At 66.2% G+C, this 55,156-nt stretch carries 56 protein-coding genes, 2 tRNA genes and 1 pseudogene (2 of these 59 cut by a window edge); 27 read left to right on the top strand and 32 right to left on the bottom strand.

The annotated features are described in order from the left end of the window. The 11 genes and pseudogenes from BMX37_RS03200 to BMX37_RS03150 form a co-directional block, all read right to left on the bottom strand. A protein-coding gene (locus BMX37_RS03200; protein ID WP_093663985.1) for a hypothetical protein crosses the window boundary here: on the bottom strand, positions 1 to 1,714 show its 5' portion. Its footprint begins 11 nt before the window's first position; the window shows 1,714 of its 1,725 coding nt (coding positions 1-1,714); the start codon lies at positions 1,712 to 1,714; its stop codon lies off the left edge, out of view. A 34-nt stretch (positions 1,715 to 1,748) separates the two neighbouring features. Beyond that, positions 1,749 to 2,825, bottom strand: a complete 1,077-nt coding sequence (locus BMX37_RS03195) for a protein-glutamate methylesterase/protein-glutamine glutaminase (protein ID WP_093663984.1) — start codon at positions 2,823 to 2,825, stop codon at positions 1,749 to 1,751. A gap of 1 nt (position 2,826) precedes the next feature. Continuing rightward, on the bottom strand, positions 2,827 to 3,681 hold the full coding sequence (locus tag BMX37_RS03190; protein WP_093663983.1) for a CheR family methyltransferase: 855 nt from the start codon (positions 3,679 to 3,681) through the stop codon (positions 2,827 to 2,829). 63 nt (positions 3,682 to 3,744) lie between these two features. After that, entirely contained in the window at positions 3,745 to 4,230 is a 486-nt protein-coding gene (locus tag BMX37_RS03185) for a chemotaxis protein CheW (protein WP_093663982.1), read from the bottom strand. Then, complete coding sequence (locus BMX37_RS03180) at positions 4,227 to 6,011, bottom strand: methyl-accepting chemotaxis protein (RefSeq protein ID WP_093663981.1); 1,785 nt, start codon at positions 6,009 to 6,011, stop codon at positions 4,227 to 4,229. Before BMX37_RS03180 ends, BMX37_RS03185 begins: the two co-directional genes overlap by 4 nt. A gap of 45 nt (positions 6,012 to 6,056) precedes the next feature. Beyond that, entirely contained in the window at positions 6,057 to 6,530 is a 474-nt protein-coding gene (locus BMX37_RS03175; protein ID WP_425288427.1) for a chemotaxis protein CheW, read from the bottom strand. 45 nt (positions 6,531 to 6,575) lie between these two features. Beyond that, positions 6,576 to 8,145, bottom strand: a pseudogene (locus BMX37_RS03170) (chemotaxis protein CheA). Then, the gene (locus BMX37_RS03165; protein WP_093663979.1) at positions 8,142 to 8,510 is read right to left on the bottom strand and encodes a response regulator; all 369 of its coding nucleotides are present in this window, start codon (positions 8,508 to 8,510) and stop codon (positions 8,142 to 8,144) included. Before BMX37_RS03165 ends, BMX37_RS03170 begins: the two are co-directional and overlap by 4 nt. Next, entirely contained in the window at positions 8,507 to 8,821 is a 315-nt protein-coding gene (locus BMX37_RS03160) for an STAS domain-containing protein (protein WP_093663978.1), read from the bottom strand. The genes BMX37_RS03165 and BMX37_RS03160 overlap by 4 nt, the downstream gene beginning before the upstream one ends. A gap of 376 nt (positions 8,822 to 9,197) precedes the next feature. Beyond that, the gene (locus tag BMX37_RS03155; protein WP_093663977.1) at positions 9,198 to 9,452 is read right to left on the bottom strand and encodes a hypothetical protein; all 255 of its coding nucleotides are present in this window, start codon (positions 9,450 to 9,452) and stop codon (positions 9,198 to 9,200) included. A gap of 116 nt (positions 9,453 to 9,568) precedes the next feature. Next, on the bottom strand, positions 9,569 to 10,348 hold the full coding sequence (locus tag BMX37_RS03150; protein ID WP_093663976.1) for an SDR family NAD(P)-dependent oxidoreductase: 780 nt from the start codon (positions 10,346 to 10,348) through the stop codon (positions 9,569 to 9,571). Positions 10,349 to 10,715: 367 nt separating this feature from the next. On the opposite strand from BMX37_RS03150, the gene BMX37_RS03145 reads away from it, so the two are divergent. Then, on the top strand, positions 10,716 to 11,720 hold the full coding sequence (locus BMX37_RS03145) for a bile acid:sodium symporter family protein (protein WP_425288426.1): 1,005 nt from the start codon (positions 10,716 to 10,718) through the stop codon (positions 11,718 to 11,720). 87 nt (positions 11,721 to 11,807) lie between these two features. Here BMX37_RS03145 and BMX37_RS03140 read toward each other — a convergent pair whose 3' ends face one another. From BMX37_RS03140 to BMX37_RS03120, 5 genes are all read right to left on the bottom strand, one after another. Continuing rightward, positions 11,808 to 13,280: a tryptophan halogenase family protein gene (locus tag BMX37_RS03140; RefSeq protein WP_093663975.1), complete on the bottom strand. Its 1,473-nt coding sequence runs from the start codon at positions 13,278 to 13,280 to the stop codon at positions 11,808 to 11,810. Beyond that, positions 13,280 to 15,310 carry a glucosidase family protein gene (locus BMX37_RS03135; protein ID WP_244501355.1) on the bottom strand — a complete coding sequence of 677 codons (2,031 nt, stop codon included), beginning with the start codon at positions 15,308 to 15,310 and terminating at the stop codon, positions 13,280 to 13,282. Before BMX37_RS03135 ends, BMX37_RS03140 begins: the two co-directional genes overlap by 1 nt. Before the next feature lie 28 nt (positions 15,311 to 15,338). After that, positions 15,339 to 17,996, bottom strand: coding sequence for a TonB-dependent receptor domain-containing protein (locus tag BMX37_RS03130; RefSeq protein WP_093663974.1), 2,658 nt, complete (start codon positions 17,994 to 17,996; stop codon positions 15,339 to 15,341). A 242-nt stretch (positions 17,997 to 18,238) separates the two neighbouring features. Continuing rightward, complete coding sequence (locus BMX37_RS03125; protein WP_093663973.1) at positions 18,239 to 18,814, bottom strand: YkgJ family cysteine cluster protein; 576 nt, start codon at positions 18,812 to 18,814, stop codon at positions 18,239 to 18,241. Between the two features lie 462 nt (positions 18,815 to 19,276). Further along, a tRNA-Arg gene (locus tag BMX37_RS03120) sits at positions 19,277 to 19,353 on the bottom strand. Between the two features lie 83 nt (positions 19,354 to 19,436). On the opposite strand from BMX37_RS03120, the gene BMX37_RS03115 reads away from it, so the two are divergent. Continuing rightward, the gene (locus BMX37_RS03115; protein WP_139197980.1) at positions 19,437 to 19,937 is read left to right on the top strand and encodes a hypothetical protein; all 501 of its coding nucleotides are present in this window, start codon (positions 19,437 to 19,439) and stop codon (positions 19,935 to 19,937) included. Between the two features lie 59 nt (positions 19,938 to 19,996). On the opposite strand, the gene BMX37_RS03110 is transcribed toward BMX37_RS03115, so the two are convergent. Together BMX37_RS03110 and hemB are read right to left on the bottom strand one after the other, a co-directional pair. After that, the gene (locus BMX37_RS03110) at positions 19,997 to 20,524 is read right to left on the bottom strand and encodes a GNAT family N-acetyltransferase (protein WP_093663971.1); all 528 of its coding nucleotides are present in this window, start codon (positions 20,522 to 20,524) and stop codon (positions 19,997 to 19,999) included. Next, complete coding sequence (hemB, locus tag BMX37_RS03105; protein WP_093664260.1) at positions 20,521 to 21,510, bottom strand: porphobilinogen synthase; 990 nt, start codon at positions 21,508 to 21,510, stop codon at positions 20,521 to 20,523. The genes BMX37_RS03110 and hemB overlap by 4 nt, the downstream gene beginning before the upstream one ends. Before the next feature lie 67 nt (positions 21,511 to 21,577). On the opposite strand from hemB, the gene BMX37_RS03100 reads away from it, so the two are divergent. Then, complete coding sequence (locus BMX37_RS03100; protein ID WP_093663970.1) at positions 21,578 to 22,456, top strand: diacylglycerol/lipid kinase family protein; 879 nt, start codon at positions 21,578 to 21,580, stop codon at positions 22,454 to 22,456. A gap of 27 nt (positions 22,457 to 22,483) precedes the next feature. On the opposite strand, the gene BMX37_RS03095 is transcribed toward BMX37_RS03100, so the two are convergent. The 3 genes from BMX37_RS03095 to secG form a co-directional block, all read right to left on the bottom strand. Continuing rightward, on the bottom strand, positions 22,484 to 23,995 hold the full coding sequence (locus BMX37_RS03095) for an MATE family efflux transporter (protein ID WP_093663969.1): 1,512 nt from the start codon (positions 23,993 to 23,995) through the stop codon (positions 22,484 to 22,486). Position 23,996: 1 nt separating this feature from the next. Beyond that, the gene (locus BMX37_RS03090; protein ID WP_093663968.1) at positions 23,997 to 25,631 is read right to left on the bottom strand and encodes a CTP synthase; all 1,635 of its coding nucleotides are present in this window, start codon (positions 25,629 to 25,631) and stop codon (positions 23,997 to 23,999) included. 95 nt (positions 25,632 to 25,726) lie between these two features. Next, positions 25,727 to 26,125 (bottom strand): preprotein translocase subunit SecG, encoded by a 399-nt coding sequence (gene secG, locus BMX37_RS03085; RefSeq protein ID WP_093663967.1) that lies wholly within the window; start codon positions 26,123 to 26,125, stop codon positions 25,727 to 25,729. A gap of 242 nt (positions 26,126 to 26,367) precedes the next feature. Here secG and BMX37_RS03080 point away from each other — a divergent pair, with 242 nt between their 5' ends. The 8 genes from BMX37_RS03080 (at position 26,368) to eda (ending at position 33,713) form a co-directional block, all read left to right on the top strand. Continuing rightward, positions 26,368 to 26,700: a MarR family transcriptional regulator gene (locus BMX37_RS03080; protein ID WP_093663966.1), complete on the top strand. Its 333-nt coding sequence runs from the start codon at positions 26,368 to 26,370 to the stop codon at positions 26,698 to 26,700. Positions 26,701 to 26,710: 10 nt separating this feature from the next. Next, positions 26,711 to 27,025 (top strand): SH3 domain-containing protein, encoded by a 315-nt coding sequence (locus BMX37_RS03075; RefSeq protein ID WP_244501354.1) that lies wholly within the window; start codon positions 26,711 to 26,713, stop codon positions 27,023 to 27,025. After that, complete coding sequence (argC, locus tag BMX37_RS03070; protein ID WP_093663964.1) at positions 27,022 to 27,951, top strand: N-acetyl-gamma-glutamyl-phosphate reductase; 930 nt, start codon at positions 27,022 to 27,024, stop codon at positions 27,949 to 27,951. Before BMX37_RS03075 ends, argC begins: the two co-directional genes overlap by 4 nt. A gap of 16 nt (positions 27,952 to 27,967) precedes the next feature. Then, a complete protein-coding gene (gene zwf, locus BMX37_RS03065; RefSeq protein WP_093663963.1) occupies positions 27,968 to 29,446 on the top strand; it encodes a glucose-6-phosphate dehydrogenase in 1,479 nt (492 codons plus the stop codon). A 23-nt stretch (positions 29,447 to 29,469) separates the two neighbouring features. Continuing rightward, the gene (gene pgl / locus BMX37_RS03060; protein WP_093663962.1) at positions 29,470 to 30,177 is read left to right on the top strand and encodes a 6-phosphogluconolactonase; all 708 of its coding nucleotides are present in this window, start codon (positions 29,470 to 29,472) and stop codon (positions 30,175 to 30,177) included. 77 nt (positions 30,178 to 30,254) lie between these two features. Beyond that, positions 30,255 to 32,066 (top strand): phosphogluconate dehydratase, encoded by a 1,812-nt coding sequence (edd, locus tag BMX37_RS03055; protein ID WP_093663961.1) that lies wholly within the window; start codon positions 30,255 to 30,257, stop codon positions 32,064 to 32,066. 37 nt (positions 32,067 to 32,103) lie between these two features. Beyond that, entirely contained in the window at positions 32,104 to 33,111 is a 1,008-nt protein-coding gene (glk, locus tag BMX37_RS03050) for a glucokinase (protein WP_093663960.1), read from the top strand. Positions 33,112 to 33,128: 17 nt separating this feature from the next. Beyond that, on the top strand, positions 33,129 to 33,713 hold the full coding sequence (eda, locus tag BMX37_RS03045; protein ID WP_093664259.1) for a bifunctional 4-hydroxy-2-oxoglutarate aldolase/2-dehydro-3-deoxy-phosphogluconate aldolase: 585 nt from the start codon (positions 33,129 to 33,131) through the stop codon (positions 33,711 to 33,713). 732 nt (positions 33,714 to 34,445) lie between these two features. Here eda and mltG read toward each other — a convergent pair. The 5 genes from mltG to fabD all read right to left on the bottom strand — a co-directional run bounded on the left by mltG (position 34,446) and on the right by fabD (position 38,897). Further along, a complete protein-coding gene (gene mltG / locus BMX37_RS03040; RefSeq protein WP_093663959.1) occupies positions 34,446 to 35,411 on the bottom strand; it encodes an endolytic transglycosylase MltG in 966 nt (321 codons plus the stop codon). Between the two features lie 33 nt (positions 35,412 to 35,444). Continuing rightward, the gene (fabF, locus tag BMX37_RS03035; protein WP_093663958.1) at positions 35,445 to 36,704 is read right to left on the bottom strand and encodes a beta-ketoacyl-ACP synthase II; all 1,260 of its coding nucleotides are present in this window, start codon (positions 36,702 to 36,704) and stop codon (positions 35,445 to 35,447) included. A 160-nt stretch (positions 36,705 to 36,864) separates the two neighbouring features. Further along, positions 36,865 to 37,101 (bottom strand): acyl carrier protein, encoded by a 237-nt coding sequence (locus tag BMX37_RS03030; protein ID WP_093663957.1) that lies wholly within the window; start codon positions 37,099 to 37,101, stop codon positions 36,865 to 36,867. A gap of 84 nt (positions 37,102 to 37,185) precedes the next feature. Next, positions 37,186 to 37,926 carry a 3-oxoacyl-[acyl-carrier-protein] reductase gene (gene fabG, locus BMX37_RS03025; RefSeq protein ID WP_093664258.1) on the bottom strand — a complete coding sequence of 247 codons (741 nt, stop codon included), beginning with the start codon at positions 37,924 to 37,926 and terminating at the stop codon, positions 37,186 to 37,188. 11 nt (positions 37,927 to 37,937) lie between these two features. Next, positions 37,938 to 38,897: an ACP S-malonyltransferase gene (gene fabD / locus BMX37_RS03020; protein WP_093663956.1), complete on the bottom strand. Its 960-nt coding sequence runs from the start codon at positions 38,895 to 38,897 to the stop codon at positions 37,938 to 37,940. A 465-nt stretch (positions 38,898 to 39,362) separates the two neighbouring features. On the opposite strand from fabD, the gene BMX37_RS18665 reads away from it, so the two are divergent. After that, positions 39,363 to 39,539 carry a hypothetical protein gene (locus tag BMX37_RS18665; RefSeq protein ID WP_170841811.1) on the top strand — a complete coding sequence of 59 codons (177 nt, stop codon included), beginning with the start codon at positions 39,363 to 39,365 and terminating at the stop codon, positions 39,537 to 39,539. A 91-nt stretch (positions 39,540 to 39,630) separates the two neighbouring features. Here BMX37_RS18665 and BMX37_RS18425 read toward each other — a convergent pair whose 3' ends face one another. Further along, the gene (locus BMX37_RS18425) at positions 39,631 to 39,900 is read right to left on the bottom strand and encodes a hypothetical protein (protein ID WP_139197978.1); all 270 of its coding nucleotides are present in this window, start codon (positions 39,898 to 39,900) and stop codon (positions 39,631 to 39,633) included. A gap of 670 nt (positions 39,901 to 40,570) precedes the next feature. Here BMX37_RS18425 and BMX37_RS03010 point away from each other — a divergent pair. From BMX37_RS03010 to BMX37_RS18660, 5 genes are all read left to right on the top strand, one after another. Then, the gene (locus tag BMX37_RS03010; protein WP_093663954.1) at positions 40,571 to 40,912 is read left to right on the top strand and encodes an RcnB family protein; all 342 of its coding nucleotides are present in this window, start codon (positions 40,571 to 40,573) and stop codon (positions 40,910 to 40,912) included. Positions 40,913 to 41,087: 175 nt separating this feature from the next. Then, positions 41,088 to 41,510, top strand: a complete 423-nt coding sequence (gene rpsF / locus BMX37_RS03005) for a 30S ribosomal protein S6 (protein ID WP_093663953.1) — start codon at positions 41,088 to 41,090, stop codon at positions 41,508 to 41,510. Next, positions 41,510 to 41,734 carry a 30S ribosomal protein S18 gene (gene rpsR, locus BMX37_RS03000; RefSeq protein WP_007403456.1) on the top strand — a complete coding sequence of 75 codons (225 nt, stop codon included), beginning with the start codon at positions 41,510 to 41,512 and terminating at the stop codon, positions 41,732 to 41,734. The genes rpsF and rpsR overlap by 1 nt, the downstream gene beginning before the upstream one ends. A gap of 11 nt (positions 41,735 to 41,745) precedes the next feature. Beyond that, on the top strand, positions 41,746 to 42,336 hold the full coding sequence (rplI, locus tag BMX37_RS02995) for a 50S ribosomal protein L9 (RefSeq protein WP_093663952.1): 591 nt from the start codon (positions 41,746 to 41,748) through the stop codon (positions 42,334 to 42,336). Between the two features lie 93 nt (positions 42,337 to 42,429). Next, positions 42,430 to 42,570 (top strand): hypothetical protein, encoded by a 141-nt coding sequence (locus BMX37_RS18660; protein WP_170841810.1) that lies wholly within the window; start codon positions 42,430 to 42,432, stop codon positions 42,568 to 42,570. Positions 42,571 to 42,679: 109 nt separating this feature from the next. On the opposite strand, the gene mutL is transcribed toward BMX37_RS18660, so the two are convergent. Next, entirely contained in the window at positions 42,680 to 44,461 is a 1,782-nt protein-coding gene (gene mutL / locus BMX37_RS02990) for a DNA mismatch repair endonuclease MutL (RefSeq protein ID WP_093663951.1), read from the bottom strand. A 148-nt stretch (positions 44,462 to 44,609) separates the two neighbouring features. On the opposite strand from mutL, the gene BMX37_RS02985 reads away from it, so the two are divergent. The 8 genes from BMX37_RS02985 (at position 44,610) to BMX37_RS02950 (ending at position 52,262) form a co-directional block, all read left to right on the top strand. Then, the gene (locus BMX37_RS02985) at positions 44,610 to 45,650 is read left to right on the top strand and encodes a rod shape-determining protein (RefSeq protein WP_093663950.1); all 1,041 of its coding nucleotides are present in this window, start codon (positions 44,610 to 44,612) and stop codon (positions 45,648 to 45,650) included. A 131-nt stretch (positions 45,651 to 45,781) separates the two neighbouring features. Then, a complete protein-coding gene (locus tag BMX37_RS02980; protein ID WP_093663949.1) occupies positions 45,782 to 46,663 on the top strand; it encodes a rod shape-determining protein MreC in 882 nt (293 codons plus the stop codon). Beyond that, complete coding sequence (gene mreD, locus BMX37_RS02975; protein WP_093663948.1) at positions 46,660 to 47,178, top strand: rod shape-determining protein MreD; 519 nt, start codon at positions 46,660 to 46,662, stop codon at positions 47,176 to 47,178. Before BMX37_RS02980 ends, mreD begins: the two co-directional genes overlap by 4 nt. Next, entirely contained in the window at positions 47,175 to 49,274 is a 2,100-nt protein-coding gene (gene mrdA / locus BMX37_RS02970; RefSeq protein ID WP_093663947.1) for a penicillin-binding protein 2, read from the top strand. The genes mreD and mrdA overlap by 4 nt, the downstream gene beginning before the upstream one ends. Beyond that, positions 49,271 to 50,383, top strand: coding sequence for a rod shape-determining protein RodA (rodA, locus tag BMX37_RS02965; RefSeq protein WP_093663946.1), 1,113 nt, complete (start codon positions 49,271 to 49,273; stop codon positions 50,381 to 50,383). Before mrdA ends, rodA begins: the two co-directional genes overlap by 4 nt. 122 nt (positions 50,384 to 50,505) lie before the next feature. Then, positions 50,506 to 50,581: transfer RNA gene (locus BMX37_RS02960), tRNA-Lys, on the top strand. A 98-nt stretch (positions 50,582 to 50,679) separates the two neighbouring features. Further along, complete coding sequence (locus BMX37_RS02955; protein ID WP_093663945.1) at positions 50,680 to 51,039, top strand: DUF6481 family protein; 360 nt, start codon at positions 50,680 to 50,682, stop codon at positions 51,037 to 51,039. A 575-nt stretch (positions 51,040 to 51,614) separates the two neighbouring features. Continuing rightward, on the top strand, positions 51,615 to 52,262 hold the full coding sequence (locus tag BMX37_RS02950) for a hypothetical protein (protein ID WP_093663944.1): 648 nt from the start codon (positions 51,615 to 51,617) through the stop codon (positions 52,260 to 52,262). Between the two features lie 146 nt (positions 52,263 to 52,408). Here BMX37_RS02950 and BMX37_RS02945 read toward each other — a convergent pair whose 3' ends face one another. Genes BMX37_RS02945 through BMX37_RS18655 form a run of 3 tightly spaced genes read right to left on the bottom strand, consistent with a single transcriptional unit; the run spans position 52,409 to position 53,228 of the window. Continuing rightward, positions 52,409 to 52,594, bottom strand: coding sequence for a helix-hairpin-helix domain-containing protein (locus tag BMX37_RS02945; RefSeq protein ID WP_093663943.1), 186 nt, complete (start codon positions 52,592 to 52,594; stop codon positions 52,409 to 52,411). Further along, positions 52,591 to 53,091 carry a cupin domain-containing protein gene (locus BMX37_RS02940; RefSeq protein WP_244501352.1) on the bottom strand — a complete coding sequence of 167 codons (501 nt, stop codon included), beginning with the start codon at positions 53,089 to 53,091 and terminating at the stop codon, positions 52,591 to 52,593. The genes BMX37_RS02945 and BMX37_RS02940 overlap by 4 nt, the downstream gene beginning before the upstream one ends. Continuing rightward, positions 53,088 to 53,228, bottom strand: coding sequence for a hypothetical protein (locus BMX37_RS18655; RefSeq protein WP_170841809.1), 141 nt, complete (start codon positions 53,226 to 53,228; stop codon positions 53,088 to 53,090). Before BMX37_RS18655 ends, BMX37_RS02940 begins: the two co-directional genes overlap by 4 nt. A 72-nt stretch (positions 53,229 to 53,300) precedes the next feature. Here BMX37_RS18655 and BMX37_RS02935 point away from each other — a divergent pair, with 72 nt between their 5' ends. Beyond that, positions 53,301 to 54,131: an aldo/keto reductase gene (locus tag BMX37_RS02935; RefSeq protein WP_093663942.1), complete on the top strand. Its 831-nt coding sequence runs from the start codon at positions 53,301 to 53,303 to the stop codon at positions 54,129 to 54,131. On the opposite strand, the gene BMX37_RS02930 is transcribed toward BMX37_RS02935, so the two are convergent. Further along, positions 54,128 to 55,024: a LysR family transcriptional regulator gene (locus tag BMX37_RS02930; RefSeq protein ID WP_093663941.1), complete on the bottom strand. Its 897-nt coding sequence runs from the start codon at positions 55,022 to 55,024 to the stop codon at positions 54,128 to 54,130. The two genes, BMX37_RS02935 and BMX37_RS02930, sit on opposite strands and share 4 nt — an antisense overlap. A 91-nt stretch (positions 55,025 to 55,115) precedes the next feature. Between BMX37_RS02930 and BMX37_RS02925 the strand changes: the two genes are divergently transcribed. Next, positions 55,116 to 55,156, top strand: partial view of an aldo/keto reductase family oxidoreductase gene (locus BMX37_RS02925; protein ID WP_093663940.1) — the beginning only. The gene runs 823 nt beyond the window's last position; the window shows 41 of its 864 coding nt (coding positions 1-41); its start codon is at positions 55,116 to 55,118; its stop codon lies beyond the right edge, outside the window.

Here is a 55,156-nt window from a genome sequence, read left to right as displayed (position 1 = left end):
CGTCGTCGAACAGGTCGTCATCCTCGCTGCCGGCGGCCGGCTCCTCGTGCACCGCCTGCATGCCGGGGAGAAGGAAGCGTTGATGCACCTCGCGCTCACTCGCCATGGTGTAGAGCTTGCCGATTTGCGGCAGCAGCATGTTCAACATCGCCAGTACCCCCTCCGGCGGTTCCGCCTGAGCAGGTGGCATCATGGCATGCAGCGCATCGCCCATCGCACTCATCGTTCCGCTGAGGCAAAGCTCCTCGCGGAGCTCGGTGGCCGTGCTGTTCAGCATGTCCACGACGCGATCGGCGTCGTCGCCGGCGGAATCGATGGCCTGTTCCGTCCTAATCGCGCTAGCCAGCACGGACTCAATCGAACTGGCCAGCGCCTGTTGCACATCTACGCCCTGTTCGCCCGCAGCCGTGCGGATGGAGTGCGCAACGGACGCCAGCGTCGCCATTTCGCGTCCGATCGCCTCCGTCGTCGCATCAAGCGCACCCGACTGGCCGCGGATCTCCTTGGCGATCACCGTCACGGGCTTGCCGATCGCCTCCATGCGGCGACAACGCAGGCCGATGTTGATCGCCATCTGCTGCACGTCCAACTGCACGCCCCGGATTTCGGCCAGGCGGCGCGTCAGCTCATCCACCGTATCGGCGATCATGGATACGATCGCACCGGTCTGACGATCCGCGTCACCCAGCTGTGCGGTCACCGCCTCGACGCTTGCGATCGACTCCTCCAGGCGACGCAGGAATGTGCGCCCCTCCGCCGCGGCCCCGTTCGTGCGCAGCATAAGCAATTGTCGAGCATCCGGGCCGATCGCATCGAGCGAGGCGATCAGCAACCCGGCCTGATCCTCGAACTGCTGCGCCGCCTCGATCAACTGGGTGGCGAACAGACGCAGCAGGTGCGCGGTCGCCCACTTCCCCGCCTGCGCATCTGCCGTCCAGTCGGCTTGATGCGCGTGGAGCAGCTGAATGCCGCCCAGCACATGCTCCAGCCGCTGCCGCGTGATGTCCCCGACCTGCAGGGCACCGAGCGCCGCGCCGACCTTTCCCTGGATCGAGAGCGCCAGTTTCCTGGCGGTCGCCGCCACCGCCGCCACCGCGCGTTGATGGCCGAGCAGGTCGTCAGCCTCTCGCACCAGGCGGTCGGGCACTTGCGGCACCACCCTGGCGCATTCCGCCATCAACAGGCGGTCCATCTTCTCGGTCCCGGCCATGCTCTCGCGGAGTTCGCTCAGGCGTTTGTTGAACGTCTTGACGTTCTCCTCACCGCCCGTGATCCGCACGAACATGATGTCGACGAAGCCGACGAATTCGTCGGCGCCAGACGCCGCGATCTTCACGTTCATGCCGTAGATGCGCAGCACGCGCAGCGTATCGAGAACGTCACCGATCGCGCCACGCAACCCGCTCGCGGAGGATTGCACCACCGCGAAGTCCCGGCTTCGGCCCTCCCGCTGACGCGGCAGGTCGGACAGACGCCGGGCCACGCCGACCAGGGTTTCGACCGCATCGGCTCCGTCCGCACTCTCGGCGGCGGCACCGATGCCGGTCAGGGCGGCGGCGATGCGCTCGATCGCCTCCACGGACGTTGCCAGCGCGGTGCCCGCCTGCATGAAGCGTGCGTCCAGACCGGAGATCAGGCGAGACAACTGGTCGCGCAGCGGCAGCGTCGCCTCGTCAGGAACCGGGTTCGTCGCCAGGATATCGGAATGGATCATGGATCGGCTCCGTGTCAGGAAACAGGGTCGGCGCTCAGCGCGCCGTCGCCTGAAGAAGTTCGCGAGCGATGGCGTGCAAGGGAACGACCTTGTCGGCGGCGCCCCGGCCGATCGCCTCCTTCGGCATGCCGAACACGACCGATGTCGCCTCGTCCTGCGCAAAGGTCCGGGCACCCGCCTGTTTCATCTCCAGCAGGCCACGCGCGCCGTCGTCGCCCATGCCCGTCATGATGATCCCGACCGCGTTCGATGCTGCGTTACGCGCCGCTGATCGGAACAGCACGTCGACCGACGGGCGATGACGCGACACCAGCGGCCCTTCACGGACGGAGACGTGATAGCGCGCGCCCTGACGCTCCAGCATGGTGTGACGCAGGCCCCCCGGCGCGATCAGGACGTGGCCGCGCATGACCGTGTCGCCATCCTCCGCCTCCTTCACATCCACCGCGCAGATCCCGTTCAGGCGATTGGCAAAGGCACGGGTGAAGCTTTCGGGCATGTGCTGCACGACGACGATGCCGGGCGAATTGGCCGGCAGTGCCTCCAGAACCTCCCGCAGCGCCTCGGTACCGCCGGTCGATGCGCCGATGCAGACGACCATCTCCGTCGTGCGGCTCATCGCCTTGCCTGTGGGCGGCGGCAGGACCGCGTCGGCGGTCAGCTTGCGTTGCGGCGCGACAGTACGCGCGGCCGGTGTCCTGGGCCGCACCCGCGCACGCGCCGCACCCTTCACGGTTTCGCGGATCATCATCCGGGCCTCTGCCAGGTGATCCGCGACCCCCAGCCGCGGCTTCAGGATCACGTCCACCGCGCCGGCCTCCAGCGCCTGGAGCAGCGTCTCCGACCCTTCCTCCACCAGCGACGAGCACATGACCACGGGCGTCGGACACTGGCTCATCAGCTTGCGCAGAAAGGTGACGCCGTCCATCCGCGGCATCTCCACGTCGAGCGTGATGACGTCGGGCACCTGTTCCTGGATGTAGCGGGCGGCGGCGAACGGGTCGGCCGCCGCGCCGATAACCTCGATCTCGGGGTCCTCCTGCAACAGCGCGGTCATGCTCTGACGGACGCTGGCGGAATCATCGATCACGAGCACACGGATTTTGGCCATGTCAGTTCCGCTGGAACACGGTGTTGGACACCTGCTTCACGGGCAGGTCCATCCCGGCGATCGACTCCGAATGGCCGAGCAACAGCCATCCGCCCGGCCTGAGCTGATCGCACAGCCGCGACACGACCTTCTCCTGGGTCGGCTTGTCGAAGTAGATCAACACGTTGCGACAGAAGATGATGTCCATCGGATCGCCCACCGGATAGCGGGCGTCCATCAGGTTTAGTCGCGCGAATCCGACCGCCGATCGCAGCGCCGGGACGATGCGCACATCGCCGCGCCCCCTCTGCAACGGACGCATGACGTACCGGTCCCGCATCGCCGCAGGGACGGGATCCAGCATGTCGGCGGGGTAGACGCCGCGCCGCGCGGTCTCCAGCACCTCGGTGTCGAGGTCCGTCGCAAGCACGCCGTAGTCGGGTCCGCCCTGCCGTTCCGCGAAGTCGTCGAACACCATCGCCATGGTGTAGGGTTCCGCGCCCGTCGAACAGGCCGCACTCCACGCGCGGATGCGCCGATGCCCCTGCGTCTTCAACGCCGGCAGGATCGACTGGCGAAGATAGTCGAAGTAGCGCGGCTCCCGAAAAAAGTCCGTCTTGTTGGTCGTCACCGCATTGAGCAGGTGAAGGGCCTCCGCCCCGACCCGGTCGTGGTCGAACAGCAGGTCGCAATAGCTGTTCAGATCGGCGACGCCGGTCGCACGGACACGTCGGCGCAGACGTCCCTCCAGCATGGTCTGCTTGCTCGCCGGCATCTTGATGCCCGCCTGGTCGTAGATGTGGGCCGACAGGCGGTTGAAGTTGCGCGGACTGATCTTGTCCAGGGGATCGGCAACCCTGGCGGCGACGGCTGACATCGGCGAGGTACTTTCAAGCTGTAGCATGGGATCGGCGCCGGCGGGGCGGCACCCGGGCCGGGTTCAGGCGGCCTGACGCATGGTCGTGGGAAGCATGGCGCCGTCTTCCGACGTGAAGATGCGGCTCAGGTCGACCAGCACGACAAAGCCGTCCGGCTGACGCATCACACCCTCGATGTAATCGGATCGCCACCGGACCCCGATGTCCGGCGCCGGCTCCACCTGCTCCGACCCGAAGGTCGTCACGTTCAGCACCCGATCGACCACCAGCCCCAGCGCCAGCACGCGGTCGGGGAGCGGCAGGTCGACGATCAGGATGCGCGTCGCCATGTCGGGATCGACGCGCGCCAGACCAAGCTTGGCGCGAAAGTCGATCGTCGGCACCCCTTGCCCGCGCACATCGGTCAGGCCGAGCAACCAGTCCGGCCCGTTCGGGATGCGAAAGGCCGGGGCATGGTCGAGGATCTCGCGGACACAGGCGACCCGCACCGCGAAAATCTCGTCACCCAGGCCGAAGGTCACGGCCTGGATCTCGGCCCCCGCCGTCATGCGGCCTGTCCGAACTCGGCGTCCTCGCCATCCGGGCCGCCCTGGCTCAGGTCCAGCGCGAAGCCACGGACACGGGCCTGCTGATCCGCCACCGAGTTGGGCTTTGCCTTGCCCTTGGCGACAGGCTTGCGGACGCTGGCGGCCGGCCTCCGGACGGCGTTGGTCGTCACCGCGCCGCGCCCGCCCGATCGCTCGTCCACCCGGAAATAGGCGATGCTGGCCTGAAGCTCCTCGGCCTGGGCGGCGAGTTCCTCGGACGTGGTCGTGATCTGCTCCGACGCGCCGGCATTCTGCTGCGTCACCTTGTCGAGCTGCTGGATCGCCTCGTTGATCTGGCTGGCCCCGATATCCTGTTCGCGGCACGCAGCGCTGATCTCGGACACCAGTTCGGCCGTCCGGCGGATGTCCGGCACCAGCCGGGTCAGCATCTCGCCGGCCTGCGCCGCTGCCTTCACCGTTTCACCGGATACGGAGCCGATCTCGGCCGCCGCGGTCTGGCTACGCTCGGCCAGCTTGCGGACCTCGGATGCGACCACCGCAAAGCCCTTGCCATGCTCACCTGCACGGGCCGCCTCGACCGCCGCGTTCAGGGCGAGCAGGTCGGTCTGGCGCGCGATCTCCTGCACGATGCCGATCTTTTCGGCGATGGTCTGCATGGCGTCGACCGCCTTCTCGACTGCCACGCCGCTCGCCTCGGCATCCTTTGAGGACTGACGCGCGATCTTCTCGGTCTGGGCGGCGTTGTCGGCGTTCTGTTTGATGTTGGCCGCCATCTGCTCCATCGATGCGGAGGCTTCTTCGGCCGCGGCGGCCTGTTCGGTCGCGCCCTGGCTGACCTGTTCCGACGATGCGGACAGTTCCTGGCTGCCAGCGGAAACCTGCTCCGCTGCCGCGTTGGCGTTGCCGACCACGTCGCGCAGCTTCTCGACCATCGTGACCAGCGCGTGGCCCAGCGTGTCCTTGTCGGACATCGGCTGATGCTGAACGGTCAGGTCGCCCCCCGCGATCCGATCGGCCAGCGTGGCGGACACGCGCAGGTTGGCCGTCATCTTGTTGACTGTGTCGACCAGATCCTTGATCTCGTCGTTGCTCGTGACCTTCACCTCGTGGTCCAGGTCGCCGATGGACACGGCGTCCACCGCCTGGCCGATGCGACGCAGGCCGCCCGATACCACCATCGAGATCCACACCGCGCCGGTGGCGGCGATCAGGATCGCCAGCGTTGCGACGACCAGCAGGACGGTGCAGGCGTTGCCATAGAGCGCGTCCGTGTCGTCGTCGGCCTGCTTCATCTGGGTACGCTGCAGCTCGACAATGCCGTCGATCGTGTCCGTCATTTCCCCGGCCAGCTTGCGGGAGTCGTTGACGGACAGCGCACTGGCCTCCGCCTTGTTGTTCGCCAGCGCCAATGAGCGAACCTTGTCGTTCAAGCGCTTGTAGCTGTCCCATTGCTGCCGCAGGGTCGCCCATCCCGGCTTGCCAACCGCACTTGCCTTGCTGTCGCCCTCTGCGATCAGCTTCTCGATCTTGCCTCGGCCTTCACCGATCTCGCCATTGAACTGCCGCATCAGGTCCATGTCGCTGGTGAGAACCATGTTCTTCTCACGGCGGAGCACGGTGCCGACTTCAATGTTGACGCTCTGCGCCAAACTGAGCCGTGCGGCCGGGCCGTTGATGACCTCCGTGATCGCCGTGTTCAGCGTGCTCATCTTGGAAATGCCGACGCCGACAACGGCCAGCATCATGGCTATCAGGACGCCGAACGTGGCACCCAGTTTCATCTTGATCGTAGCGCGCGTCTGAAGCCCCCCCTTGGGCTGAAGAAATCAATGGATGGAATGGATCGAAGCCGTGGCCGGCTGCGGTTCGGCGGTGGCCGAGGCAAAGATCGCCTGCAGATCTGGCACGACGATCAGGCCTTGGTCGCGGCGCACCAGGCTGCGGACGTGATCGCGACGCCAGCGCATGCCGACTGTGGGCGGCTCCTCGCTGTCGCATTTCGCCAACGCGGTGACCTCGTGCACCTTGTCGGCCCTCAAGCCGAGCAGCGTGGGCTGATCGTCCAGATCGATCTCGATCACGACGATGCGGCTGTCCCCGGTGACCGGGGCTGGCCCCATGCCGAACGCGACGCGCAGGTCGGCCAGCGGGATCACCCTGCCCCGGAAGTTGACGACGCTGCCCACGAGAGCCGACGCGCCCGGCACCGCCGTTTGCGGGATGATGTCCAGTATCTCGCGAACCGAGATCGCCTCGACGGCGAAGACCTCTCCGTCCAGGTCGAAGGTCAGCACGCCCACTTGGCCGCCCTCGTCCCAGTTGATGGTTGTTGGATCGTGCATGACCTATCCAGCGGCGCGGAGCCGCTCCTCCTTCGGCTGGGCGGTGGCGACAAGCTGGGCAATGTCGAGGATCAGCGCGACGCCGCCATCGCCCAGGATCGTTGCGCCGGCGAAGTTCGCGACATCGGCATGTAGCGACGACATCGGCTTGATCACCGTCTGGTGGTTGCCGATGATCTGATCCACGACCAGTCCGACGCGATCCGTGCCGGTCGTGACCACGACGATCTTCTGATAGGTGTCGGGCCTGGTACCCGTCGCGAACATGTCGCGTAGGCGAAGGAACGGCACCAGCCGATCGCGCAGCGTGATGAAGCTTCGCCCGCGAGAGCGCATGTCCTCTTCGAGGCTGAGTTCCAGGCACTCCTCGACCGCCGTCAGCGGTATGACGTAGCGCCCCGGCTCCACGCCGTGATCGCAGCTGTTGCGCACGATATGGACCAAGGGATCGAACAACCGCTCGATGACCGTCTTGTCGATCTCGGTGGCTTCGCCCTCGGTGACCAGTTCGATCGCCTTGCCCGTGTCACGGGCCAGGTCGTGCACGAGGCGGCGGAAGCGGCCGAACAGGGACGCCACCGGCACCATGCGCAACATCATCATGGTGTCGCGCAATTCGCTGGTCAGCCGTTCGATCTCTTCGGACACCGACCGCAGCAGCAAGTCGACGCCGCCATGCGCAAGCTGCGACAGGCGGCTCTGCGCGATCACCAGCTCCCCGACCCGGTCCATCAGCGCGTCGAGCCGCTCGGCCGGAACGCGTACGCTTTCGCCCGCCTTTGCGGCGGGACGTACACCAGCGGAAGAACCGTCCACCTCGACCACGACCGGAGCGGACGTGGGCACGACGGCAGGATCCGCGATGACCGGCTCGGCAAGAGACGCCGGCTCTGCACTCAGAGGCTCGATGTCGAGCGTCATGTCATCCATCACGAAGATGAACACGTCCTCGATATCGTCCCGGCTGATCTCTCCGATCAACGTCACGTCCCAGCCGACATGGCACTCGGTCGCGACCAGCTCTTCCAGGCTCGGTACGTCGTTTGTACGCGCGACGATGTGCGCGTCGCCAAGCGCGCGCAGCTCGTCGAGCAGCATCAGGGGATTGGTGCCGTTCGCCATGGCGTCGGACGGCAATCGGAAGAACAGTTTCCACCCTCGCGGGCCAGCCGGCGCCTCCGCCATTACCGCTTCCGCTCCGGACGCATGCTCCAGCGCGGCGTGCAACCGGACGAGGATCGCCTCCCCCTCCGCGACAGGGGCTTCGCCCTCGACCAGCGCCCCGCATATGGTCCTGCGCCGACAGGATCACCGTCACCAGTTCCCGGGTTGCAGGCACCTGGCCTTTGCGAATCCGGTCGAACGCGGTCTCGCAATGGTGCGTGAAGCTCGCCAGGGCATCGAAGCCGAACATGGCGCCCGACCCCTTCAAGGTGTGCAGTCCGCGGAACACCGCATTGACCAGGTCGGCGTCGCCGAGGCGATTACACAGGTCGAGCAGCCCCTGTTCGACCTGGTCGAGCAGTTCGCCCGCCTCCACGCGGAAAGCGGCGATCGGATCGTCGGCACTCACCGGCCGAGCACCTTCTTCGCCACCTTCACCAGTTGATCGGGAACGAACGGCTTGACCAGCCATCCAGTGGCTCCCGCCGCCTTGGCCTGCGCCTTCATCTCCGCGTCTGATTCGGTGGTCAGGAAGATGATGGGGACGCCCGCCTGCTCCGGCTGCTTGCGCAGTTCGCGGATCATGGTCAGGCCATCCATGTTGGGCATGTTCAGGTCGGTCACGATCATGTCGAACCGGTTGGCAGCCGCTTTCGCCAGGCCTTCCACGCCGTCGCCCGCCTCCTGCACGAAATAACCGGCGCCGGTGAGCGCGATGCGGATCGCCATGCGCAGGCTGGGCGAGTCATCAACGGTCAGAATGGAAGCAGTCATTGCGGGCGCACTCCGTGAAACCAGAAATCGATATCGACCGGTGTCGGCGCAGAGAGGAAGCCGGCCCGTTCCAACAGGCGCAGCAACTCCCCACTTGCCGGTTCCGAAAGGACGAAGGTCTTGCCGGTCTCCACAGCATGTCGCCGTGCCACAGCCAGAACTTGCAAGGTACTCAGATCCATCTCGACACATGTTGAAAGATCGAGCGTGATCGATGTGGCCGTATCAAAGGCCTGCCGAACACTGTCGGCAAATGTAGTGATGCTCCGGACCGCCAAATGGTCCGGCGCAGTCAATAAATGGCAGCTCAACTTTTGTTCCCCCCGAATGGAGGATTTTGTAGCCGGAATGGATTAATACTGTGTTGTCGTTACTTTCCTGCCCGGAAGTATCGCGAAAAATCCGGTCGGACTTACGCCACCAAGACGCGCCACGATACTGGCGGCTTTGGTAAGTCGCTGACAGTTTGAGAGTTTCTGGGAAGCCTCAAGACACTCGCGTTGAGCCGACGGCAGTTTAACGCTCGTAGAGCGCCCTGCTTATTGTTTCAGGAGATACTAGATTTTGCGTCATTACGCGTGCTCTCGGGCAACTAGACGGCTAGCATCTTTGCTAAGCAGCAGATCGACCGCGAGCGATACCCGAGTTTCGCACCCAATCAACAACAGTCGAATCTCAGCCTCGACCTCAGCTCTCGACAAGCTCGACCACTTCAAAAGCATAGCTCGACCACCCACGCTGCCTGGCGGCCTCAGCCGCGGCGTCCTTCTTGCCCCTCGCTTCGCCGAGCGAACGCGAGTGGCCCCAGAAGACTTCCGTCTTTCCACCGGGCAACTCGGCGACGATGCGCCAGTAATGGGTGAACGGGGAGGCGGTCGGGCCGATCGTTTTGACGTACCCGTCGGCCATCGTCGCGGTTAGGTAACGCTTCTTCCTCGCCATCGCTCTCGCGTAACCAAGTAGCGGCGGCGCGTAAGCTGCTTCGACAGCATCGCGCGGTGCTCGGGCACGTAGCGGCGCCGGTCCCGACCGGATCGGCACGGGCCAGCGCTGTCCCCTCACATCAGCGTGTCGATCACCCCGCCGTCCACACGCAGCGCCGCGCCGGTGGTCGCCGACGCCAGCGGAGACGCGAGATAGACGACCATGTTCGCGACCTCCTCCACCGTCGCGGCGCGGCGGATGATGGAACTGGACCGGTGTTCCTGGACAAAGGCGGCCGCGACCTCCTCGATCGGCTTGCCGGTTTTCGCGCGCTCGGACTTCAGCATCGCCTCCACACCCTCGGACAGGGTCGGGCCCGGCAGCACCGAGTTCACGGTGACGCCCGTGCCCGCCATACGCTTCGCCAACCCGCGGGCGAGTGCGACATCCGCGGTCTTGCTGACACCATAGTGGATCATCTCCACCGGGATGTTGAACGCCGATTCCGAGGCGAGGAACAGGAATCGTCCCCACCCCGCCTGCTCCATGATCGGCAGGTAGGTTCGCGCAAGCCGCACGCCGGCCATGACGTTGACCTGCCAGTGCCGATCCCACGTCGCATCGTCGGTGTCGAAGAAGTCGGAGGGTTGAAAGATGCCCAGATTGCTGACCACGATGTCGGCGTCCGGGACGGCGGCGACGAGCTGGTCGTGACCCTCCACGGTCCCGAGGTCCGCCACGGCGCCTCGTGCCTTCGCCCCGACCCGGGCCACGGCCGCATGCACCTTCTCACGCGTGCGGCCGTTGATGACGACGGACGCTCCTGCCTTGGCCAAGCTTTGGGCAATGCCGAAGCCGATGCCCTCGGTGGATCCGGTGACGAGGGCCGTCCTACCGGTCAGGTCGATGTTCATGGGGTGGGTTCCTTACCTGCATCCGGGAACGTGAATCGTTCGGCGTGGAGTTTGAATTGACGATCGCGCCGAAAGTGCCGCCCTTTCGGCGCAATGTTTGACTACCCACGCCGCATACAGGTCCAGAGCCGGCCGCTTCGGTTCCGCGATCGCGAGCCTTCCGGCGCCGCGGTCAAACACCTGCGTCGGGCGCAACGGTGTTGCTTATGCATGTGTCGCTCGCGCAAGAGCCCGCAATGCTACCCGCAACTTCGATACACATGACGCCGAGACCTCCGGAAAGGCAGCCTCAGACCGAGCCTGACCCCACCGGCTGCTTCGCTCAGACCCCCGCCGGTTCGCCCCGGGCCGGCCAGGTGTGCACTTGGTGAGCGGCCTGCAACTGCGCGCCCGCACTCGGCGGGCATTTGCGGTGTTGGACCCGTTCATCCTCCTGATGCTGGGGCTGGTGGTCCTCGCCAGTGTCGTACCCGTGCGTGGTCGGGGAGCCGTGATCGCCGGAGAGGTGGCCAACGGCTTCATCGTCCTCCTGTTCTTCCTGCACGGCGCCAAGCTGTCACGACAGGCGATCGTCGCCGGGTTCGGCAATTTTCGCCTACATATCGCGGTAATCGCAACATCGTTCATCGTCTTCCCGCTCGTCGGCCTCGGCCTGTCGAGCAGTCTCGGCAGCATCGTGCCAGCGGCGTTGCTCAGCGGCATCCTGTTCCTCTGCCTGCTGCCCTCCACGGTACAGTCCTCCATCGCCTTTACCGCCGTGGCCGGCGGCAACGTCGCCGCAGCGGTGTGCAGCGCGTCGCTGTCCAACCTGATGGGCATCTTCCTGACGCCGCTGCTCTGCACGCTGTTGATGGAGCAAGGGGTGGATATTTCCCCATCGGCGATCGAGAAGATCGTGCTGCAACTGCTGCTGCCGTTCATGCTCGGGCACCTCAGCCGTCCGCTGACCAGCGGCTTCATCACCCGCCACAAGCTGCTGGTCGGCAGGGTCGACCGTATATCGATCCTGCTCGTGGTCTATACGGCCTTCTCCGCTTCGGTGGTCGAGGGCTTGTGGGCCAAGGTGGATGCGCTGGACCTGGCAGAAATCGTGGCGCTGTGCTTGGTGATTCTCGCCGCGATACTGGGTTGGACCTGGTGGCTGTCGGCCCGACTGGGCTTCGTGCGGGAGGATCGCATCGTGCTTCTGTTCTGTGGCTCAAAGAAAAGCCTGGCGTCCGGCGTTCCGATCGCATCGACGCTGTTTCCGGCGGCCGCACTCGGACCTATCATGCTGCCGCTGATGCTGTTCCACCAGATCCAGCTGATCGCCTGCGCCTTCATCGCGCAGGCCATGAAGCCGAAGACCGCGCCCGATCCCGCCGCGCATTGAGGGAGGTCCCGCACTTGCGTGCTTCTCCTAACGGCACAGCAAGCGTTGCCTCGGTCTCACGAGGGTGCGGGCGGTATCATTCGCCAGTCACTGCGCCAGCGGCACCTGCAAGGCGGCCGAGCGGATCGCCTGTCGCATGGCGGCAAGCTGGCGCGCGTTGTCGGCGTCGCTGATGACATCGAGCAAGGGGTTGTGATCCTCCGCCCGCACCCCCTGCCCGGTCAGCACGGCGAACCAGCTCGCATCGCGAAACAGATCGTCGGTGGCCAGCATCAGGCGGCCGGAGGCGCGGAACTGGTCGATCCGCGACGCCAGCGTGTCGGGGATCGGCATCTGCTGGCAGTACCTCCAGAGCGGTTCGGTCCGGCCCTGTGTTCGATGATAATGGAGGATGATGAAGTCGCGCACTTCCTCGAACTCGCGCGCGCTCAGGCGATTATACTGCTCCGCCAGCAAGGGTGAGGCATCGGCGCGGGGGAACAGCGACAACAGTCGCCCGATGCCGCTTTGGATCAGGTGGATGCTGGTCGATTCCAGCGGCTCCAGAAAACCCGCAGACAGGCCAATCGCCACGACGTTTCCCACCCAGGCGCGGCGACGGCGACCCGGCGTGAAGCGGATGAGACGCGGCTCTGCCAGCACCGCCTCTCCCAGCGCCGCGAGCAGCCGGTCGCGCGCAGCGTCCGGCTCCTCGAAGCGACTGGAGAACACGTAACCGTTGCCCGTCCGGTGCTTGAGGGGGATGCGCCACCGCCAACCGGCCGTGTCGGCGCTCGCCTGCGTGTAGAGCGGTCGCCGCTCCATGGCGCGGGTCGGCGCCGCCCATGCCGCGTCGCACGGCAGCCAGTGTGACCAGTCCTCGAACCCGGCACCCATAGCTCGCTCGATCAGCAATCCGCGCAAGCCGGAGCAATCGATGAACAGGTCACCGCCGATCGCGTCGCCCGTCGCGGTTTGCAACGTCGTCACATTTCCGGTCGCCGCGTCGCGATCGACCTGCACGACCCGGCCCTCGTGTCGGACGACGCCACGGCTTTCCGCCAGCACGCGCAGATGCGCCGCATAACGGGCGGCATCGAAGTGGAACGCATAGCCAAGCGTCGACAGCAGCGATCGTGGATCGGGAACCGGCTTTGCGAACCGGCCGGCGCGCGCCACCTGCGTGGTCAGCGAATACTCCTCGATCGGAGCGGCCTCCCCCACGTTCCATGCCCGGATCAGCCGGTGCGGGAACATGGCCGCATCGCCCGGGCCACCAAAGGTCCCGAACGGGTGGAAGTACGCGCTACCCTCGCCCTGCAAGCCGCGAAACTCGATGCCCAGCTTCCACGTCGCACCCGTGTCCGCCATGAAGCGGGCCTCATCCAACCCGACCAGTGTGTTGAACCAGTGGATGGTCGGGATCGTCGCTTCACCGACGCCGACGGTGCCGATCTCCTCGCTTTCGATCAGCGTGATGGCGGTGTCCGTCTTGCCGAGCGCCTTGGACAAGGCGGCCGCCGTCATCCAGCCGGCGGTGCCCCCGCCGACGATCACGACCCTGCGTACCCGATCCGCCATTAACGGCGGTGACAGGCCGGTGCACCGACCGGGCGACGAACCGCCAGGTACACCGTGCTCCACAATTGAGCGGCGTTGGATTCGTCGGCGTCGCCTCCCGCCGCCCCGAACGGCGCGATCCGGTACGCGCCATCGGCATAGCGCCACGACCAGAGTTCCGAACTCTGCACGCTGCGGCTCGCGTCGATCGCCTGCCACAGCTTCGCCTGCGCATCGGTCAGCCGGGCACATGTCGCAGGCGGCAGGTCGCTGCGCGCCAGTTGCCGGTCGATCCCCGCCGCGACCAGCGCCTGCTGCCACGACCAGACCACCGTGCCGTGATAGGCGGCGGGGCTGAACCGCGCCTGGAGCGCCGTCGGTGCGAAGACCGGATTGGCGACCAGCATGCCCGCACCGGTCATTAACCCGGCCGGAAAGGGTGCCGAGATCGTCGTCGCGGCGGTATTCAGCGCGGCGGCATCGGGGTGCTGGAACAACAGCGCGAAGCCGTCATCCGAGTGGACGATCGGCACGGCGCGACCCTGCGCGTCGAGTGAAATGGCGTTGTAGCGCAACGGCTGCGTCGCCGCTGCCAGGGCGGGACCAGCTGGAACACCGACCTGTGCGGCGTAACGGGAGATCGCCGCCTGCGCTGCGGCGGGGGTGACGGTTTGCGCGAAATAACCCGGCGCGCGTGACGCCCAGGTGGCTGCCATGCCATGCACCTGAGCCAGCATCGTGCGATCTTCCGGTTTCGCAAACGGCGCAAGCAAGCCCGCGCGCGCCATCGCATCGATCGCCTCCAGTGCGGCGGGTACCAGGACCGCGTTGATGTCGTACGGATAACGGCCACCGCCCAGCCCGTCATTGCTGTCGCGCCATTCGCCCGCGTCCATGCCGGGCTTCAACGATATCATCCGTCGCCAGTCGGGGTCGCGGGTGAACGGCGCCGCGGCTGCTACGACGAAGCGGACGTTGCGCATCAACGCGTCGCCCGCCCGCTCGTGTCCCAGGGGCGCGGCGAGAAAGCGCGCGGCCCGCGCCCGTCCGCGCGCGTCGTCGATCAACCAGGCGCCCGCTACCGGCGCGAGCAGGAAAGGGCTGTCGACCATCGCGTAATTGTAGGTCGGCGCGTCGGACAAACCGCCGCCATCGCGACGATGATCCAGGATCGCGAACTCGCCGATATCCTCCTCATGCGCCACCACCCCGTCCGGCGACAGCCGTTCCAGCACGGATCGCAAGCCGGTGTCGACGGCGTCCGGCCGCAGCGCGGGCATCAGCAACCGGACCGACAACAAGGTATCCCGCCCGAAATAGGTCAGGAACCGCCATGACCCCGCCAGGAACTTCTCACGATAGCTGAGGAATTGCAGCGCCGCGCGCGCCTGCGGGTCGTTGGCGGCGGTCGGCTCCAGCAGTTCGCCGGGTCGGAATGGCGTCAGCGGCACCTCACCTGTCAGCGCGGTGACGGTGATCTCGATCGTCCCGTCCTTCGCCGCGGTCAGCGTGGTGCCATGCAGCGTCCCGCGATCGACGCGTAACGACAGCCGATAGCCGGCACCGCCGTCCAACCGATCGCGCGCCCAGGTGAGCGTGCCTCTCTCTTGCGTCAGCGTCGGAGCGAGCCCGTCCGGGACGGTCCCCAGCGCCTGGTAATCGCGCAGCACCCGAATGCTGGTTAGCACCGCCTGCTTGACCCGCAACTCTCTCGCCTGGATGGTCGCTGCGAAGGTGACGCCGCGCAGGGCGCGACCGCGTGCATCGGTGGTCGTGACAGGCCGTGCGGCGTCTGCCATCGTCCAACGCGTAGGACCGGCAACGCGGTCGAACCACAGGCCGACACCGCTGTTGCCCGCCGGAAATGCGACGATCAGCCGCGGGTCCTGACCATCGCGCAGCAGCACGTGCGCCGCGACCGAGCCGGACTGCGTGAAGCTGTTGAGGTTCAGGCCCTCACGCCGCACAACCTGCTCCCCCGCCGCCCCGATCAACAGCGGAGCGGCAAGCAAGGACAGCAGCGGAGCGACGAGCGAACGTCTCAGCCTCAAGCCTGCCTTGCCACCGGACGCCCTCACCTCAGTTGCCAAGCTTGATCGTCGCCGTGAACAGCGCGTTTCGACCATAGATCGCGCGGCCGTAAAAATAGCCGTCGACGATGGTCTGTGTCTGTCCCTGGCGCGGATTGCCCTCCGTGAAGCCCTTTTGGTTGAAGATGTTGTCGACGCTGGCGCTCAGATTGACCTTTTCGCCGACATTGACGCTGACCCCGGCGGAAATGACGCTGTAGCTGGGCAGCGCGATCCCGTTCCCCGCATCGGCGAAAATCTTGCCCGTGTAACGCCACCGTCCGTAGATCTCACCCAGTCCGTTCGGCAGGATGATCGACGGCGTCACCGTCAGCAGCTTCTTGGGCGTGCGTTCGGGGACGTTGCCGGTGTAGCTGCCCTGGATCGGGGTGTCGAAGATCAGGTTGGTCAGCTTGGGGTTCTGGTAGACGCCGTTCACCGCCAGGCTGAAGAAGCTGACCGGGCGGATGTCCGCATCGACCTGAACGCCGTTGGTCCGGCTGTCTGCGACCGCATTGCTCTGGATCGTCGGATTGTCCGGGTTGATGAACTGGTACGACAGATCGTTGATCAGCGTGCGAAAGCCGATGACCGACGCGTTGAAGCCCGGCCACTGGAACCGAACCCCGCCCTCGTACAGCGTCAGGCCCGTCGGCTTGTGCGTGCCGCCCGTGTCGCCGCCATTGGTCTGGAACCCGTACGCGCCGCGCGCATACAGCGAGATGTTGCGTGTCAGCGTGTAGTTGACGCCGCCGGTATAAGCCAGCTTGTTGAACGAGTCCGCCTGATAGACATAGGTGCCGTTGAACGTCGCACCGACGTCTTGGAACAGGCCGGGCGTACCGGCCGGCACCGGCGCGTTGACCTGGGCCTGCTGACCGATGCGCACCCCGACATGTTCGTGCTCGTACCGCGCGCCGAAGTCGATGTGCAGGTTGTCGCCGATCCGCAACTCGTCGTTGAAATAGGCGGAGATCGAGTTGACCTCATCCTTGAACAGGCCCTGGCCCCAGTTGCCGTAATTGACCAGGCCGTTGTTGGTCAGCGAGCCCAGCACCTGACCCGCATTGTCGATCGCGACAACGTCGTACACGTTGGAATTGTTGGTCACGTCGTTGATGACGGTCGCGACGGCCGACTGATCGTTACGGCGTCGGACATTATAGTACATTCCGCCGACGGTCAGCGAGTTCTGGACCGAACCGGTCTCCGCGTCCCACTTGAGCCCGAAATTGGTACCCGCATCCTTTGTGGCCAGCGTCTGGTGGTTCAGCACCGTCTGTTGGAGCAGCCCGTTGCCGTTCAAGCCAGCCAGCGTCGCCGTCGCGCTGGACGGAATGACCGCGCCCGTCCGGATGTCGCGCAGGCCGTATTGCGCCACTGCCGGGAATGCGAATTGCGCCGCCTGGAAATAGGTAAAGGTCGCCCCCTGGATGGGCGTCAGCCCGGCAAGCGGCGACACGGCCGGATTGAGGTAGTTGGCCGCCGACGTCAGACCCGCCGTGCCCGATCCCGATCCTGGAAAAATACCGTTGAAGTCGTACTTGCCATCCAGATAGCGCAGGTGCGCGAACAGGCTGATGCTGTCCGACACCGGCATGTCGACGTCCAGCCGGTAGGTGTTGGCCTTGACGCCCACCCCCCGCGTGGACCGGAACGGGCGCAGCGCATTGCCCGTCGCGGGGCTGTCGGGCACCAGGAACTGGGTAAAGGCACGCCCGCCGATATCATCCCGCCTGAGGTTCAGCCCCGGCACGCTGCTGATGTCGCCGTCGCTGGACACCCGGAACGGCATGTCGGCGTAATAGGGATTGTTCTGGTCGATGCGTTTGTAGGTCAGCCGCGCGGTTCCGCCGTTTGCGAACCGCTTCTCCAGCATCGCCTTCACGTTGTACCCGAAGAAGGTGAACGGCGTGCGCCGGACACCCTTTTGCGACTGGACATAGCCGCCGACGCTGAACGCCAGATCGTCGGCGATGGGTGCGGAGAAATAGCCGTCCGCGCGCAGGTCGCCATAGGTCGCGCCCGTGTAGCGCGCCGAAGCCACCGCATGATCGTAGCTGGGTTTGAGCGAGATGAAGTTGATCGTCGCGCCCGCACCGTTCGGCGCCAGCACGCCGGACGTGCCGCCCTCCACCGCCTCCACCCGCGCGATCATCAAATCGTTCTGGAAATAAAAATCCGCGCCACCCCCGCCATAGAGGATCGGCATGCCATCCTCCTCCAGCGTGATGAACGTCTGTGCGCCGCCACGCAGGCCGCGCACCGAATAGTTGTTGGAGATCGGCCCAGCCGTACTCTCCACGAACACGCCCGGCACCAGTTGCAACACGTCGGCGGTCGATCGAGGCGCCAGCCGCGCGATGTCCGCGGAGCTTGCGAGCGTGACGTTGGAGGAACTGTCGAACAACGTCCGCTTGCCGGACGTGTTGCCGGTGACGATGATGTCCTGCATCGCGCCGGCATCGGTTGCGGGCGGCTGTGCGCCGTTCGGCTCACGCGGCTCTGCGGCATTCTCAGCCGCCGCGGCGGTCGGGTTGGCGGGTTGCGTGTTCGCGGTGGTCGCGGCGGTGGGATCGAGGCTGGTCTGCTGTGCCCAGGCAGGACTGGCGACTAGAGCGCCACCTGCAAGCAGTGCCGCTTTCAGCGAATAACGATGGCTGGCCATACGCACCCCTCTCCTGCCGCGCCGTGGATCCGGTGCTGGCGTTGCCGACTTATACGCCTTTATCGCGCCTAAGCCGCACAACAGATCGGCATCGAGGGCGAAACAACCGGCCGGTGTTGCTGCCCGGACACAGCGCCGCCCTTGGACAGGCGGTCGAGGGGCGCGCAAGACCGCCGGCCTTCGCCATCAACATGCCTGCAACGCTCCTGGTGCTGATGGCCACCGGAACACAAGAACGGGCCTTATCTGATAGTGCCACGATCCTCGGGCATGAAGTGACCGTATTGCTCCCGCCAGGCCGCAACCTCTGCTCGCAGATGAGCAGGGGCCAAGGTGCCGGCAATGACGTGTTCCGCGACCTCGTTCTCCGGATGCATCAACATTTTCTTCGATCCGTCGCTGAACCAGACGGGAACCAGCTGGTCACACACGCTGTCCAGCACCCTCGCCGCCATGCCGTTCTCGATCGCCTTGCTCCCGAGGAGGGAGCGCACGACAATTGACACGCCTTCAAGGCAGTTTTGAGGTTCGCGCACGAAGTTCAGCGATACCAGCAGGCCCGACCGATCCGGTCTTGCCTCGTCCGGCAGGCTCCCCACTCTGCGCCAAACACAGAACCATGTCCGGCAGATTTGAGGACGCACCGCGTGTATGCTGCAACCGCCGGAGCCGAGGTGCCTGCACGGCGTCCCAGCCGCCTTCTTCAGATCGGGCGCATCGACCTTCAGGACCGTGCAGCACAGGGTACAGTCACCGCAGGATCTGTCGGCCAGGACCGACCCCAACAGGGCAGTCTCCAAATCTGTGTCGGCCTGCATCCGCATGGTGGTGGATCATGTTTCGGTCGTTGAAGAGGCCAGGCACCCTTTGACCAACCGTGCTCGTTTTCCAAGCCGCTTCGGTGCCGGTCGCAGCTGATGGCGTGGTGCCGCGGCAAGATCAGGAGCGGCGCAACCGCGTCCCGACACAAGGTGACAAGAGGGCCAATGTTCGCGCGCCGCAGGGGAATGCCTTGAACCCGCGTCAGCCCACCACCTGCTTTGAACGCCCACGGGAACAGGCTTTGTCTAAAGCAAACAGGTTCGGTGTCCGAGAGGCTTGCAAGCACCCGCTTCCCCCGCAGCGGTGGCGCTGTCGGCGCGTCCTCCTGCGTGAGAATAGCCTGACGTGCCATCCATCGGCGGCAAGAGTTGATCAGAAAACCGCCAGAGACCGTACGCAAAGAAAAAGGGGCGGCTTTCGCCACCCCTTCTATCCCACTGCTTTCCCTGCGGGAAAAGTGGCGCGCCCGGAACGATTCGAACGTCCGACCCTCAGATTCGTAGTCTGATGCTCTATCCAGCTGAGCTACGGGCGCCCGGTGGAGGTGGGCTGTTAGACGGGCTTTTTCGGGGGCGCAAGTGCGTTGCGTCAGTTTTTTTGCTCGCCTACAGCCGGGATATGATCCGGCGTGTCGCTCTTGTCTCGGTCCTGACGCTTGTCGGTGGGTGCAGCCACGACACGATGCCCTTTCCCTCGCTCAGTCCGCGTCCGGCGGAAATGCTGAGCTTTGCGGAGCCCGCAACCCTGCCCGAGGGACCCGTGCAGCCCGATCCCGCTTTGGACGGCCAGATCACCTCGTTGGCGGCTCAGCTGAACAAAGCTGTCGCGGGGTTCGACACAGCCGCCTCAGGCGCCGAGCGCGCGGCCGCTGCGGCGCGCAATGCTGCGGTCGGCAGCGATGCATGGCTGAACGCCCAAACGGCGCTTGCCGGCCTGGACGACTGGCATGCGCAAACCTCCGCCATCATCACCGATGTCGAACAACTCGCGATCGACAGGGCCGCAACGTTGGCCCGCCCCTATCCCGCCTTGTCGGCCCTGACCGAAAAGGCGCATCAGGAATCGGAGCGGCAAAACGCAACGATCCAGCGGCTGCAATCGTCGCTCAAGGCAGCCTGACGCCGTTCACCACACCCGAACCGCAGCAAAGTGCCGGCTATGTGGCGTAAAACGTCCCGTTATTGAGGGCGGGTCGTCCTATAGAGCACATGGCGCCGAAGCGGATGGCCGGCCGGAAACTCCGCCGCATCGAAATCCTCATCGGGTCGCCGGACCATGCCCAGTCCTTCCATCAGCCGGCGGCTGCGAACATTCTCGACCGTGGTGATCGCGACGATCTCCGCCACGTCCAGATGGGCCCAGCCCCATCCGAGACTCGCCTCCGCAGCCTCCCGTGCAAGACCCTGCCCCCATTGATCACGCGCCAGGCGCCAGCCGATCTCGATCTCTTCCCCGATCGGCGGCTTGCCGCGCTTCAACCCGCAAAAGCCGATGAAACGGCCGGTGTCCCGACGCTCGACCGCCCAGAAGCAGAAACCTGTCTGCTCCTGCGACACGCGCATCCGTTCCATCGCCCCGCGGCAGTCCTCCAGGGATGGTGCCGGGCCGAGGTGGAGCATCACCTCCGCGTCCTGCCCCAGCTCGTGGAAGGGGATCAGGTCGTCGGGCTGCCAAGGCCGCAGCACCAGGCGCGGCGTGTCGATCACCGGGCCAGCACGCGCGCAGCGTGCAGCGCATGGTAGGTCAGCACACCGGAACAACCCGCACGCTTGAACGCCATCAGCGTTTCCAGCACCAGCGCGTCGCGATCCCCGGCGCCGGCCGCCACCGATGCCTCGATCATCGCATATTCGCCCGACACCTGATACGCGAACACGGGTACCTCGAACCGCTCCTTCACCCGCCGCACGATGTCGAGATAGGGCAAGCCCGGCTTCACCATCACCGTGTCCGCACCTTCGTCCAGATCCAGCGCCACCTCGCGCAGCGCCTCCTCCGCGTTGGCATGGTCCATCTGGTACGTCTTCTTGTCGCCCTTCAACAGGCCGCGACTGCCCACCGCGTCGCGGAACGGGCCGTAAAAGGCGCTGGCGTACTTCGCGGCATAGCTCATGATCTGGACGTTATGGTGACCCGCTTCCTCCAATGCGGAGCGGATCAAGCCGATGCGCCCGTCCATCATGTCGGACGGCGCGACGATGTCGGCACCCGCATCGGCCTGGGTCAGCGCCTGACCGATCAGCACGTCCGCGGTGGCATCGTTCTTCACATAGCCGGCCGCGTCGACCAGCCCGTCATGGCCGTGGCTGGTATAGGGGTCCAGCGCCACGTCAGTCAGCACGCCTACCTCCGGTACCGCATCCTTCAGCGCGCGGATCGCCTGGCACATCAGATTGTCGGGATTGAGCGCCTCTCGCCCATCCTCCGTCCGGCGATCCGGCTGGGTGTTTGGGAACAGGGCGATGCACGGGATGCCGGCGTCGCGCGCTTCGCGGCCCCGCTCGACGATCTTGTCCAGCGACCAGCGGGACACGCCCGGCAAGCTGGCGATCGGCTCCTCCACCCCGCGCCCCTCGGTCACGAAGAGGGGCCAGATCAGGTCCGCGGGCGTGAGCACGTTTTCGGCATGCAACCGCCGGCTCCAGGCGGAGGCACGGGTACGACGAAGGCGAAGCGCGGGATAGCTGGACATGCCGAACGCCATGCGGGATCGTCGCAGGCTTGCCAAGCGTTGCGCGGGCGTAACACTGGGAGGCTCCATGCCTGATTTCCGATCCGCCGCGCTGATCGTCAACGCAAAGTCGCGCCGCGGGCAACGTATGTTCGACCAGGCGTGCGCGGCCTTGTCCGACCTCCCCTGCCCGCTCGACGCGCATGCGGTGGAGGATCCCGACGATCTGGAGGATGTGGTCAACGCCGCGCTGGCCAAGAAGCCGGACCTGGTCGTCCTGGGCGGCGGCGATGGCACGATCAGCGGGCTGGTCGACCTGCTGGTCGGAAAGGACGTGGTGCTGGGGGTCCTGCCGCTGGGCACCGCCAACAGCTTTGCACGGACCTTGGGAATTCCGCTGAGTGTCGCCGGCGCGGTAGACGTGTTGAAGAGCGGCCGGCCGAAGCGGATCGACCTGGGGCGGATCGACGACGACTATTTCGCCAATTGCGCGGCGATGGGCATCAGCCCCCAGATCGCGGAGTCCGTGCCCCATACCCTCAAGAAGGTCGCCGGTCGCGCAGGCTATCTGACCTGGGCGGCTTATCAGTTCGCGAAATTCAAGCCGTTCACGCTGATCATCGGCGAGGGTCCGGACGAGCAGCGGATGAAGGTCGTGGAGGTCCGCATCTCCAACGGTCCGTACCATGGCGGCACCGAACTGGTGGAAAGCGCGTCGGTGACATCCGGTGAGATCGTCGTCCAGGCGGTATGCGGGCATGTCAAACGCCGCCTGCTGAAGAATTGGGCGGCAAGCGTTGCGGGGCTGGAAGCCCGGCGCGAGGATGTGCGGGAGTTCCGTGGCAAGAGCCTGAAGATCCGCACCGAGCCGCCCCTGCCCATCTCCATCGACGGGGAGGTTCTCGCCCGGACCCCCGTGACGGCCAGCGTCGCCGCCGGCGTGATCGAGGTCATGGCGCCGGCGTGATGCACCTGATCCCTGCGGCGACCGCGTTCAGCCGCTGGGGTTCAGACGGCCGCCGGGCTCCGCCGATGTCTGGCTGTGTTCCTGCGCCTCGATCGGGTGCGGTGGCACGGTCATGCCGCCCCGTCGCCAACCGCCACGGTGATAATAGCCGATCGCCATCAGCAGGTTCACCGCGCTGCCGACGGGAAAGCTCCACCATAGGGCATCCGGCCCCAGCCATTGTCGCGTACCCAGCGCAAAGCCCAATCGCACCGGATACATCGACACGATCAGCATGATCAGCGGCGCGACCACCGCTCCGTTGGCGCGGACGGCGGAAAACAGCACCATGGTGACGCCGAACAGGATGAACTGCCAGCTCGCGATCAGCTGTATGTGCCGCGCGATGGGCAGCGCGGGGCTGGCATCGGACAGGAACAGCGTCATTACGCTGCGATCGAACAGGAGGACCAGCAGCACCATCGCGCCGGTCAGCGCAATGTTGAACAGCACGCCCCAGCGCGTGATCGATCCGACACGATCCCATAGTCCGCCACCGATATTCTGTGCCGCCATCGAACTGACCGCCGCGCCGATTGCCAGCGCGGGCATCTGGATGTAGGTCCACAGCTGCTGCGACACGCCATATGCCGCCGCGGTGTCGACGCCCAGCCGGTTTACCAGCCCGACCATGGTCAGCCCTGCGGAGGACATGACCAGCATCTGCGCGCCCATCGGCAGTCCCTTGGCGATGATCTCCCGCGCCAGCGCCCGCTCTGGCAGCAGGTATCGCCACTCGGCACCGCGCAGCCGAATCGACAGGTCGCGCCGGTATATCCAGCCTAGCAGAGCCAGGGCCGAGACATGGTTGGCGATCAACGTCGCGGCAGCCGACCCGGCGATGCCCATGCGCGGAAACGGACCGATCCCATCGATCAGCAGGGGGTTGAGCCCGCTGTCCAGCACCACCGACAGCGCCATGAACCATAGCGGCGTGACGGCGTCGCCCGAGCCCCTCAGCGCCATCATCAGCACGGTCAACAACATGCCCGCAGGCAGGCCCAGAAAGATCACGCGCAGATACTGGTCGGCCAAGACCATCGCCTCACCCGGCGTCGCCAGCAGGTGCAGAATCTCCGGAGAGAACAGATAGCCGACAATGGCGATCACCACCGCGCCGCCAAGCACCAGCCCGACTGCGCTGCCGACTGCGCGCCGCGCAGCGTCGATGTCGCGCCGGCCAAAACTCTGCCCCACCAGAATGGTCGCCGCCATGCCGAACCCGAACACCGCGCCGAACATCAGGAACATGATAATGTTGGCGTTCGATGTCGCGGCAAGCGCTTCCTCGCCCAGGAAGCGCCCGACCCAGATCGCGTTGATCGATCCGTTCAGCGACTGAAGGATGTTGGACCCGAGTGTCGGCAGGGCAAACGCCAGCAGCGTCGCGCCGATCGGGCCCTTGGTCAGATCACGCGAGCGACCTGCCGGTGGTCCAGATCGTTGGTGAACCGGGGGCGCGGTGTCGACCGCAACGTCGCCGTCTCGCGCCCCGTCCATCTCAGACCAGCCGGCTTTGCTTCACGGCCGCCGCGATGAAGCTCGCGAACAGAGGATGGGGATCGAACGGCTTGGACTTCAACTCGGGATGGAACTGGACCCCGACGAACCACGGATGGTCCGGCCGCTCGACGATCTCAGGCAGGGTCCCGTCGGGCGACATGCCGCTGAACACCAGCCCGCCCTTCTCCAGCGCGTCCTTGTATCCGGTGTTGACCTCGTACCGGTGACGATGACGCTCCGAAATGCTGTCGGTGCCGTAGATCGACGCGACCACGCTGTTGCCGGTCAGGGCCGCGGTGTAGGCGCCCAGACGCATGGTCCCGCCCATGTCGCCGCTCGCCTGCCGCTTTTCCAGCCCGTCGCGTCCCATCCATTCGGTGATGAGACCGACCACCGGCTCCTCCGTCGGGCCGAACTCGGTCGAAGAGGCGGTTTCAATCCCGGCCAGGTCACGCGCACCCTCAATACACGCCATCTGCATGCCGAAGCAGATGCCGAAGTACGGAATCTCGCGCTCGCGTGCGAAACGCACGCTCTCGATCTTGCCTTCCGCGCCACGCTCGCCAAACGCACCGGGGACCAGGATGGCGTCGCACGGCTCGAGCTGGCCGGCAATCTCTCCCTTGTTGCCCTCGAACAGTTCGGCGTCGATCCAGCGGATGTTGACCTTTACCCGGTTGGCGATGCCGCCATGCACCAGGGCTTCGTTCAACGACTTGTACGCGTCCTGCAGGCCGACATATTTGCCGACCACGCCAACGGTGACCTCCCCTTCCGGGTTGGTCAGCGCGTGGACGATCTTCTGCCAGCGCGTCAGGTCCAGCGAACCCTCCGGCTCTATGCCGAAGGCGCGCAGGACCTCCGTGTCCAGACCCTCGCCGTGATATTGCAGCGGCACGGCATAGATGCTCTTCGCGTCGAGCGCCGGAATGACCGCGCTGGCGGGCACGTTGCAGAACAGCGCGATCTTGGCGCGCTCGGACGCGGGCAGCGGGTGTTCGCAGCGGCAGACCAGCACGTCCGGCTGCACGCCCAGCGCGGCCAGTTCACGCACGGAATGCTGCGTAGGCTTTGTCTTCAACTCGCCCGCGGCGGCGATGTAGGGCACCAGCGTCGTGTGGATGGAGATGGCCTGACCGCGGCCGACCTCGTTCTTCAGCTGGCGGATCGCCTCGATGAAGGGCAGCGATTCGATGTCGCCCACCGTGCCGCCAATCTCGCACAGAACGAAATCGAGATCGTCGGTCTCCGCGCGGGCAAATGTCTTGATGGCGTCGGTGACGTGCGGGATCACCTGCACCGTGGCGCCGAGGTAATCGCCGCGCCGCTCCCGCTCGATGATCGTCTTGTAGATGCGGCCGGAGGTGATGTTGTCCGACTGGCGCGAGGCGACGCCGGTGAAGCGTTCATAGTGCCCCAGGTCCAGGTCCGTTTCCGCCCCGTCATCGGTGACGTACACCTCGCCATGCTGGTACGGGCTCATCGTGCCCGGATCGACGTTCAGATAGGGATCGAACTTGCGGATGCGGACGCGGTAACCACGCGCCTGCAACAACGCAGCTAGAGAGGCCGCCATAAGGCCCTTGCCCAGCGACGAGACCACGCCGCCGGTGATGAAGATGAACCGCGCCATGGGAAGAGCCGCCTAGCTGGGAATTGATCGCTTGGAAATGGCGAACGACCACCGCCCGCGTGATGCGAGCGGCGTTCGCCAGTCTTGAAAAGGCGTCAGTGCGCCAGCGGCACCGCGCCGTTGTCGACCGGGGCGGCCGCATTGCCGCCCGTCGCGGCCGCGACACCCGCCGCACCCTGCAACGCTGCGCCGTCAGCCGGCGTGTTCGGCACCGCATCGCTGCTGGGCAGCGGGGCCGAGCGTGCCAACGACGTGTCGACCGACTCCATCCGCCGGGTCGATGCGTAGACCGCCAGCGAGATGGACATGACGACGAACAGGGTGGCCAGCGTCGCGGTGGCGCGGGTCAGGAAATCGGCCGCGCCGCGCGCGCTCATCAGGCCGGACGGGCTGCCGCCCATGCCCAGGCCGCCGCCTTCCGACTTCTGCATCAGGATCACGGCGACCAGCGCGGCCGCGATCAGGGCATGGATGACGAGAAGAAAAGCGAACATGGATGAAGGTCGATCCCGCAAGGGGGCGTATGGGCCCGTTCGGGGCCACATAGGGGGAAGTCGCCGGACGATCAACCGGGCCTCTCTGGCCGGTCGGACCCATGCGGCCGGACGTCGCAAAAGCGGGGTCATGTTGCGGAAACCTGCGCGTTCCGGGGCGTTATGACGGCAAAGCAACCACTTTTGCGAATGTCAGGACCATTGCGATGGCAAGTGCGGCAGTCCAATCGCTTTCTGCCTGGATGGGTACGCTCGTCGATTATGTTCGGTCGGGTGAACCCGATCTCACCAACCGCCAGATGGCATTGCTTCTGGTCGTCTATCTGTCACCGGGCCCGCATACCGTACGTGGGTTGGCCCGAGCGCTCAACGTGTCTAAACCGGTGGTAACGCGCGCCTTGAACAGGCTGGGCGCGCTCGGCTATCTGCGCCGCCAGCGCGACGATGCCGACAAGCGCAACATCTTTGTCGCGCGAACACCGGAAGGGGCGGACTTTCTTGAAGAATTCGGGCATCTCATCGGCGACGGAAACGCCACCGCCCCACAGCAGCGCCCAGCCCACGTCCCGGCGTGAACATTTCGCATTGAGCGGGCGTTCGGCGACGCTTGATCCCCGTATTCATGCCGTTCGGCCCGACCTGGCCGATGTTCGACTCGCGCGCATGGTGTTCGCGCCGCATTACGCTGCGTGCGTCGAGCGTGTGGTCGCCAGCGCCACGACGCTGCGTCTGAGCCGAGCGGTCGAGTCCGAGGCAGTGGCCTCGGTCGCCGCGGGCGATCGGTTCGAGCTTCTCGACCTCCTCGGCGACGATGCGTGGGGAGTCCTGCGTGCCCAAGGCGAAAGCTCGGGCCTCGTCGGCTACCTCGACGCGACGCTGCTTGCCGAGCCGGCGCAATGAGCGTCGCGGTCTTCATCGACGGCGCAGCCGGCACCACCGGGCTGGAGATCCGGGAGCGGCTCGCCGGCCGTGAAGACGTTACGGTGGCCACGCTGCAGGGCGACGCGCGCAAGGATGCGGCCGCCCGGCGTGTCGCGATCAATGATGCCGACATCGTCGTGCTGTGCCTGCCCGACGATGCGGCGCGCGAAGCGGTGGGGATGGTCGACAATCCGCGTACCCGCGTGATCGACGCATCGACCGCGCACCGCGTTGCCGATGGCTGGACCTACGGCTTTCCCGAACTCTCGGCCGAGCAGGAGGAGGGGATCGCGGGCGCCCGGCTGGTGTCCAATCCCGGCTGTTACCCGACCGCCTTCCTCGCCCTGGTTACGCCGCTGGTCCGCGCCGGCCTCATCCCCGCCGGCTGGCCGCTCAGCTTCAACGCGGTGTCGGGCTATTCCGGGGGCGGCAATGCTATGGTGGCGGAGTTCGAGGACAACGCGACGCAGACCGCGTTCCGCGCCTATGCCCTCTCCCTGTCGCACAAGCATCTGGCGGAGATGCGGACCCATGCCGGCCTAGGCCATCCGCCGGTATTCCAGCCCTCGGTCGCGCGCGCCTATCGCGGCATGCTGGGCGAAGTGCCGCTGTCGCTTGCAGCCCTGCCGAAGGCGCCGCCCTTGTCCGACGTCATGGCCATTCTTTGCGATGCCTATGCCGACACGCCACTCGTCACGGTGGCGCAGGATGACGCCGCACTGGTCATGCTGGAAGAAAATGCCGGCACCGACCGGATGACGTTGCGCGTCTGCGGCAATGCGGGCACGGGACAGGCGCGCTTGATCGCGACGCTCGACAATCTCGGCAAGGGTGCGGCGGGCGCCGCGGTTCAGAACCTCAACATCATGGCCGGTTTGGATCCACTTGCCGGCCTCGTCTTCTAGGTCAGGAGTTTCAGCCATGCAGCGCAACCCGGTCGGCAAGCTTCTCCTGTTCGGTGCGACGGGCGACCTGTCACAGCGCATGCTGCTGCCGTCGCTGTTCAACCTGCATGCCGATGGTCTGCTGCCGGAGGAACTGATCATCATCGGGTCGGCGCGCGGTGAACTGGACGATGGCGGCTTTCAGGAGTTCGCCCATCACGCGCTGAACGAGTATCTGCCCGACGAGCGCAAGGACGAGGAGCAGATCACCGGCTTTCTGAAGCGGCTGCAATTCCAGCCGGCGGACCTGTCGGACGCCAACTGCTTCCAGGCGCTGGCGGACAAGGTCGGCGACGTGTCGGGTGGGCTGTGCATCTTCCTGTCCACCGCGCCGTCGCTGTTCGAACCGGCGATCAAGGGGCTGAAGTCGGTCGGCCTGACCGGCGACACGGTGCGCATCGGCCTGGAAAAGCCGCTCGGCTACGACCTCGCGTCTAGCCGTCAGATCAACGAGGCGGTGTTCGCCGCCTTTCCGGAACCGCGCACCTTCCGCTTCGACCATTATCTGGGCAAGGAGACGGTGCAGAACATCCTCGCGCTGCGCTTCGGCAATTCCTTCTTCGAGCCGGTGTGGAATGCGCGTGGCATCGCCAACGTCCAGATCACAATCGCCGAGACGGTCGGACTGGAGGAGCGTGCCGGCTATTATGACGGCATGGGCGCGCTGCGCGACATGGTGCAGAACCATATCCTCCAGCTGCTCGCGCTGATCGCGATGGAGCCCCCTGCCCGCTTCGACGGACAGGCGGTGCGCGACGAGAAGGCGAAGCTGTTCCACTCGCTGCGTCCGATCACCGCCGAAGAGGCCGAGCACGACACGGTGATCGGCCAGTACACGTCCGGCGCGATGAAGGGCGAGGTGGTGAAGGGCTATGTCGACGAACTCGGCAAGCCGTCGGACACCGAGACGTTCGTTGCGATCAAGGCGCATGTCGACAATTGGCGGTGGCAGGGCGTCCCCTTCTACCTGCGCACGGGCAAGCGCATGGCGACCCGCCGGTCGGAGATCGCGATCGAGTTCAAGCCGGTGCCGCACTCCATGTTCCAGTCGCGCGCCAACAAGAACGAGGGCGGTCGGCTTCAGCCCAACACGCTCATCATCCGCCTTCAGCCGGAGGAATATGTCCAGCTGCTGGTGATGGCCAAGGAGCCGGGGCTGGACCGCAACGGCGTGCGCCTGCGCGAGGTGCCGCTGAACCTCAGCCTGGACGCCGAGTTCGCGGGTACGCGCCGCCGGATCGCCTATGAGCGCCTGCTGCTCGACTTCATCGAGGGCGACCAGACATTGTTCGTCCGCCGCGACGAGGTGGAGGCGCAATGGGCCTGGATCGACGCGATCCGCGAGGGATGGGCAGCGAACGGCATGAAGCCGAAGAAGTACCCGACCGGCACCTGGGGGCCCTCCGCCTCCATCGCGCTGACCGAGCGTGACGACGTGACCTGGCAGGACGATTGATTTCCCCCACGGAGTGTTGAGTGATGAGTGAAGAGATCGAGTGGTGGGAGTATGATGACGCCGCCGAGATGGCCGATGCCGTCGCGGGCGACGTGCAGTTCATCATTGAAAGCGCGATCGACGCGCGGGGCGCGGCGGTGATCGCGCTGCCCGGCGGCAAGACGCCGGTGCCGATCTATGAGAAGCTGACCCAGGCCAAGCTGGACTGGAAGCGGGTGACGATCGTGCCCACCGACGAACGTGTCGTCCCGCTGGGCGACGCGCTGTCCAACGTGACCATGATCGGCAAGGCGTTCATCCCCAAGGGCGCGCGGGTGGTGCCGATCGTCCCTCAGGCGACGAAGGACTACAAGGCGGCGGGCAAGTCGGCGGACGCACTGATGCAGGATCTGCACTGGCCGCTGGACCTGTGCCTGTTGGGCGTCGGTGGCGACGGCCATACCGCCTCCATCTTCTTCGGCGCAGATTACGACGAGGCGCTGAACGGGCCCAAGGAGCGTCGTGCGCTGGGCGTCATGCCCGATCCGCTGCCGCCAGAGGCGCCGGTCGCACGCGTCACCCTGTCGCGCCAGGGAATCGTGACCGCACGCGCCCTGATGATCGCAGTCACCGGCGACGCGAAGCGCAAGGTGATCGAGACCGCGATCAAGCAGGGAGCGGGATCGAACTATCCGATCGGCCGGGTCCTGGCCGACGCGGAACTGCCCGTCGACATCCACTGGGCTCCCTAAAGGCCGCCAATGCGATGCTCCCGCACGGTCGGGGGCATCGCCTCCACACCCGCAGACCGGGTGTTTGAGGGATTACCATGCATCCGCAAGTCTCCGCCGTCACCGACCGCGTCATCGAACGTTCCCGGTCGTCCCGTGCCGCCTATCTCGCACTGATCGACCGCGAGGCGGAGGGCAGCATCCGCCGCCCCAATCTGGGCTGCGCGAACCTCGCCCACGCCTATGCCGGCACGCCCGAGGATCGCGTCGCGATGCGCGACGGTGGGGCCATGAACATCGGCATCGTGACGTCGTACAACGACATGCTGTCCGCCCATGCCGTCTATTATCGCTATCCCGAACAGATGAAGGTCTGGGCGCGCGAGGCGGGTGCGACCGCGCAGGTCGCGGGCGGTGTTCCGGCGATGTGCGACGGCGTGACGCAGGGCTATCCCGGCATGGAGCTGTCGCTGTTCAGCCGCGACACGATCGCCTTGTCGACCGCCGTCGCGCTCAGCCATGGCACGTTCGAGGGCGCGGCGCTGCTCGGCATCTGCGACAAGATCGTACCGGGGCTGCTGATGGGTGCGCTGCGCTTCGGCCACCTGCCGATGATCCTGATCCCCGGCGGTCCGATGCCGTCAGGACTGCCGAACAAGGCAAAGGCGGCGGTGCGCGAACGCTATGCGGAGGGCAATGCGACGCGCGAGGAGCTGCTGGAGGCGGAGATCGGCGCCTATCACAGCCAGGGCACCTGCACCTTCTACGGCACCGCCAACACCAATCAGATGATGATGGAGGTCATGGGCCTGCACATGCCGGGCTCCGCCTTCGTCAATCCGGGCACCAAGCTGCGCCAGGAACTCACTCGGGCGGCTGTGCACCGGCTGGCCGCGATCGGACAGCGCGGCGACGATTACCGTCCGCTCGCCCGCTGCGTCGACGAACGGGCGATCGTCAACGCGGCCGTCGGCCTGCTGGCGACCGGCGGTTCGACCAACCACCTGCTCCACCTGCCCGCCATCGCGCGCGCGGCGGGGATCGTCATCGATTGGGAGGACATGGACCGCCTGTCCTGTTCGGTGCCGCTGGTCACGCGTGTCTATCCGAACGGCTCGGCCGACGTGAACGCGTTCGAGGCGGCGGGCGGCATGCCCTTCGTGATCCGCGAACTGCTCGACGCCGGCTATCTGCACCGGGACATCATGACCGTCGCGGGCGACGACCTGACCGCTTACGGTGCGAAGCCGGTGATGGATGGCGACACCCTGGCGTGGCGCGATCCGGGCGCGAGCGGGGACGAGGCGATCGTCCGGCCCGCGGCCGATCCCTTCTCTCCCGATGGCGGCATGCGCATCCTGAAGGGCAATCTCGGCCGCGCCTGCATCAAGGTGTCCGCTGTGGAGCGGGAGCGCTGGATCGTCGAAGCGCCGGCGCGCGTGTTCTCCGACCAGCTCGATGTGTTGGAGGCGTTCAAGGCGGGCGAACTGGAAGGCGACATGGTGGTCGTGGTCCGTTTCCAGGGACCGCGCGCCAACGGCATGCCCGAACTGCACAAGCTGACCCCGCCGCTCGGCGTGCTCCAGAACCGGGGCTTTCGCGTCGCGCTGGTCACGGACGGGCGCATGTCGGGTGCCAGCGGCAAGGTACCCTGCGCGATCCACCTGTCGCCGGAGGCGCTGGGCGGTGGGCCGATCGGGCGGGTGAGGGACGGCGACATCATCCGAGTCGATGCCGTCAACGGCACGCTGGACGCGCTGGTCGATCAGGCGGAATGGAACGCGCGTGAACAGCCCGCCGCGCCACCGCCGCCCGCGGGCATGGGACGCGAGCTGTTCGGCATGTTCCGCGGACTTGCCGATGAGGCCGAAAAGGGCGCATCCGCCATTCTCGCCGGCGCGATGCTGTGACCTTGCAAGGAGCTGTGAAGTTGGAGGCTCGGAACTGATGGAAATTGTCGCGGTCGATATCGGCGGCACGCATGCGCGCTTCGCGATCGCCGAGGTGGAGGACGGTCATGTCCTGACGCTGGGTGAGCCGACCACGTTGAAGACGGCCGAGCATGCCAGCCTGCAAACGGCGTGGCAGGCCTTTGGCGCGAAGATTGGCCGTGACCTGCCGAATGCGGCCAGCATCGCGGTCGCGTCGCCGATCACGGGTGACGTGATCCGGCTGACCAACAATCCCTGGGTGATCCGCCCGTCCCTGATCCCGGAGCGGCTGGGCGCGGATACATGGACCATCGTCAACGATTTCGGCGCGATCGGCCACTCGGTCGCGCAATTGCCGGCCGAGCATTTCGAGCATCTGTGCGGGCCGGACATTCCCCTGCCCAGCCAGGGCGTCACCACCGTCTGCGGGCCCGGCACCGGTCTGGGTGTCGCGCAGGTGCTGAAGATCGATGGCCGTTACCATGTACTGTCGACCGAGGGCGGGCATATCGACTACGCCCCGCTCGACGGGATCGAGGATGCGGTGGTGAAGCGGCTGCGCCGGACATTCACGCGCGTATCGGCAGAGCGCATCTGCGCCGGCCCGGGTATCGTCGGCCTGTATGAAACCCTGGCCGAACTGGAAGGGCGCGCGGTGCCCAGCCGGGACGACAAGACGATCTGGACCGAGGCGCTGAACGGCACCGATTCGATCGCGCTCGCCGCGCTCGACCGCTTCTGCCTGGCGCTGGGCGCGGTGTCCGGGGATCTGGCGCTGGCGCACGGGGCGAAAGCGGTGGTGATTGCCGGCGGTCTGGGCCTGCGCATCAAGGACAAGCTGATCCGGTCGGGGTTCGACCAGCGCTTCGTGGCCAAGGGTCGCTTTCAGTCGCTGATGGCGAGTATCCCGGTGAAACTCATCACCCATCCCCAGCCGGGGCTGTTCGGGGCGGCAGCCGCCTTCGCCCAGGAACACCAATCGAACCAGCGCAACAACGCATCCAGCCAGGGAGATCGCCCGTGAGCGACATCGCCACCATCATGCAGACCAGCGCCGTGATCCCGGTGCTGGTCATCCGCGACGTGGCGCAGGCCCGCCCAATCGCGGAGGCGCTGGTCGCCGGCGGTCTGAAGGTGCTGGAGGTCACGATGCGTACCCCCGCCGCACTCGACGTGATCCGGGAAATGAAGCAGGTGCCCGGCGCCATCGTCGGCGCAGGCACGGTCGTCTCCACCGATCAGTTCGAGCAGGTGATGGACGCGGGCGCCGAGTTCATCGTGTCCCCCGGCCTGTCCGAAAAGCTCGGCGAGCGGATCGTGCAGAGCGGTGTGCCGTACCTGCCCGGCGTGGCCACGGCGGGCGACATCATGCGGGGGCTGGACATGGGCCTGACCCACTTCAAGTTCTTTCCGGCGGAAACCAGCGGCGGACTGCCGGCATTGAAGGCGCTGGCCGCGCCCTTCTATCAATGCAAATTCTGCCCCACCGGCGGCATCACCGAAGCGACCGCACCCGACTGGCTGGCGTTCGACCCGGTCCTGTGTGTCGGCGGCAGCTGGGTTGCGACCGGCACCCCGGCGGAGATGGAGGCCAAGGCGCGCAGCGCCACTGCCATGCGCGGCTGATCGTCGCGGTCGATGCTGTCGGCGCCGGTTCGACACGGCGCCGCTTGTGGAAGAGCGACAGGCCATGCTGACCCTACTGGCGCTCGCAGTCGCTGCCCCGCAGGTCTGTGCCGATGTGCAGCGACAATGCCGTGCGTGCACGGTCAAGGGCAATCGGCGCGTCTGCTCGACTCCCGGGATTGTCTGTCAGCCGGTGATCCGTATCTGCCGCCGACGCCCCAACATGTCGCAGGGTGGCGCAACGGCGCAGAAGTAAGGGCCGGATGATGGAAGGCGTTCAGTGCCATAGCGAGGGTTAGACTAGACGAGCGCGCCGGCTTCAATCATCGAGCACGTCGGCTTGGCGCCGTCCTTATTGGCCCCGTCCTTATTTGACGTTGCAGGCAATTGGTCTCCTTCGCCATGACGGCCCGCGCGCGACACTGATCGAATTGCGCCAACGCATGGACTTGGCAACGGTTATGGCGCAGCGTACCACCGCCGTGCGCGGAATGCCCACGCGGTCAAGATGCGCGCTCTGCCCGACCAACCACATGATTCGTCCGCTGGCTAACCATGCGAGGGGTTGCGGAAGCACCCATCGCGTTGGCGCCCTGGCGGAAATCCCTATGCGCGCTACTGCGTAAAGCGAGTCGCCCGGTCGGAGGCGGCCTGGATGAGCAGGCGTCGACCTATGCCCGCGTGGAGATGTACGCTTTAAGCTGTGAAAGACGCAAAGGCTGCGCGAAACCTTCAGATGCCATGCGCGGCGCGATAAGCGCGCCACTTGACCACATTCGCATTATGCTCGGCCAGGGTGTTGGCGAATACGTGGCCGCCAGATCCGTCGGCCACGAAGTACAGCGCCTGCGTCGTCGCGGGCGCAAGCACCGCGTCGATCGATGCCCGTCCGGGGTTCGCGATCGGCCCGACCGGAAGCCCCGGAGAGGCGTAGGTGTTATAGCCGTTCTTCGCCCGCAATTCGGACAACAGGATGCGCCGGCCCAGCGGTCGCCCCTTGGTGATCGGATAGATGACGGTCGGATCGGCTTGCAGCGGCATGTGCCGCCTGAGGCGATTACCGTACACCGCCGCGACCATGCGCCGTTCCGACGGCTTGCCGGTTTCCTTTTCCACGATGGAGGCGAGGATGATCGCCTGTTCCGGGGTGGACACGGCAATGCCCGGTTGACGCTTTTTCCAGGCCTGGGCGAGATAGGCCCGCATGGCGCCCTGCATCCGTGCCACGACGCCCTGGCGGATGTCTCCGCGCTGAAAGGCGTAACTGTCGGGCAGGATGCTGCCCTCCGCCGGCACTGCCACCGGTCCGACCAGCCCGTCGGCCTTCATCACGGCATCATGGACCAGCACGGACGGGTAACCCTCCGGCACGACGACCAGCCGTTGCAGCACCTTTCCACCCTGCAACATCCGCAGGATGTCCGCGGGGCGGATGTGCGGGGGCAGTCGGTACTCGCCCGCCTTGATCGGATCGTTCGAACCGAACACGCGGGCCAGGAGGCGGAAGCGGGCAGCCGATCCGATCGCCCCCGCCTTTTGCAGGTCGCGAGCGGTGGTTGCCAGGCTGGCACCCTGGGGCACCTGGAACGTCTGAGTGCGCGGGTTCGGACCCGCTCCGCCCCAATCGCGGACAACGACGACGCCCCCGACGATCGCCGCCAACACGATCAGGAGCAGCAAGCAACCCGTCTTGCGCATGCCTCGTCCACCGTTCGCCCGCGCCATGAGGTGTCAGATCGCCCGCATCACCAGCGACGCGTTGGTGCCGCCAAAGCCGAAGCTGTTGTTCAGAACCGCCCGGACCTTGCGCTCCTTCGCCTTGTGCGGGACCAGATCGACGCCCGCGCAATTGTCGCTCGGATTGTCGAGGTTCAGGGTCGGCGGCACGATGCCGTCGCGCATCGCCAGCACGCAGAAGATCGATTCGACCGCGCCGGCGCCGCCAAGCAGGTGCCCGATCGCGGACTTGGTCGACGACATCGACAGTCCGCCGATCGCGTCGCCGAACAGCCGCCGCACCGCGCCCAGCTCCAGCTCGTCGCCCAGCGGGGTCGAGGTGCCGTGCGCGTTGACATAGTCGATTTCCTCCAGCGTCAGCCCGGACTTGCGCACGGCCATCTGCATGGCGCGGAACGCACCAGATCCTTCCGGATGCGGCGCGGTGACGTGATAGGCATCGCCGGACAAGCCATAGCCGATCACCTCGGCATACATCTTGGCTCCACGTGCCTTGGCGTGCTCATATTCCTCCAGGCACACGACGCCCGCGCCTTCGCCCATGACGAAGCCGTCGCGGTCCTTGTCATAGGGACGGCTGGCCCGCCACGGTTCGTCGCGGAAGCCGGTTGACAGGGCGCGCGCCTGACCGAAGCCGGCAATGCCGATCGGGCAGATCGCGCTCTCCGCCCCACCCGCCAGCATCACGTCGGCATCGTCCATCGCGATCATCCGCGCGGCGTCGCCGATGGAGTGCGCACCCGTCGAGCACGCGGTCACCACGGCATGATTGGGTCCCATCAGGCCATATTTGATCGAGACCTGACCCGAGATCAGGTTGATGAGCCGGCCATGGACGAAATGCGGGCTGACCCGCTTCGGCCCCTTGCTCGCGAGCACCAGCGATTCGGATTCGATGCCCGGCAGACCGCCGATGCCCGATCCGATCGAGCAGCCGGCACGCAGCCGCTCCTCTTCGCTCATGTCGGTCAGTCCGGCGTCTTCCAGCGCCTGACCCGCCGCGTCGATGCCGAACACGATGAAGGGATCGACCTGCCGCTGGATCTTGTGGTCGACGCGCTTGCCCGCATCGAACCCGTATTCATGGTCCGCCGGCTTCACCTCGCAGGCATAATTGGTGTGGAAATCGGTCGCATCGAAGCGTGCGATCGTACCGGCACCCGATTTTGCAGCGATGATGTTCTTCCACGCGGTTTCGACATCTGCCCCGAGCGGGGTGACGAGGCCGAGGCCGGTGATGACGACGCGACGCATAATGAAATTCTCCGAACAGCAAAACAGGCCCAACCCGCAGGGGCTGAGCCTGTCAACGCTCCGTTTACGCCGTCAGGACGTATAACCGCCCCTGATCGATGAAGCCGGCGGACCGTCCGGGGACGTGCCGCTCACCGGGCGAACGGGTCGAGGTAAGAGATCAGCCCTTATGCTCGTCGATGTAGCTGATCGCATCCTTGACGGTGGTGATCTTCTCGGCGGCATCGTCGGGGATCTCGACCCCGAACTCTTCCTCGAACGCCATGACGAGTTCGACGATGTCGAGGCTGTCCGCGCCCAGATCGTCGATGAAGCTCGCATCCTCGGTCACCTTGTCGGCCTCGACGCCGAGGTGCTCGACGACGATCTTCTTCACGCGGTCGGCGGTCTCGCTCATGATAATCCCTCTTCGTTCCTTGCGGATTTTGTATTTCCTGAACGCCCGTAGAACGGGGCTGTTCGAGTGGCAAGCACCCGATCGTCAGATCATCGCCATGCCGCCGTTCACATGCAGCGTCTGGCCGGTGACATATCCCGCCTCCCGCGATGCGAGATACACGACGGCTGCGCCGATGTCCTCACCCCTGCCCAAGTCGCCGGCCGGGATGCGGGTCAGCAGTGCATTCTTCTGCGCATCGGGCAGAACGTCCGTCATTGCCGAGCGGATGAAGCCCGGGGCGACGCAGTTCACGGTGATGTTGCGGCTGGCCAGTTCCTGCGCCAGCGCCTTGGACATGCCGACCAGCCCCGCCTTGGACGCGGCATAGTTCGCCTGGCCGGGATTGCCGGTCGTACCGACCACGGACGTGATCGAAACAACGCGACCGAACCGCGCCTTCATCATCGGCTTGGCGGCCGCGCGGACTAGGCGGAACGCCGCCTCAAGGTTGACGCGGATCACCTGATCCCACTCGTCATCCTTCATGCGCATGGCCAGATTGTCGCGCGTCACGCCCGCATTGTTGACCAGAATGTCGAGCCGTCCGCCCAGAGCCTCGACGGCGCGGGGCACCAACGCGTCGACGGACGCCGCGTCCGAAAGGTCGCAAGGCAGCGCGACATGATCGCCGCCCAAGGATGCGCGAAACGCCTCAAGCTTGTCCGCATTGGACCCCGACAGCGCCAGGCGTGCGCCCTGCCCCGCCAACGCCTGCGCGATGGAGGACCCGATGCCCCCGCTGGCCCCGGTGACAAGGGCCGTCATGCCAGAAAGGTCGAACATCATCTTCTCCGTCAAAGCTTAGCGGCAAGCGCTTCGAGATCGTCCATCGTCACGACGCTGATCGCGTCCAGGTCGGGGGCGATGCGCTTCACCATGGGCGAGAGCACCTTGCCGCCGAATTCCACGACCTGCGTTACCCCGGCTTCCTGCATCGCCAACACCGATTCGCGCCAGCGCACGACCCCGGTGACCTGCCGCACCAGCGCGGCGCGAATCTGACCCGGATCGGCGATGGCGACCGCGTCGACATTGGCGAATACCGGCACCAGGGGCGCGCCGATCGACGCGTCGGCCAGCGCCTCCTCCATCGCGTCGGCCGCCGGCTGCATCAGCGGGCAGTGGAAAGGGGCCGATACGGGCAGCAGCACCGCCCGCCGCGCGCCCATCTCCTTGGCCAGTTGCAACGCCCGCTCAACCGCGTCGCGATGACCGGAAATCACGACCTGGGTCGGATCATTGTCGTTGGCGACGGTGCAGACCCGTTCTTCCCCGCCCTCGGCGAGGATCGAATCGACCGCCGCGCCGGCAATTGCGCGCGCCGTGTCGATGTCGGCTCCGAGCAGCGCGGCCATCGCGCCCTCCCCCACCGGCACCGCCGCCTGCATCGCGCGCCCGCGGTGCTTCAGCAGCCGGGCCGTGGTCCCCAGATCGAAGGCGGCCGCGGCACACAGCGCGGAATATTCGCCCAAGCTGTGGCCGGCGACGAAGTCGACCTTGTCGGCCAGGCTGACGCCGCCGTCCTTTTGCAGGACGCGCAACGTCGCGATGGCGTTGGCCATGATCGCGGGTTGCGCATTCTCCGTCAGGGTCAGCTCGTCGGCCGGCCCTTCGGCCATTAGGCGGAACAGATGCTGGCCGAGCGTTTCGTCCACTTCGCCGAAGACCTCGCGGGCACAGGGGCTCGCCTCGGCGAGTGCCCGGCCCATGCCGACGGATTGACTGCCCTGGCCGGGAAAGATGAACGCGCGCATCGGCCCTCTCCATTAGATCGATGAAATGTCGCGCGCCCCTAGGCGCTTCGGCGTTTGGCAGCAATGGCAGGTGCTTGCGGGCACGTCATGCCCGTGCCCCGTCCCGCAAAGAAGGCCAGCCGCAGCAACTTGGTCGATCCCGGTGCGGGACTTACCCCATTTGCGGTATTCTGCACCTGATATCATTCTACCAAGTTGTCCCCGCGGGAGTAACAAGGAAACAGAGGATGACCGGGATCTTTATCGCGGCTACACTGGCTTCTCGACAGGGATCATGCTTGGCTTCATCTTGGCCGGTGCATTCGCGCAAGGCCAGATGAGGGTTATGCGCGATCAGGCGGAAGAGAGGGAGCGATCGGCAACTGGACCATGGGCCTCGGCAAAAGTTACTTCTTTTCCGTCCGGCGGTATCGATGAGCAGTCGACCGCCGGAGCTGCACGGCGAACTGCGCATCGCTGACCCGCATGCCGGATGATCGCGAGACCCTGATCGTGATGATCTGCGAAGCCGCAAGCGACCCTCAGGCGCTCGACGCGCTGATCGGCACGCTTGTGCGGCCGGTTCGCAGCGATGGCGGATGGCTATGGCAAGCGGACGGAAGCGAGATCACGCATCCGACTATCGGATGGTTCCGGAGCTGACTCGGCTCTACCGCGACCATCGTCGCGCCATCACGCCCTGGACCTCGCGCGCATTTCCGACCGAGCGGATCGGCGCGGCGATCAGCCTGGATCATGTGATACCCGCACGCGACACGAACGGCCATAACGGCAGCAACGGCGCGCTGCGACGCACGGGCGATGACCTCGCGCACAATCCCAGCATCGCATTGTCCACCGCGCCCGGCGTCCTGTCGTTCGTATGCGACTCGTCCCAGCCGCTGTTCGGGCCGAGGAGGAGGCGTTTTTCGACGGCATCGGACCGCACCTGATCCGCACGGACGCGATACGGCGCCGCCTGGCCGAGCGACCGAATCATGTCGATCAGAGCGCCGCTTTCCATGCAATCCTGCAACTCGACGGTCTGTTGCGGATGACCGACATGAACGATGCCGCGCGCAGGATGGTCAAGGGCGGCACCCTGGTGAGCATGGGACGCGATCGCCGGCTGGTATGGCGTGTGAATGAGTTGGACGCGGTCGACTCAGCGCTCCGTCTGTGCCTGAAGCGCCAGGTACCGACCACGGTCGCGGTTCGCGATCCTTTCGAATTGCCATGTCGCCTGCACCTGCAACCCGGCCCAAAAAAGTGCCGGTGGTGTCCGCGTTCCCGCCGTGTTGCTCGACCTGCGCGACACGGCACGCGCCATTCCGGCGCAAGTCGATGCCGCCCAGCGATTCTTCCAGCTTTCGCGCGGCGAGGCCTCTCTGGTAGAAAGCCTGCTGGCTGATCGGACGCTGGAAGAACATGCCGCTCTGCGCGGATCGTTGAGGGAAACGACGCGCAAGCAGTTGGCCAGCGTCTTCCGCAAGGCATCGGTGTCCCGCCAGTCCGCACTGATCGGCGCGATCTGGGCCCTTCCCTCCCCACTGCCCAGGAAAGCTGAACGGTTGTCGCCATCTTGCGACATTTCGCGACCACAAAGGGGCGATCGCAACACGATCCTGCGACAAGGCGAACCTAACTTCCCCGTCGACGCCCCAGCGGCGCCAAGTCGAGAAAGGGAGTTTCGCATGAAGACGTTCGCAAAGGCCATGCTGGCGGCCACGCTCACCATCAGCCCGCTGATCGCAACGATGGCGGAGGCGGCGCCGCAGCACCGCACCACCACCGTCGTGCGGGATCGCGGAGACGGTCGGACCGTGGTGACCACCCGCACCACCGCACGCGACTGGCGTCCGGGTCAGCGATTCGAGCGCCGCTATGCGCCCAACTATCGCCGCGTCACGGAATACCGCACCTATCGCCTGCGTGCGCCACAGCGCGGGTTCTACTGGGCACGTTCGGGACGTGACGCCGTGCTGGTTCGCCCGAACGGCACGATCGCGGAGGTACGTCGCGGCGCGTTCCGTTAAGCGGCGGCGCACCTTGCCTTTTCGGCCCGTTGCTTTATGGGCCGACGCACGGGGCGGAGAGCATCGGCTTTCCGCCCCTGTCGCGTTGCACGATTTCGCGTGACGCGGCGGACGACAGCCGGAGGGGCATGGCACGGGGCCATGTCAGCGATCGGCCAACACAAGAGGAAGACGCATGGCTCTGTACGAGCATGTGTTCCTTGCGCGCCAGGATCTGGCACAGGCGCAGGTGGACACGCTGGCGGAAACCGCCACCAAGATCATCGAAGACAATGGCGGCAAGGTCACCAAGACCGAGACGTGGGGCCTGCGCAGCCTGGCGTACCGCATCGCCAAGAACCGCAAGGCGCATTACGTGATGCTCGAGATCGACGCCCCCGGAGCGGTCGTCGCAGAGCTGGAGCGCCAGACCCAGATCAACGAGGACGTCGTCCGCTACATGACCGTCAAGGTCGATGCGCGCGAAGAGGGCCCGAGCGTGATGATGCGCAAGCAGGAGCGCGACCGTGAGCGTCGCAGCGATCGTGAAGGTCGTGGCGATCGTGAGGGTCGTGGTGACGGTGCGCCGCGCGCCCGCCGTGAGGAGGAGCTCGCATAATGGCACGTCCGTTTTTCCGCCGTCGCAAGTCCTGCCCGTTCTCGGCCAAGGATGCCCCCCGGATCGACTACAAGGACGTCCGGTTGCTCCAGGGCTTCGTGTCCGAGCGGGGCAAGATCGTGCCCTCGCGCATCACTTCGGTGAGCGCCAAGAAGCAGCGCGAACTCGCCCAGGCGATCAAGCGCGCCCGTCATCTGGGCCTGCTGCCCTACGTCGTGAAGTGAGGATCTGACCCATGGACGTCATTCTGCTGGAGCGGGTCGAGAAGCTCGGCCACATCGGCGACGTGGTGAAGGTGAAGGACGGCTTTGCCCGTAACTTCCTCCTGCCGCGCAAGAAGGCGCTGCGCGCCAACGAAGCCAACCGCAAGGTGTTCGAGGCGAACCGCGCCCGCATCGAGGCGGAGAACGCCAACCGCCGTTCGGACGCGGAAAAGGATGCCGGCTCGTTCAAGGACGCGTCGGTCACCCTGATCCGTCAGGCATCGAACACCGGCCAGCTGTACGGCTCGGTCGCGGTGCGCGACCTGATCGACGCGCTGGAGGCCGATGGCCACAAGGTGACCAAGAGCCAGGTGGTGCTGGACAAGCCGATCAAGGCGATCGGCCTGTATCAGGTCCGCGTTGCGCTTCACCCCGAGGTTTCGGTGACCATCAAGGTGAACGTCGCCCGTTCGCCCGAAGAGGCCGAGATGCAGGCGCAGGGCGTCGACGTCATGGCTCAGATGTTCGAGCGTGACGAGGCGGGCTTCACCGAGGATTACGATCCCAACGCCGAGCCTGGCGCGACCGCTGAGGCTCAGCCGGAGGAGGAGGCGCAGGGCTGAGGCCCCGCAGCTTCCCTGCCAACAGAAAAGGCCGCCCGGAGCATCTCCGGGCGGCCTTTTTGTTCATCGACACCGATGCTTCAGGGGCAGGCAATGCAGGCGCTGATCGCTGCCGTCAGCGGAATAAGGGCGAAGATGATGGGCATCACGGTTTTCATGGCCGGCCTTTCGGAAACGGATACTTACCTTCATCTTCCACAATGCGCGCTCCTCGGAAAAGTTGCGCTGCGATGAACAAGGTTTGATCGCGACACCCCCATTACGGCCGGAGGCATCCCTTGGCTCAGCGAGATCCTCGCGAGATGTTCTCGGACATTCCGCGAGAATGCTTCAAAATACCGGCTCACTTCCGCCCGAACAGCTTCTCAATATCCTGGTGCGCCAGCTTCACCCAGGTCGGCCGACCATGGTTGCACTGGCCCGAATGCGGCGTCACCTCCATCTCGCGCAACAGGGCGTTCATCTCGGCAACCGACAGGATACGCCCCGCGCGCACCGACCCGTGGCACGCCATGGTGGCAGCGACGTGGTCCAGTCGCTCGCGTAGCGACAGCGCTTCGTCATAGGCGGCCAGCTCATCGGCCAGGTCCGTGACCAGCCCGGTGACGTTCGCGGTGCCGAGCAGCGCCGGCGTCGCACGCACCAGCATCGCGCGCGGGCCGAACCGTTCCACGTCCAGTCCATAATCGGCGAGTTCGGCGGCGCGCGCCTCCAGCCTGTCACAGGCAGGTTCGTCCAACTCGACCACTTCCGGGATCAATAGCGCCTGTGCCGCGATCCGGCCGGTGGCAAGCGCCGCGCGCATCCGCTCCAGAACCAGACGTTCGTGCGCGGCGTGCTGGTCGACCAGCACCAATCCGTCCTGCGCCTCCGCCACAATATAGGTCTTCGCAACCTGGCCGCGCGCGACACCCATTGGAAAGTCGACGGCGGCGGGTGGCGGTACGGCCGCGATCTCGGCCCGCGCGATCGGTGGCGGTGCCGAGAAGTGCGTTCGCGTGTCCGCGACCCGGTCGAACAGCGACGCAGGCACAGCCGGCTGCTGCCATAACGACAGCGGTGCCGCCTCCGTCCAGGGCGCGGCAGCGGGCTCGGGCTGCCACATCTCCTGCATGACCGACGCCGCCGGCCGGGCGCTGCGATGCCCCGCCTCGTCGAGTGCGCGCCGCAGGCCCGATATGACCATCCCCCGGATCATCGCCGGCTCGCGGAAACGCACCTCCGTCTTGGCCGGATGCACATTGACGTCCACCTCGCTCGCCGGAAGGTCGAGGAACAGGGCCACCACCGCGTGCCGGTCGCGGGGCAGCATCTCCGCATAAGCGCCGCGGATTGCGCCGATCAGCAACCGGTCCTTCACGGGACGGCCGTTGACGAACAGATATTGGTGATCGGCCACGCCGCGGTTGAACGTGGGAATGCTCGCGACCCCGCCCAGAGTCGCCCCTTCGCGCTCTAGGTCCACCGCCACGGCGTTCTCCACCAGCGCCCGGTCGGTCAGCGCGGCGACCCTCGCCGGCCGATCCTCCGCCGCCGCGGCCGAGAGGACGCGTCGCCCGTCATGCTCGACCAAAAAGCCGATGTCCGGCCGGGCCATGGCGAGCCGGCGCACCGCATCCAGACAGGCCGCATATTCCGCGCGCGCCGACCGCAGGAACTTGCGCCGTGCCGGCACGCGCGCGAACAGATCCTCGACAACGATCCGCGTGCCCGGCGGCAGTGCGGCGGGGCCCTCCACCAGTAAGGCGCCGTTGTCGACCACCCGCCGCCATCCATCGGCGCCCCGCACCCGGCTCTCCATCGTCAGACGGGCGACGCTAGCGATCGACGGCAATGCCTCGCCACGAAAGCCCAGGGTTGCGACCGCTTCGATCGCCTCGTCGGGCAGCTTGGACGTCGCGTGCCGTTCCAGCGCCAGCGCCATGTCGGCCGGCGTCATGCCGCACCCGTCATCGACCACCTCGACGCGCGTCAGGCCGCCCTCTGCCAGCGACACGGCGATCCGACTCGCCCCGGCGTCGATCGCGTTCTCAACCAGCTCCTTCAACGCGCTGGCCGGTCTTTCCACCACTTCACCGGCCGCGATGCGATTGACGAGGTGCTCTGGCAGGCGCCGTATTGACATGGGTCAGCCCCTAGCCCAATCGGCCCTATCCCGCGACCCCGTGAGTACGCCCAGGGCGATCCGCTTCGAACAGGCTTGCGGCGGGGACTCGGACCTGTGCGAACGCCGCCGGCTTGGGCGGCATAGATAAGACGGACCGTTCCGCCCCATGGCCTTTCCGCGTTTCCTGAAATTCATGTCCCACGACATGGCGATTGACCTCGGCACCGCCAACACGGTCGTCTATGTGCGAGGCCGCGGCATCGTATTGAACGAGCCGTCCGTGGTCGCGATCGAGACGATCAACGGCCAGAAGCGGGTAAAGGCTGTCGGCGACGACGCCAAGCTGATGATGGGCAAGACCCCTGGCACGATCGAGGCGATTCGCCCTCTGCGCGACGGCGTCATTGCCGACATCGATGTGGCCGAACAGATGATCAAGTTCTTCATTCAGAAGGTGCACGGCCCTCGCCGCTTCGCCCGCTGGCCGGAGATCGTAATCTGCGTGCCGTCGGGATCGACCAAGGTGGAACGCCGCGCGATCCGTGACGCGGCATCGAATGCCGGGGCCAGCCAGGTCTTCCTGATTGAGGAGCCGATGGCGGCCGCGATCGGTGCCGACATGCCGGTGACGGAGCCGATCGGATCGATGGTCGTCGACATCGGCGGCGGCACGACCGAAGTCGCCGTCCTGTCGCTGCGCGGCCTCGCCTACACCACCTCCGTCCGCGTCGGCGGGGACAAGATGGACGAAGCGATCGTCTCCTATGTCCGCCGCAACCACAACCTGCTGATCGGCGAAGCGACGGCGGAGCGGATCAAGCAGGATGTCGGCATCGCCCGTCCGCCGGCCGACGGCATCGGCAAGGTGCTGCAGATCAAGGGTCGCGACCTGGTCAACGGCGTGCCGAAGGAAATCCAGATCAACCAGGGCCAGATCGCCGAGGCGCTGTCCGAGCCGGTGGCGACGATCGTCGAGGGCGTTCGCGTCGCGCTGGAAAACACCGCGCCCGAACTGGCCGCCGATATTGTCGATCAGGGCATCGTTCTGACCGGCGGCGGCGCGCTGCTGGAGGGACTGGACGAGGTGCTGCGCGACGAGACCGGGCTGCCGGTCACCGTGGCCGAGGACCCGCTGACCTGCGTCGCGCTGGGCACCGGGCGCGCGCTGGAGGATCCGATGTTCCGCGGCGTGCTGATGAACGGCTGAGATGCCGGCCGCGCTGTTTTATCTCTCCCACCGAGCGGGCATGGTGAAGAATGGCGCGGTCGCTTACATAGTGGCCCCTGTGGCGGAGCATTCGCGTTCGCCAGATCGTTAGCAGCTGGCGGTTCTAGCGCATGCCAACCCCGCGTGACCGCCGCACCGGCTTTTCCCGGCGGCGGCAGAACATGGTTTTCATCGGCTACGTGCTGGCGGTTGCCGGTGCGTTGATCGGTGCTGTGCTGCTGGTCGTGTCGCGCTTCGACCCGCCGATGTTCGCGGCGTTGCGCATGGCGGCCGCGTCCGTCACGGCGCCTATATCGAGCGGGGTCGCCGGGGCGGGCCGGGCGGTCTGGTCGATCCCGCAGGAGATCAGCACCCACTTCCTCGTGCGCGGCGAGAACGAGCGTCTGCGCGCCGTGGTCGCCCGCGACCGGGCGCTGGTGCTGCGGGCGCGCAGCATCGCTTACGAGAACCGCCGCCTGCGCACCCTGCTCGCCCTGCGCGATCGGGAAGCCGGAACCGTGGCCGCCGCGCGCCTGGTCAGTTCCAGCGCCACGAGCGGCCGGCGCTTCGCGTTGATCGACGCGGGACGGCTACAGGGGGTGCAGCCCGGCATGCCGGTGCGCGGACCCATGGGCCTGATCGGGCGGGTCGTTGAGACGGGTCCGTGGGTCGCGCGCGTCCTGCTGATCAGCGATCCGAACAGCATCGTTCCGGTCCGCCGCACGCGTGACGGCCTGCCCGCCATCGCGGTGGGTCGCGGCGATGGCCGCGTCGACCTGCGCTCGGTCAGCGTGGCCAACGCCCGCTTTCAGCCCGGCGACCTGTTCGTCACGACCGGGACCGGCGGGATCTATGCGCCCAACGTGCCCGTCGCCCGTGTGGAGCAGCCCGGCAGCGACACGGTGATCGCGGACACGATGGCGTCGCCCGACACGCTCGACGTCGCGCTGGTGCAGCGGATCTTCCTGCCCATACCGACCAGCCCCGCGCCTTCGGTGCCGGCCAAGAGATGAGCGATCATGTCGATTATCGCCCCTTTGCGCGCGCCCTGCCCCCCGGCCGCGCCCGCGCGCTGCCCTGGATGACGGTGATCGCGGGGTCGGCGATCACCGCATGGCCCGTGATCGCCACGGTGCCGCTGATGCCCCCCTTCGGCTTGCTGATGCTGCTCAGCTGGCGCCTGCTCGCGCCCTTCGCGCTGCGGCGCTGGGCGGCGGCGCCGTTGGGGCTGGCGGACGACCTGTTCAGCGGCCAGCCGCTGGGCAGCGCGGTTCTGCTCTGGTCGGCATGCTTCATCGCCATCGACCTGATCGAACAACGCCTGGCGTTCCGCGATTTCTGGCAGGACTGGCTGATCGGCGGGGGCGCGGTGACGTTCTGCCTGCTGGCGGGCCGCTTCATCGCCGTTCCGTTCGACTCGAGCCTGAACGGCGCGCTGCTGCTCCAGATCGCGGCCTCGGTGCTGCTGCTGCCGGCCACCGCCCGCGTCGTGGCGTGGATCGACCGCAAGCGGGGGCATAGGGCATGAGGCGGCGCCAGGCCCGCGTGGTGACGGAGGCGAGCCAGGCCTACAGCTTCTCGCGCCGGGCATGGTTGCTCGGCGTGGCGCAGGGCGGCGTCGGCCTGATGCTCGCGGGCCGCATGGGCTGGCTGGCGGTGGCGGAGAACGCGCATTTCAGCGCGCTGTCCGAGTCGAACCGGGTCAACATGACGCTGGTGCCGCCCCGCCGCGGCTGGATCGTCGACCGCAACGGCGTGCCGATCGCCAACAACCGCACCAGCTTTCGCGTCGACATCATCCCCGATCGGCTGGAGCGCGGCCCGGAGGAACGTGCGCGTATCCTGGCCACTCTGGGCCAGCTGCTGCGGCTGACGCCTGAGGACATGGACCGCGTCCGCATCGATCTGGACCGTGCCGCCGGGTTCCAGCCGGTTCCGGTCGCCGAGAATCTGGATTGGGAACGCTTCGCCGCGGTCAGCGTCCGGTTGCCGGAGCTGCCCGGCGTCGCGCCCAGCCGCAGCTTCGCGCGCAACTATCCGGGTGGGGCCGCGGTCGCGCACCTGACCGGTTATGTCGGCGCCCCCACGGCGGAGCAGTACAAGGCGACCCACAACCGCCTGCTGGTCACGCCCGGTTTCAAGCTGGGCAAGGACGGCCTGGAAAAGATGCTGGAGGACCGGCTGCGTGGTTCGCCCGGCGAGAAGCGCGTCGAGGTCACCGCGCATGGTAAGCTGGTGGCGGAACTGGCGACCCGCCCGGACGTCCCTGGTCATAACCAGCGGCTGACGATCGATGCCGGCTTGCAGGACTACGCGGCGCGGCGGTTGGGTACCAACTCCGGCTCTGCGGTTGTAATGGACTGCCTGACGGGTGAAATCCTGGCGATGGTGTCCGTCCCGGCGTACGATCCCAACAGCTTTTCCGCCGGGATCAGCCATCTCGAATGGAACATGCTGTCCGAGGACGACCATGTTCCCTTGATGAACAAGGTGACCCAGGGCCTGTATCCGCCGGGGTCGACCGTGAAGCCGATGAACGGCCTGGCGTTGATGCATGCCGGGGTCAGCCCGCTGGATCGGGTCAACTGCTCGGGCGCGCTGCGGGTCGGAACCGGCGTGTTCCACTGCCACAAGCGGGGCGGGCACGGGCCGCTCGACCTCCGCGGCGCTATCATGCAGAGCTGCGACATCTATTTCTACGAGATGATCCGGCGAGTCGGATATGATGCGATCGCCCCTATCGCGCGAATGATGGGACTGGGGCAGAAGTTCGACCTGCCACTCGCGTCGCAACGTTACGGCACGGTGCCAGACTCCGCGTGGAAGCTGCGCAAATATAAGCGGAAATGGACGGTTGCCGATGGCCTGAACGCTTCCATTGGGCAAGGCGACGTTCTGGCGAACCCGTTGCAACTGGCCGTCATGGCAGCGCGTATCGGCTCGGGACGCGCCGTCATACCGAGCCTGTTGGCACGCTCAGATCGACCCAGCGCACCTGCCCTTCCGATCAGTCCGGATCACTTGGCCACTGTCCGGGCTGGCATGTGGGGCGTCGTCAATGGCGGCGGTACAGGAGGCGTGGCACGGATGTACGTACCCGGCGTCGCTTTGGCTGCGAAGACCGGAACCGCACAGGTGCGGCGCATCTCCATGGCCGAACGGCGGTCGGGTGTGCTGAAGAATGGGTCGCTGCCATTCAAGCTGCGCGACCACGCGCTGTTCATCTGCTACGCGCCCGCCGACAATCCTCGCTACGCCGCGGCGGTGGTGCTGGAGCATAACGGGCATACCGTGCGCAATCTCGACACGCCGATGATCGGACGCGACATCATGACGTACCTGTTCGACCGGGAACGCGCGATGACCTCGCTGGCCGATGTGGAGCCTAGCTGGGGCGGCGACATCGCGACGCGCATGGCGGCGCAGGCGAACGCCTATCGCGCCTCCAAGAATCCGCCGCCCGCCGCCGTCGCGACCAAGACGGACGCCGTGGTGCCAAGCGACGCGCCCGCCGTTGAGGCCGCTACCGATCAGGCGAACTCCCAGGCGGCCGACCTGGTCGGGGTAGGCCCCTCCGGCACGACGGTCGCAGAGGACGGCACCACAGAGGGCGCTCAGCAATGAGCCGTCCCCGCATCGTTCCCGAGCCGCTGGCGACGCTGCCGTGGCGCATGATCGTGCTGGTGGTGGCGATCGGCTGCTTCGGTCAGGTGGTGTTGTATTCCGCGGCAGGCGGCAGCCTGAAGCCATGGGCGCTGAAGCAGGGCATGCTGTTCTTCTCCCTACTGGCCGGCTCGCTGATGCTGTCTCGCATTCCCGAACGGCTGTGGAAGACCGCAGCGTTGCCTGCCTACGCAGTGCTCGTCCTGTCACTGCTCGCGGTGGAACTGCTGGGCAAGGTATCTGGCGGATCGCAGCGCTGGCTCGACCTGGGCATCATCCGTCTGCAACCATCCGAATTCATGAAGCCTGGCATTGTTCTGGCCTGCGCCCGATTCTACGACCTGTTGCCGTTCGGGGAGACGCGTCGGTTCGCGGCCATCTGGCCGGCGGCGGCGCTGATAGGGGTGCCGGCGGCGTTGGTGATGCTGCAACCGGATCTGGGGACCGCGCTGATGATCTGCGCCGGCGGTGCCACAGTCATGTTCCTGGCGGGCATTCCGCTGCGGCTGTTCATCGGCGGCGCGCTTGCCGCCGCGCTGGTCATCCCCCTCGCCTTCCAATTCGTCCTGCACGACTATCAGCGCAACCGCATCCTGATCTTTATGGACCCGGAAAGCGATCCTCTCGGCACCGGTTACCATATCAGCCAGTCGAAGATCGCAATCGGCTCCGGCGGCATTTGGGGGAAAGGTTTCCTCCAGGGCACGCAGAGCCACCTGGACTATCTGCCCGAGGGTCATACCGACTTCGTCTTCGCCACCATGGCGGAGGAATGGGGGATGCTCGGTGGGTGCCTGCTGATCCTGGCGTACATTCTGGTGGTGCGCTGGGGGCTGGAGGTCGCCCAGGCGGCGCAGGGCCGCTTCGCACGACTGACGGCAGCGGGCCTGTCTACGACGATCTTCTTCTACGTCGCGATAAACCTGATGATGGTGATGGGCCTGGCGCCTGTGGTCGGCATTCCCCTGCCCCTGGTCAGCTTCGGCAGTTCCGCGCAGATGACCGTGCTGCTGTGCCTGGGCGTTCTGATGTCGATCGACCGCGAGAACCGCCGCCGGCAGCGCTGGTGAAGTGGAAAAACATGCGGTCTGGCGTGGCCGGATGTGAAAAAGGGTTTGCATCCCGGCTCAGGGGTGCTAACGGCGCGCTTCCCGATCGCGGGCGGCTCCAACGGCCTCCCTTCAGCGGTCACGGACGCATAGCTCAGTTGGTAGAGCAGCTGACTCTTAATCAGCGGGTCCTTGGTTCGAGCCCAAGTGCGTCCACCAGATTTGCCGACGGCCTCGCAGAGATGCGGGGCCGTTGTGCCGTGGATCATCTCGGCCCCTGCCTTTCAAGGTATGCCGCGCGCCCAGCGGAAAATAGCATGGCAGCATTCCAGGTACCCGATTTCAACCAACGCGCCGCGGCATCCCGCGATGCGAAGGCACGCGCCCTGGAAAAGCTGAAGAACAAGCCCGCGCTCGATCCAGAAGTCGTCGCCGCACGCAAGGCCGCCAACGAGGCGCGCGAAGCAGCCGAGGCCGAACGCCGCGCGGCGCACAAGGCGGCCATCGAGCAGAAGAAGGCGGCTAAGGAAGAAGCGCGCGAGCGCGCCCGTGCCGAGGCCGAAGCAGCCGCCGCTGCCGCAGCCGCGGCGAAGCGCCCCGTCCATGTCCCCACCCCCGCCGAATTGAAGGCCGCCCGCGACGCCCGCTACGCAGCCCGGAAGGCGCGTCAGAAGTAAGCCTGGGCAGCGGCGGTCCACTTTTCTACGAAGTGGAGCGCTAGGTCCAGGGGGCGTTGATCTGACCAGTGCCGCCGGAAAGATGACCAAGGGCTGCCCTATCGCGGAACGCTGAGTTGAGCCGGACCTTCCGATCGAGCGAGCCCCACTGGGCCTGACCCGCATCAAGGCGGAGTACGAGGCCCTTGGGATGACCATCGGCCTTGTCGTGGAAGCAGCTAATCACTGTGAGCGCTCGAAAGGCCCTGCGGTGTCGGCCACAGGGTTCGGCGATAACCGGGCCGCTGTCTAACGAGCTGACAAGCGGCCGTGATGGGCCCTGCTTTTTCGATTGCAGCGAAATGGGCACGATCCAGCTTGACCGCTGCCCCCTCTGCAAAGCCATACTCCGCAGAAACTTCAACGGGGGGCTATGTCGTTCATTCACCTATTGCGGTGTAAAGCAGAGCCGTTGCCGCAGATCGACGCTTTCAGGGCGACCGGCGTCTTGAGCACTGTAGTGGCTGACAGCTTCCTAGCCCGCCCCACGACCAAAGTGCCTCGAGGGGCGATGACACATCGGGAACACGACCGAGATGCGCGACAACGGCATTTTCTTCGCTCTCGGGCGGGAGGCAGTGGTCAAGTCCCAGCAGTTCAATGAAGGCAGGCGAGAGTTCGAGGAGGTCGAGCAAGCGCAAACGCCGTTTACGGTGGGCGTGTATGACAAGGAAGCCAAAGCCGCAGGGGTCCTGGTGCGCCCCGGGGTCTCCTTGAGCCGTCGGGAGATAGCCACGAAGGTTCAGTACCTCCTAGAATCCGTCGGACTTGCGCAGCAGTACAACATGCAGATTGTGGTCGACCCGATCCCCGACCCGCAGGGCTTCATCGAGATTCTGCTGTCGGCCTCTCGGGTGACGAGGTTTGAGTTCGACTTCTCCGTGCCGAACCCGCCGGATGACGAGAAGTTCGTCCAGCGCCCCCTGAAAGAGCACGAAAAACGCATCGGTGCGACTGAAGGCAAGGCCGTCCTTGAGGGACCCTCGCTTGATGCCGATGAGTTGGTGGACCTGACTCGCGCGGTTGCGGCAGAGGGAGACCACCAGCTGAGCCCGCCGCACTTGGCTGCCCCACAACCCTGCCGCGCAGGACGCAGCAGATCGGAACTAATACCTAGTCGTGGCACGGTTTGCGGAAACTGGCTGGGGCGGCAGGATTCCCATCCTGTCGCATCTGCGAGCTAAGTATTTGATTCCACTAGCGCGCAGGTACCGCCTGCACACATCATTGCTACAGTGCATTGGCACAATTTGCAACGCGTGTTTGGGCTGTCCTTTCTGCGTGCGGAGATGATGCTCTTCGCACTTGGACCGATACCGACGATTGGCGATCAGCCCGCGCGCACGGACCCATTCAGTCCTTCGATCTTACCGGCGAGGCCCGGCACTTCTTCGAGTTGCCGGACGGCTTCGAAACGACCGCGCTCCTCGCGGTAGCGGACGATCTCGAACCCATGTCCCTTGAGCTGCGGCACGGCGTCGATCTCGTCCGCCGATGCCGTGTTGATGTCGATCATGACTTGTCGCTCCACAGATGAGGAAGAAGGCCGTCTTGGCCCCCGATCGGATCGGCGGCGGGAACCGGTACGGCGACGAGGCGCGCCAGTGTCGCCGCATCGGCGGCTTCGCGGCAGACATCCCACACCTGCCCGTAAGGATAGGCGCCGACCAGCAGGAAGTCGGTGCTGGCGGTGATCCGGCAATGCCCGGTCCCCGCCGGCAGCACGAGCAGATCGCCCGCGGCGATGGGCACCATGTGCCCATCTTCCCCGCCCAGCATCACGTCGGCCGAGCCGTCGACACAGGCGAGCGCCTCATGCGCGGACGAATGATAATGGTGATACGGATAGACGCTATCGCGCCAATCCGGGCGCCAGCCATTCCCACGGAGTGTGCCCTCGATCGCGTCAGGGTCGCCCTTGGGGACGACGCCGTAATACATCAGCACCGGCAATGCCGGGTTGTTGGGCATCCAGCCGTTCGGGCCGAGCGTCAACGTCTCGGGTTCCGTCACAGGTTCGCCTGCTCTTCGCGCGGCAGATCGGCGTGGGGCGGGTAATAGAGGCTGGCGCATTCGGCGCGCAGGGCCGTTCCCTTCGATCGTGCCACCTCGATCACGCGGCGCATCCAGCGTTCATCGTCTTCGGTCATCCATATCTCCGGCGGCTCAACGCCAACGAGCGGGACTTGTGCCGATCCGCGGCGTCGGACGTTGACCGCCGCATGAAGACGATCCGCTTCCCCGACGGTACGACCGTCCCCGCGCTCGGCCAGGGCACCTGGATGATGGCGGAAGACCCTGCCCGCCGATCGAACGAGATCGCCGCGCTGCGCGAAGGGCTGTCGCTCGGCCTGAACCTGATCGATACCGCCGAGATGTATGCCGATGGCGAGTCCGAGCGGCTCGTCGGCGAGGCGATCGCGGGTGTCCGCGACGAGGTGTTCCTCGTCAGCAAGGCCTATCCCCAGAATGCCTCGCGCGACCGGCTCTCGCGAGCCTGCGAGGCGAGCCTCGAACGGCTCGGCACCGACCGGCTCGACCTGTACCTGCTGCATTGGCGCGGCAATGTTCCGCTCGCCGAGACGGTCGAGGCGATGGAGCGGCTGGTCGCGGCGGGCAAGATCCTGCGCTGGGGCGTCAGCAATCTCGACACCAACGACATGGAGGAACTCGTCGCGCGCGGCGGCGAAGGCTGTCAGACCGACCAGATCCTCTACAACCTCACCCGGCGTGGCCCGGAATACGACCTGTTACCGTGGCTTGCGCGTCACCGGATGCCGGTCATGGCCTACAGCCCCGTCGAGCAAGGCCGCCTGGTCGCCCACCGCGGCCTTACCCAGATGGCTGCCGTGTGCGACGCCACGCCCGCGCAACTCGTTCTCGCCTGGCTGCTGGCGCGGGACGGCATCCTCCCCATCCCCAAGGCCGGGTCCATCGCCCATGTTCGAGACAACCGGGCCGCGTTAGACCTCACACTGTCCGAAGCCGAGCTACAACGGCTCGACGACCTGTTTCCGCCGCCACGCGGCCCCGAGCCGCTCGCGATGCTTTAGGCGCGAATGTAATCGACGAACGCGCGCAGCGGCGGCGGCACCAGACGGCGGCCGGAATAATAGAGGAACGGGCCGGAGAAGGACTGCCACCAGTCGGGCAGCACCGGTTCCAGCACGCCGCTGGCGAGCACCGGCCGCAACCAGTCTTCGAACAGGTGGATGATTCCACCGCCCGCGACGGCGATATCGACCAGCAGGTCCGCCGCGCCGGACACGCTGGCGATCAGCGGCCCCTGCGGCTCGATCCGCACGATCTCGCCCGAACGCTCGAACTCCCAAGGGCTGGTCAGCGCTCCGCTGGTGAACCGGCCGCGTAGACAGGCGTGATCGAGCAGGTCGCGCGGATGGTAGGGCCGCCCACGCGCGTCGAGATAGGCCGGCGACGCCGCCGTTGCGAAGCGCTGGACGCGCGGGCCGATCGGCACCGCGATCATGTCCTGTTCCAGCCTCTCGTCATAGCGGATGCCAGCATCACAGCCCGACGCCACCATATCGACGAAGCCGTCTTCCGCGACGATCTCGACCTGAATGTCGGGATAGGCGGCGAGGAAGCCGGGCAGGATCGACGGCAATACCAGCCGCGCCGCGCTGACGGGCACGTTGAGCCGAAGCGTACCTGCCGGTTTGTCCCGGAACAGGTTCACGACGTTCAGCGCCGCCTCCACTTCGCCCAGTGCCGGTGCGAGCCGCTCGATCAACCGCGTTCCCGCTTCGGTCGGCACGACGCTGCGGGTGGTGCGATGGAGCAGCCGGACGCCCAGCCGCGCTTCCAGCCGCCGCACCGCTTCGCTCAGCGTCGAGGCGCTCGCCCCGACGATCCGCGCCGCGTCGCGGAAGCCCCGCGCCTGCGCGACCGCCAGGAATGCGTTGAGATCGGCAAGGTCCGCCTTCATTGTTCGATTTTCCGTACAGCCCGTACGGATCACTCCGGCTTATCGCGATGATCCGCAAGCCATATCTGGGGGCCAGCACAGGAGAACAACAATGACGATCGACCAGGCAGGCACCTATTCCTTCGCCGGACG

This window comes from Sphingomonas gellani (genome assembly GCF_900110035.1).
Classification (GTDB): domain Bacteria; phylum Pseudomonadota; class Alphaproteobacteria; order Sphingomonadales; family Sphingomonadaceae; genus Sphingomonas; species Sphingomonas gellani.
The sequence above is the reverse complement of the archived record's forward strand: the minus strand, read 5'-3'. Positions and strand labels throughout refer to the sequence as shown.

Excerpts from the sequence above, each read along its gene's own strand:
- BMX37_RS03195 (WP_093663984.1), bottom strand. The coding sequence starts at position 2,825 with ATGGCCAAAATCCGTGTGCTCGTGATCGATGATTCCGCCAGCGTCCGT.
- BMX37_RS03190 (WP_093663983.1), bottom strand. The coding sequence starts at position 3,681 with ATGTCAGCCGTCGCCGCCAGGGTTGCCGATCCCCTGGACAAGATCAGT.
- BMX37_RS03185 (WP_093663982.1), bottom strand. The coding sequence starts at position 4,230 with ATGACGGCGGGGGCCGAGATCCAGGCCGTGACCTTCGGCCTGGGTGAC.
- BMX37_RS03180 (WP_093663981.1), bottom strand. The coding sequence starts at position 6,011 with ATGAAACTGGGTGCCACGTTCGGCGTCCTGATAGCCATGATGCTGGCC.
- BMX37_RS03165 (WP_093663979.1), bottom strand. The coding sequence starts at position 8,510 with ATGACTGCTTCCATTCTGACCGTTGATGACTCGCCCAGCCTGCGCATG.
- BMX37_RS03155 (WP_093663977.1), bottom strand. The coding sequence starts at position 9,452 with ATGGCGAGGAAGAAGCGTTACCTAACCGCGACGATGGCCGACGGGTAC.
- BMX37_RS03150 (WP_093663976.1), bottom strand. The coding sequence starts at position 10,348 with ATGAACATCGACCTGACCGGTAGGACGGCCCTCGTCACCGGATCCACC.
- BMX37_RS03140 (WP_093663975.1), bottom strand. The coding sequence starts at position 13,280 with ATGGCGGATCGGGTACGCAGGGTCGTGATCGTCGGCGGGGGCACCGCC.
- BMX37_RS03130 (WP_093663974.1), bottom strand. The coding sequence starts at position 17,996 with ATGGCCAGCCATCGTTATTCGCTGAAAGCGGCACTGCTTGCAGGTGGC.
- BMX37_RS03125 (WP_093663973.1), bottom strand. The coding sequence starts at position 18,814 with ATGCAGGCCGACACAGATTTGGAGACTGCCCTGTTGGGGTCGGTCCTG.
- BMX37_RS03115 (WP_139197980.1), top strand. The coding sequence starts at position 19,437 with ATGATCCGGCGTGTCGCTCTTGTCTCGGTCCTGACGCTTGTCGGTGGG.
- hemB (WP_093664260.1), bottom strand. The coding sequence starts at position 21,510 with ATGTCCAGCTATCCCGCGCTTCGCCTTCGTCGTACCCGTGCCTCCGCC.
- BMX37_RS03100 (WP_093663970.1), top strand. The coding sequence starts at position 21,578 with ATGCCTGATTTCCGATCCGCCGCGCTGATCGTCAACGCAAAGTCGCGC.
- BMX37_RS03095 (WP_093663969.1), bottom strand. The coding sequence starts at position 23,995 with ATGGACGGGGCGCGAGACGGCGACGTTGCGGTCGACACCGCGCCCCCG.
- BMX37_RS03090 (WP_093663968.1), bottom strand. The coding sequence starts at position 25,631 with ATGGCGCGGTTCATCTTCATCACCGGCGGCGTGGTCTCGTCGCTGGGC.
- secG (WP_093663967.1), bottom strand. The coding sequence starts at position 26,125 with ATGTTCGCTTTTCTTCTCGTCATCCATGCCCTGATCGCGGCCGCGCTG.
- BMX37_RS03080 (WP_093663966.1), top strand. The coding sequence starts at position 26,368 with ATGGGTACGCTCGTCGATTATGTTCGGTCGGGTGAACCCGATCTCACC.
- argC (WP_093663964.1), top strand. The coding sequence starts at position 27,022 with ATGAGCGTCGCGGTCTTCATCGACGGCGCAGCCGGCACCACCGGGCTG.
- zwf (WP_093663963.1), top strand. The coding sequence starts at position 27,968 with ATGCAGCGCAACCCGGTCGGCAAGCTTCTCCTGTTCGGTGCGACGGGC.
- pgl (WP_093663962.1), top strand. The coding sequence starts at position 29,470 with ATGAGTGAAGAGATCGAGTGGTGGGAGTATGATGACGCCGCCGAGATG.
- edd (WP_093663961.1), top strand. The coding sequence starts at position 30,255 with ATGCATCCGCAAGTCTCCGCCGTCACCGACCGCGTCATCGAACGTTCC.
- glk (WP_093663960.1), top strand. The coding sequence starts at position 32,104 with ATGGAAATTGTCGCGGTCGATATCGGCGGCACGCATGCGCGCTTCGCG.
- eda (WP_093664259.1), top strand. The coding sequence starts at position 33,129 with ATGCAGACCAGCGCCGTGATCCCGGTGCTGGTCATCCGCGACGTGGCG.
- mltG (WP_093663959.1), bottom strand. The coding sequence starts at position 35,411 with ATGCGCAAGACGGGTTGCTTGCTGCTCCTGATCGTGTTGGCGGCGATC.
- fabF (WP_093663958.1), bottom strand. The coding sequence starts at position 36,704 with ATGCGTCGCGTCGTCATCACCGGCCTCGGCCTCGTCACCCCGCTCGGG.
- BMX37_RS03030 (WP_093663957.1), bottom strand. The coding sequence starts at position 37,101 with ATGAGCGAGACCGCCGACCGCGTGAAGAAGATCGTCGTCGAGCACCTC.
- fabG (WP_093664258.1), bottom strand. The coding sequence starts at position 37,926 with ATGTTCGACCTTTCTGGCATGACGGCCCTTGTCACCGGGGCCAGCGGG.
- fabD (WP_093663956.1), bottom strand. The coding sequence starts at position 38,897 with ATGCGCGCGTTCATCTTTCCCGGCCAGGGCAGTCAATCCGTCGGCATG.
- BMX37_RS18665 (WP_170841811.1), top strand. The coding sequence starts at position 39,363 with ATGCCGGATGATCGCGAGACCCTGATCGTGATGATCTGCGAAGCCGCA.
- BMX37_RS18425 (WP_139197978.1), bottom strand. The coding sequence starts at position 39,900 with ATGGAAAGCGGCGCTCTGATCGACATGATTCGGTCGCTCGGCCAGGCG.
- BMX37_RS03010 (WP_093663954.1), top strand. The coding sequence starts at position 40,571 with ATGAAGACGTTCGCAAAGGCCATGCTGGCGGCCACGCTCACCATCAGC.
- rpsF (WP_093663953.1), top strand. The coding sequence starts at position 41,088 with ATGGCTCTGTACGAGCATGTGTTCCTTGCGCGCCAGGATCTGGCACAG.
- rpsR (WP_007403456.1), top strand. The coding sequence starts at position 41,510 with ATGGCACGTCCGTTTTTCCGCCGTCGCAAGTCCTGCCCGTTCTCGGCC.
- rplI (WP_093663952.1), top strand. The coding sequence starts at position 41,746 with ATGGACGTCATTCTGCTGGAGCGGGTCGAGAAGCTCGGCCACATCGGC.
- BMX37_RS18660 (WP_170841810.1), top strand. The coding sequence starts at position 42,430 with ATGCAGGCGCTGATCGCTGCCGTCAGCGGAATAAGGGCGAAGATGATG.
- mutL (WP_093663951.1), bottom strand. The coding sequence starts at position 44,461 with ATGTCAATACGGCGCCTGCCAGAGCACCTCGTCAATCGCATCGCGGCC.
- BMX37_RS02985 (WP_093663950.1), top strand. The coding sequence starts at position 44,610 with ATGGCCTTTCCGCGTTTCCTGAAATTCATGTCCCACGACATGGCGATT.
- BMX37_RS02980 (WP_093663949.1), top strand. The coding sequence starts at position 45,782 with ATGCCAACCCCGCGTGACCGCCGCACCGGCTTTTCCCGGCGGCGGCAG.
- mreD (WP_093663948.1), top strand. The coding sequence starts at position 46,660 with ATGAGCGATCATGTCGATTATCGCCCCTTTGCGCGCGCCCTGCCCCCC.
- mrdA (WP_093663947.1), top strand. The coding sequence starts at position 47,175 with ATGAGGCGGCGCCAGGCCCGCGTGGTGACGGAGGCGAGCCAGGCCTAC.
- rodA (WP_093663946.1), top strand. The coding sequence starts at position 49,271 with ATGAGCCGTCCCCGCATCGTTCCCGAGCCGCTGGCGACGCTGCCGTGG.
- BMX37_RS02955 (WP_093663945.1), top strand. The coding sequence starts at position 50,680 with ATGGCAGCATTCCAGGTACCCGATTTCAACCAACGCGCCGCGGCATCC.
- BMX37_RS02950 (WP_093663944.1), top strand. The coding sequence starts at position 51,615 with ATGCGCGACAACGGCATTTTCTTCGCTCTCGGGCGGGAGGCAGTGGTC.
- BMX37_RS02945 (WP_093663943.1), bottom strand. The coding sequence starts at position 52,594 with ATGATCGACATCAACACGGCATCGGCGGACGAGATCGACGCCGTGCCG.
- BMX37_RS18655 (WP_170841809.1), bottom strand. The coding sequence starts at position 53,228 with ATGACCGAAGACGATGAACGCTGGATGCGCCGCGTGATCGAGGTGGCA.
- BMX37_RS02935 (WP_093663942.1), top strand. The coding sequence starts at position 53,301 with ATGAAGACGATCCGCTTCCCCGACGGTACGACCGTCCCCGCGCTCGGC.
- BMX37_RS02930 (WP_093663941.1), bottom strand. The coding sequence starts at position 55,024 with ATGAAGGCGGACCTTGCCGATCTCAACGCATTCCTGGCGGTCGCGCAG.